Source organism: Mobilicoccus sp. (assembly GCF_032060985.1).
Taxonomy (GTDB): domain Bacteria; phylum Actinomycetota; class Actinomycetes; order Actinomycetales; family Dermatophilaceae; genus Mobilicoccus.
This window is the reverse complement of record NZ_DAMBGD010000022.1, coordinates 1-57,671: the sequence shown is the minus strand read 5'-3', so window position 1 is coordinate 57,671 and position 57,671 is coordinate 1. Positions and strand designations below refer to the sequence as shown.

49 protein-coding genes and 1 pseudogene (1 of these 50 running past the window's edge) are annotated in these 57,671 nt (G+C 72.1%); 19 read left to right on the top strand and 31 right to left on the bottom strand.

What is annotated here, in order from left to right; all coding sequences use genetic code 11:
- From RT054_RS15200 to RT054_RS15165, 7 genes and pseudogenes are all read left to right on the top strand, one after another.
- On the top strand, positions 1–166 hold the 3' end of the coding sequence (locus RT054_RS15200) for a MarR family winged helix-turn-helix transcriptional regulator (RefSeq protein WP_313025245.1). It extends 371 nt beyond the left edge of the window; only the last 166 of its 537 coding nucleotides appear in the window; its start codon lies beyond the left edge, outside the window; it ends in the stop codon at positions 164–166.
- Positions 159–1,028 (top strand): pirin family protein, encoded by an 870-nt coding sequence (locus RT054_RS15195; protein ID WP_313025242.1) that lies wholly within the window; start codon positions 159–161, stop codon positions 1,026–1,028. Before RT054_RS15200 ends, RT054_RS15195 begins: the two co-directional genes overlap by 8 nt.
- Positions 1,025–1,603 (top strand): annotated as a pseudogene (locus RT054_RS16560) (NADPH-dependent FMN reductase). Before RT054_RS15195 ends, RT054_RS16560 begins: the two are co-directional and overlap by 4 nt.
- Positions 1,604–1,688: 85 nt before the next feature.
- Positions 1,689–2,000 (top strand): GNAT family N-acetyltransferase, encoded by a 312-nt coding sequence (locus tag RT054_RS16555; RefSeq protein ID WP_396837321.1) that lies wholly within the window; start codon positions 1,689–1,691, stop codon positions 1,998–2,000.
- Positions 2,001–2,002: 2 nt separating this feature from the next.
- A complete protein-coding gene (locus RT054_RS15175; RefSeq protein WP_313025236.1) occupies positions 2,003–2,281 on the top strand; it encodes a (4Fe-4S)-binding protein in 279 nt (92 codons plus the stop codon).
- Positions 2,257–3,524 (top strand): IS3 family transposase gene (locus tag RT054_RS15170; RefSeq protein ID WP_313025233.1). Its coding sequence is split into 2 segments (ribosomal slippage): positions 2,257–2,608 and positions 2,608–3,524, totalling 1,269 coding nucleotides; the frame shifts between segments, so codons are not numbered across the junction. Before RT054_RS15175 ends, RT054_RS15170 begins: the two co-directional genes overlap by 25 nt.
- A gap of 335 nt (positions 3,525–3,859) precedes the next feature.
- Complete coding sequence (locus tag RT054_RS15165; RefSeq protein WP_312722673.1) at positions 3,860–4,630, top strand: hypothetical protein; 771 nt, start codon at positions 3,860–3,862, stop codon at positions 4,628–4,630.
- A 28-nt stretch (positions 4,631–4,658) separates the two neighbouring features.
- Here the strand turns inward: RT054_RS15165 and RT054_RS15160 are convergent, their stop codons facing one another.
- Together RT054_RS15160 and RT054_RS15155 are read right to left on the bottom strand one after the other, a co-directional pair.
- Positions 4,659–5,504 (bottom strand): aldo/keto reductase, encoded by an 846-nt coding sequence (locus RT054_RS15160; RefSeq protein ID WP_312722672.1) that lies wholly within the window; start codon positions 5,502–5,504, stop codon positions 4,659–4,661.
- A gap of 87 nt (positions 5,505–5,591) precedes the next feature.
- The gene (locus RT054_RS15155; RefSeq protein ID WP_313025226.1) at positions 5,592–6,314 is read right to left on the bottom strand and encodes a VIT family protein; all 723 of its coding nucleotides are present in this window, start codon (positions 6,312–6,314) and stop codon (positions 5,592–5,594) included.
- Between the two features lie 203 nt (positions 6,315–6,517).
- Between RT054_RS15155 and RT054_RS15150 the strand changes: the two genes are divergently transcribed.
- On the top strand, positions 6,518–7,393 hold the full coding sequence (locus tag RT054_RS15150; RefSeq protein ID WP_313025223.1) for an aldo/keto reductase: 876 nt from the start codon (positions 6,518–6,520) through the stop codon (positions 7,391–7,393).
- Positions 7,394–7,897: 504 nt separating this feature from the next.
- On the top strand, positions 7,898–9,868 hold the full coding sequence (locus RT054_RS15145) for a M4 family metallopeptidase (protein ID WP_313025219.1): 1,971 nt from the start codon (positions 7,898–7,900) through the stop codon (positions 9,866–9,868).
- 111 nt (positions 9,869–9,979) lie between these two features.
- On the opposite strand, the gene RT054_RS15140 is transcribed toward RT054_RS15145, so the two are convergent.
- From RT054_RS15140 to RT054_RS15125, 4 genes are all read right to left on the bottom strand, one after another.
- Positions 9,980–11,542, bottom strand: a complete 1,563-nt coding sequence (locus RT054_RS15140) for a M1 family metallopeptidase (protein WP_313025216.1) — start codon at positions 11,540–11,542, stop codon at positions 9,980–9,982.
- A 216-nt stretch (positions 11,543–11,758) separates the two neighbouring features.
- Positions 11,759–12,733 (bottom strand): magnesium/cobalt transporter CorA, encoded by a 975-nt coding sequence (gene corA, locus RT054_RS15135; RefSeq protein ID WP_312721330.1) that lies wholly within the window; start codon positions 12,731–12,733, stop codon positions 11,759–11,761.
- 64 nt (positions 12,734–12,797) lie between these two features.
- Positions 12,798–13,589 (bottom strand): class II glutamine amidotransferase, encoded by a 792-nt coding sequence (locus tag RT054_RS15130; RefSeq protein ID WP_313025211.1) that lies wholly within the window; start codon positions 13,587–13,589, stop codon positions 12,798–12,800.
- A 64-nt stretch (positions 13,590–13,653) separates the two neighbouring features.
- Positions 13,654–14,913 carry an LCP family protein gene (locus RT054_RS15125; RefSeq protein WP_312721334.1) on the bottom strand — a complete coding sequence of 420 codons (1,260 nt, stop codon included), beginning with the start codon at positions 14,911–14,913 and terminating at the stop codon, positions 13,654–13,656.
- Positions 14,914–15,118: 205 nt separating this feature from the next.
- Here RT054_RS15125 and RT054_RS15120 point away from each other — a divergent pair, with 205 nt between their 5' ends.
- Positions 15,119–16,000, top strand: a complete 882-nt coding sequence (locus RT054_RS15120; RefSeq protein WP_312721336.1) for an NAD-dependent epimerase/dehydratase family protein — start codon at positions 15,119–15,121, stop codon at positions 15,998–16,000.
- A 299-nt stretch (positions 16,001–16,299) separates the two neighbouring features.
- On the opposite strand, the gene RT054_RS15115 is transcribed toward RT054_RS15120, so the two are convergent.
- The 5 genes from RT054_RS15115 to RT054_RS15095 form a co-directional block, all read right to left on the bottom strand.
- The gene (locus RT054_RS15115; protein ID WP_313025205.1) at positions 16,300–17,151 is read right to left on the bottom strand and encodes an alpha/beta hydrolase; all 852 of its coding nucleotides are present in this window, start codon (positions 17,149–17,151) and stop codon (positions 16,300–16,302) included.
- 166 nt (positions 17,152–17,317) lie between these two features.
- On the bottom strand, positions 17,318–17,761 hold the full coding sequence (locus RT054_RS15110; RefSeq protein ID WP_313025202.1) for a VOC family protein: 444 nt from the start codon (positions 17,759–17,761) through the stop codon (positions 17,318–17,320).
- A gap of 138 nt (positions 17,762–17,899) precedes the next feature.
- The gene (locus RT054_RS15105; RefSeq protein WP_313025200.1) at positions 17,900–19,243 is read right to left on the bottom strand and encodes a TrpB-like pyridoxal phosphate-dependent enzyme; all 1,344 of its coding nucleotides are present in this window, start codon (positions 19,241–19,243) and stop codon (positions 17,900–17,902) included.
- A 4-nt stretch (positions 19,244–19,247) separates the two neighbouring features.
- Positions 19,248–19,739, bottom strand: coding sequence for a hypothetical protein (locus RT054_RS15100; protein WP_313025197.1), 492 nt, complete (start codon positions 19,737–19,739; stop codon positions 19,248–19,250).
- Positions 19,740–19,782: 43 nt separating this feature from the next.
- Entirely contained in the window at positions 19,783–20,829 is a 1,047-nt protein-coding gene (locus RT054_RS15095) for a DMT family transporter (RefSeq protein WP_313025194.1), read from the bottom strand.
- A 71-nt stretch (positions 20,830–20,900) separates the two neighbouring features.
- Here RT054_RS15095 and RT054_RS15090 point away from each other — a divergent pair, with 71 nt between their 5' ends.
- Both RT054_RS15090 and RT054_RS15085 read left to right on the top strand, forming a co-directional pair.
- Complete coding sequence (locus RT054_RS15090; RefSeq protein ID WP_313025191.1) at positions 20,901–21,803, top strand: ArgP/LysG family DNA-binding transcriptional regulator; 903 nt, start codon at positions 20,901–20,903, stop codon at positions 21,801–21,803.
- 64 nt (positions 21,804–21,867) lie between these two features.
- Positions 21,868–22,641, top strand: a complete 774-nt coding sequence (locus tag RT054_RS15085) for a hypothetical protein (RefSeq protein ID WP_312721351.1) — start codon at positions 21,868–21,870, stop codon at positions 22,639–22,641.
- Between the two features lie 37 nt (positions 22,642–22,678).
- Here the strand turns inward: RT054_RS15085 and RT054_RS15080 are convergent, their stop codons facing one another.
- From RT054_RS15080 to RT054_RS15050, 7 genes are all read right to left on the bottom strand, one after another.
- A complete protein-coding gene (locus RT054_RS15080; RefSeq protein WP_312721353.1) occupies positions 22,679–23,812 on the bottom strand; it encodes a TIGR02679 domain-containing protein in 1,134 nt (377 codons plus the stop codon).
- Positions 23,809–28,107 (bottom strand): SbcC/MukB-like Walker B domain-containing protein, encoded by a 4,299-nt coding sequence (locus tag RT054_RS15075; protein ID WP_313025186.1) that lies wholly within the window; start codon positions 28,105–28,107, stop codon positions 23,809–23,811. Before RT054_RS15075 ends, RT054_RS15080 begins: the two co-directional genes overlap by 4 nt.
- The gene (locus RT054_RS15070; protein WP_313025183.1) at positions 28,104–29,432 is read right to left on the bottom strand and encodes a DUF2398 family protein; all 1,329 of its coding nucleotides are present in this window, start codon (positions 29,430–29,432) and stop codon (positions 28,104–28,106) included. Before RT054_RS15070 ends, RT054_RS15075 begins: the two co-directional genes overlap by 4 nt.
- A gap of 13 nt (positions 29,433–29,445) precedes the next feature.
- Complete coding sequence (locus RT054_RS15065) at positions 29,446–31,026, bottom strand: DUF2397 domain-containing protein (RefSeq protein WP_313025180.1); 1,581 nt, start codon at positions 31,024–31,026, stop codon at positions 29,446–29,448.
- Between the two features lie 97 nt (positions 31,027–31,123).
- Positions 31,124–31,789, bottom strand: a complete 666-nt coding sequence (locus RT054_RS15060; protein ID WP_313025177.1) for a response regulator transcription factor — start codon at positions 31,787–31,789, stop codon at positions 31,124–31,126.
- Positions 31,786–33,354, bottom strand: coding sequence for a HAMP domain-containing sensor histidine kinase (locus tag RT054_RS15055; protein WP_313025175.1), 1,569 nt, complete (start codon positions 33,352–33,354; stop codon positions 31,786–31,788). The genes RT054_RS15060 and RT054_RS15055 overlap by 4 nt, the downstream gene beginning before the upstream one ends.
- Positions 33,355–33,359: 5 nt before the next feature.
- The gene (locus tag RT054_RS15050) at positions 33,360–33,812 is read right to left on the bottom strand and encodes a hypothetical protein (protein WP_312721017.1); all 453 of its coding nucleotides are present in this window, start codon (positions 33,810–33,812) and stop codon (positions 33,360–33,362) included.
- Between the two features lie 170 nt (positions 33,813–33,982).
- Between RT054_RS15050 and RT054_RS15045 the strand changes: the two genes are divergently transcribed.
- Positions 33,983–34,606: a DUF4956 domain-containing protein gene (locus tag RT054_RS15045; protein WP_312721018.1), complete on the top strand. Its 624-nt coding sequence runs from the start codon at positions 33,983–33,985 to the stop codon at positions 34,604–34,606.
- Entirely contained in the window at positions 34,603–35,442 is an 840-nt protein-coding gene (locus tag RT054_RS15040; protein WP_313025171.1) for a polyphosphate polymerase domain-containing protein, read from the top strand. Before RT054_RS15045 ends, RT054_RS15040 begins: the two co-directional genes overlap by 4 nt.
- 66 nt (positions 35,443–35,508) lie before the next feature.
- On the opposite strand, the gene RT054_RS15035 is transcribed toward RT054_RS15040, so the two are convergent.
- From RT054_RS15035 to RT054_RS15015, 5 genes are all read right to left on the bottom strand, one after another.
- Entirely contained in the window at positions 35,509–35,847 is a 339-nt protein-coding gene (locus RT054_RS15035; protein ID WP_312721022.1) for a hypothetical protein, read from the bottom strand.
- 125 nt (positions 35,848–35,972) lie between these two features.
- Positions 35,973–36,710 (bottom strand): DUF6803 family protein, encoded by a 738-nt coding sequence (locus RT054_RS15030; RefSeq protein WP_312721023.1) that lies wholly within the window; start codon positions 36,708–36,710, stop codon positions 35,973–35,975.
- A 124-nt stretch (positions 36,711–36,834) separates the two neighbouring features.
- Positions 36,835–37,998, bottom strand: a complete 1,164-nt coding sequence (locus tag RT054_RS15025) for a HAMP domain-containing sensor histidine kinase (RefSeq protein ID WP_313025164.1) — start codon at positions 37,996–37,998, stop codon at positions 36,835–36,837.
- Positions 37,995–38,699: a response regulator transcription factor gene (locus tag RT054_RS15020; RefSeq protein WP_312721027.1), complete on the bottom strand. Its 705-nt coding sequence runs from the start codon at positions 38,697–38,699 to the stop codon at positions 37,995–37,997. The genes RT054_RS15025 and RT054_RS15020 overlap by 4 nt, the downstream gene beginning before the upstream one ends.
- Before the next feature lie 95 nt (positions 38,700–38,794).
- A complete protein-coding gene (locus RT054_RS15015; protein ID WP_313025157.1) occupies positions 38,795–40,315 on the bottom strand; it encodes a hypothetical protein in 1,521 nt (506 codons plus the stop codon).
- A gap of 810 nt (positions 40,316–41,125) precedes the next feature.
- Here RT054_RS15015 and RT054_RS15010 point away from each other — a divergent pair.
- Positions 41,126–43,234 (top strand): alkaline phosphatase family protein, encoded by a 2,109-nt coding sequence (locus tag RT054_RS15010; RefSeq protein WP_313025152.1) that lies wholly within the window; start codon positions 41,126–41,128, stop codon positions 43,232–43,234.
- Between the two features lie 60 nt (positions 43,235–43,294).
- On the opposite strand, the gene RT054_RS15005 is transcribed toward RT054_RS15010, so the two are convergent.
- The 6 genes from RT054_RS15005 to RT054_RS14980 form a co-directional block, all read right to left on the bottom strand.
- Positions 43,295–44,110 (bottom strand): hypothetical protein, encoded by an 816-nt coding sequence (locus RT054_RS15005; protein ID WP_313025148.1) that lies wholly within the window; start codon positions 44,108–44,110, stop codon positions 43,295–43,297.
- A gap of 330 nt (positions 44,111–44,440) precedes the next feature.
- Complete coding sequence (gene wecB / locus RT054_RS15000; RefSeq protein WP_313025145.1) at positions 44,441–45,694, bottom strand: non-hydrolyzing UDP-N-acetylglucosamine 2-epimerase; 1,254 nt, start codon at positions 45,692–45,694, stop codon at positions 44,441–44,443.
- Between the two features lie 114 nt (positions 45,695–45,808).
- Complete coding sequence (locus RT054_RS14995; protein WP_313025141.1) at positions 45,809–46,333, bottom strand: hypothetical protein; 525 nt, start codon at positions 46,331–46,333, stop codon at positions 45,809–45,811.
- A complete protein-coding gene (locus RT054_RS14990) occupies positions 46,330–47,823 on the bottom strand; it encodes a glycosyltransferase family 2 protein (RefSeq protein ID WP_313025138.1) in 1,494 nt (497 codons plus the stop codon). The genes RT054_RS14995 and RT054_RS14990 overlap by 4 nt, the downstream gene beginning before the upstream one ends.
- A 108-nt stretch (positions 47,824–47,931) precedes the next feature.
- Positions 47,932–48,123 (bottom strand): hypothetical protein, encoded by a 192-nt coding sequence (locus RT054_RS14985; RefSeq protein ID WP_312721040.1) that lies wholly within the window; start codon positions 48,121–48,123, stop codon positions 47,932–47,934.
- Between the two features lie 10 nt (positions 48,124–48,133).
- Entirely contained in the window at positions 48,134–48,916 is a 783-nt protein-coding gene (locus tag RT054_RS14980) for a hypothetical protein (protein WP_312721042.1), read from the bottom strand.
- 342 nt (positions 48,917–49,258) lie between these two features.
- Here RT054_RS14980 and RT054_RS14975 point away from each other — a divergent pair, with 342 nt between their 5' ends.
- Positions 49,259–50,065 (top strand): hypothetical protein, encoded by an 807-nt coding sequence (locus RT054_RS14975; RefSeq protein WP_312721043.1) that lies wholly within the window; start codon positions 49,259–49,261, stop codon positions 50,063–50,065.
- Between the two features lie 20 nt (positions 50,066–50,085).
- Positions 50,086–51,678, top strand: coding sequence for an ATP-dependent DNA ligase (locus tag RT054_RS14970; RefSeq protein WP_313025128.1), 1,593 nt, complete (start codon positions 50,086–50,088; stop codon positions 51,676–51,678).
- 49 nt (positions 51,679–51,727) lie between these two features.
- Here the strand turns inward: RT054_RS14970 and RT054_RS14965 are convergent, their stop codons facing one another.
- Complete coding sequence (locus RT054_RS14965; protein ID WP_313025125.1) at positions 51,728–53,806, bottom strand: KUP/HAK/KT family potassium transporter; 2,079 nt, start codon at positions 53,804–53,806, stop codon at positions 51,728–51,730.
- Positions 53,807–53,992: 186 nt separating this feature from the next.
- Here RT054_RS14965 and RT054_RS14960 point away from each other — a divergent pair, with 186 nt between their 5' ends.
- Positions 53,993–55,480, top strand: a complete 1,488-nt coding sequence (locus tag RT054_RS14960; protein ID WP_313025121.1) for a protein adenylyltransferase SelO family protein — start codon at positions 53,993–53,995, stop codon at positions 55,478–55,480.
- A gap of 53 nt (positions 55,481–55,533) precedes the next feature.
- Here RT054_RS14960 and RT054_RS14955 read toward each other — a convergent pair whose 3' ends face one another.
- A complete protein-coding gene (locus RT054_RS14955; protein ID WP_313025118.1) occupies positions 55,534–56,016 on the bottom strand; it encodes an Lrp/AsnC family transcriptional regulator in 483 nt (160 codons plus the stop codon).
- A gap of 212 nt (positions 56,017–56,228) precedes the next feature.
- On the opposite strand from RT054_RS14955, the gene RT054_RS14950 reads away from it, so the two are divergent.
- Positions 56,229–57,407, top strand: coding sequence for a PLP-dependent aspartate aminotransferase family protein (locus RT054_RS14950; protein ID WP_313025115.1), 1,179 nt, complete (start codon positions 56,229–56,231; stop codon positions 57,405–57,407).
- Positions 57,408–57,671 lie beyond the last annotated feature (264 nt).

Below are 57,671 nucleotides of genomic sequence, written 5' to 3'. Positions count from 1 at the left end.
CGAGGGCCGGCGCGTGCGGGCCGCCAGCGGGCGCACCAACCGCGACATCGTCCGGCGCACGTTCGCGGTGCTGGACCCCGGCCAGACGGCCATCCTCAACGACCTCGTCACGTGCCTGCGCGACGAGTCCAGCCACCCCAGCGACGAAGGGACACCCCATGACTGAGCGCAAGCTGGCGAATGTCTACGCCGGCGACGGATTCCACTGGGTCGGTGACGGCTTCTACGTCACCCAGGTACTGCCCGGCACCCCGGAGTTGCAGAAGGCCGCCGACCCGTTCCTGCTGCTGGACTACAACCCGGTCCGCGAGTACCCGCCGAGCACGCGGCTGCGCGGCGTCGGCCCGCACCCCCACCGTGGGTTCGAGACGGTGACCCTCGCCTTCGAAGGGGCCGTCCAGCACCACGACTCCACCGGTGGTGGCGGCACGATCTACCCGGGTGACGCGCAGTGGATGACCGCCGCCCGCGGGATCCTGCACAAGGAGTACCACGCGGAGGAGTTCGCCAAGACCGGCGGCCGCTTCCACATGATGCAGCTCTGGGTGAACCTGCCGGCCAAGGACAAGATGAGCGAGCCCGGCTACCAGGCCCTCACCGCCGAGTCCATGGGCAAGGTCAAGCTGGCCGGCGGCGGCACGGTCACCCTCTACGCCGGCGAGCTCGACGGGGAACGTGGACCGGCCCGCACCCACACCCCCATGGAGTTGTGGGACGTGCGCCTCAGCGCGAACGAGACCGCAGAGCTGGCCGTGCCCGACGGGCACACCCTCATGATCTTCGTCCTCGACGGCGACGTGACCACCGAGGGGGGGATGATCGGCTTCGAGAAGCTCGGTCTGTTCGAGCGCACAGGCGACACCGTGACCGTCACCGCCCCCGAGACCGGGGCCCGCTTCATCCTCCTCGGTGGTGAACCGATCGGCGAGCCCGTCATCTTCTACGGACCGTTCGCGATGAACACGCAGGCCGAGATCGTGCAGGCCGTCAACGACTTCAACGCGGGCACCTTCGGGACGCTGGTATGAGCGCCGGCGAGAACGGGCGCGTCCCCGTCATCGGCGTCCTCGTCGGCAGCACCCGACCGGTGCGGGCCGGGGGCCAGCTGGCCGACCAGATCGCCGAGCTGGCCCGGCTGCGCTCCGAGGCCGACATCACCATGATCGACCTCGCCGAGGTCGATCTCCCCCTCCTGGACGAGCCGGCGATGCCCGCCAAGGGCAACTACCAGCACGAACACACCCGCGCATAAAAGCGCACCATCGACGGTCTGGACGCGGTGATCGTCGTGTCCCCGCAGTACAACGGTGGCTACCCGGCGCCGTTGAAGAATGCCATCGACAGCCTCTACGCGGAGTGGCGGGACAAGCCGGTCCTGCTGGTGACCTACGGCTACCACGGTGGGCACAGCGCGGCCGAACAGCTGACCGTCGTCTTCGGCGTCGTCCGCGCCAACCTGCTGGACCCGCACGTGGAGATCACCGTGGTGGACAGTGACCGTGACGCCGCCGGCCACCTGTCGAACCCGTGCGACCTCGTCGAACGGCATCGTGCCGACCTGGAGGTCGGATTCGCCGCCATCCACGCGGCACTGGGGTGCTGACCCCGGACGCGTCACCCCCGTTCCCGACCGACCTCCCCACCGGTCTCTCCACCCGTTCTCCCGCCCGCCACAGAAGGGCCACACCATGTCCGATGTCCAGGTGAGCAACAACGAGGAGGCGCACCGCTATGAGGCCCACCTCGACGGTCGACTGGCCGGTTTCGCCGAGTACCAGCTCACGTCGGAGCTGATCGTCTTCACCCACACCGAGGTCGATCCCGCCTTCGAGGGGAAGGGGGTCGGTTCGGCGATCGCGCGCTTCGCGCTCGACGACGTGCGCGAGCGGGGCACCCACAAGGTGCTGCCGATCTGCCCCTTCATCAAGGGCTGGATCGGCAAGCACCGCGAGTACGTGGACCTGCTCTACGGCGCCCGCCCCTCGACCGCGAAGGACTGACGATGACCCGCAAGACGTTCACCGGGCCGATCGTCGACGTCTCCTTCGACGGCGAGCTGTGTCGTCACGCCGCCGAATGCGTCAACGGCATGCCCGAGGTCGTCGACGTCAGCCGACGGCCCTGGATCGATCCCGGTCAGGCCGCCGACCCCGACCGCGCCGCGCACCTGCGTGAGGTCGTCGGCCGGGGCCTGACCCCTCGTAGTGGACACGCTGAATCCCGCATCGCGGGTGAGAGCGAGAGGATCTGTCCATCATGGCCAGGAGGACTTACTCCGTAGAGTTCCGCCGTCAGGCGGTCGAGTTGTACGAGACGACCCCGGGGGCCACGGTCCGCGGGATCGCAGAGGATCTGGGGATCGTTCGGGGCACGTTGACGCAGTGGCTGCGCGAGCACGGCACGGGCAGGAAGGTCGCTGCCGACGGCACCCGGGTCGACAGTCCCGTCCACGCTGCCGGCGCGCGGAGCGCGTCGGCGCCCCCGCCAACCGGTGAGACCCCGGAGCAGGAGCTGGCTCGGCTACGGGCCAGGGTGCGGGAGTTGGAGGTCAACGAGGCGAAACTGACCACCGAGCGGGACATCCTGCAGAAGGCGGCCAAGTATTTCGCCGGGGAGACGCGCTGGTGAGTCGCTTCCAGTTCGTCGCCGACCATGCCGCCACCTACGAGGTGAAGCGACTGTGCCAGCTGCTGGAGGTTCAGCGTTCGTCCTACTACGCCTGGCTGCAGGCTGCGCCGGCGCGGGCCGAACGCGCCGCGGCGGACGCCGCGTTGGCGAGGCGGATCCGGGTTCTGCATCAGGGGGACAACACCCTGGGTGCCCCACGGGTCACCGCCGAACTCAACGACGGCGTCGAGCCGCAGGACCGGGTGAATCACAAGCGGGTGGCCCGGGTGATGCGCCTGGAGCACATCGTCGGCTATGTCAAGAAGCGCAGGGTCATCACCACCCGCCCCGAACCATCCCGAGAGGACGTTCCTGACCTGCTGCAACGAGACTTCACCGCCCAAGCGCCGAACATGAAGTACGTCGGCGACATCACGTACTTGCCCCTGGCGGACGGGTCGAACTGGTACCTGGCCACGGTGATCGACTGCTACTCCCGCCGCCTGGTCGGGTGGGCCATCGCCGATCACATGCGCACCGAACTTGTCGAAGACGCGCTGAAGGCTGCTGCCGCGCAACGGGGTTCCCTGGCCGGAGCGATCTTCCACTCCGATCACGGGTCGGTCTACACCTCGAAGGACTACGCCAAGCTGTGCCGCCGATTGCAGGTGACCCCTTCGATGGGTGCGGTCGGGTCATCGGCCGACAACGCCCTGGCCGAGGCGTTCAACGCGACCTTCAAACGCGAGGTTCTGCAAGACCGCCGCTGCTGGCCGAACGCTGACGCCTGCCGCCGCGAGACCTTCAAGTGGTTGACCCGGTACAACACCCGCCGACGCCACTCCTGGTGCGACCACCTCAGCCCCAACACCTACGAAGCCACCACCACGACCGCTACGCTGGCGACCGCCGCGTAATCAACCCCCGTGTCCACCCGCAGGGGTCAAGGCCCGCCGGTGCCCCTCAGGTGCGCTGCACATCGAGGAGCATCAGGGTAGGTCCGTCCTCTCGGCCCGCAGCCCCGCCACCGCCTCCACGGCGACGGCCTGATCAACGACGATCGGGCCGTCGCCGTGGAGGCGTTCGCTGTGTTGAGTGCGTGATGTGGGAACGACACCGACGACCTCTCGAGGCCGCGACCAGCGGCGTCGGCGCGACCGGCGTCGGTCCGTGAACTCGGCGGGTGATCGTGGTGGATTTCCGGGGCGAACAGACGATGAGGGGAGGGCACACCACCCCACATGGAGCAGACATGACCGACGACATCGTCACCCTTGCGCGGCGACAGGCCGAAGAGAGCGTCGACGCGCGGGAACGCGCATGGATCATCGCCCTGGCGCACATGGCCGAGATGCCCCAGGAGCATGTCTTCACCGTCGAGGAGGCACGGGACGTCATCGACGTCTGCGACGCGACGGCGGTGTTCCCCAGCGGCCCGGTCGGGCTCACCGCGGGAGGGTTCGACATCGAGGAGAACCCCGACTTCCAGCTCATCAACCTCGCGGTCGCGTCGGCTCCGCATCTGAGGTATCAGATCGGCTTCGGGAACGCCGGTTTCGTGGCTCTCGGCCTCACCCGCAGCGGCGTGATCGACGAAGGGATCACGCGTGCGGGAGCGGTGCTGCTCAGCGACTACGAGTCGGTCCTCGGCGATGTGGTGACGGTGGGGATCGCCGCAGCACTGCAGTTGGGGTACACCGGCCGCATCGACTTCCACGTCTGGATCGCCTACGCCGCGCCGGGCGCGACGTGCACCTACTACGCACTCGACGCCGAGAACGCGCAGCTCTACGTCACCGGCGAGTCCTCGCCCGACGAGTCGCCGGCCGTTCACGGCGGCATGGTCCTGGAGGAGTCGACGACGCCACGTCAGATCCACACGGAGCTCTACGCCCTGGGATGCGGTCTGGCGGCCTCCTTCGGCGTTCCGGAACCGCAACTCATCCAGCCCCCCCTCGAGGGAGACCACGAGTACTACGGTCCGGAGGTGCTGCAGCCCAAACGGCAGACCACCGGCGCCTGAACTGCGCCTCTGCCGCCGCTGACGCGTCTCACGCGCCGAGGTTGAACTCCTCGGGGTCGGGGCCGGAACGCTTGTCCTCGTTCAGCGCGGCGATGCTGTCCATCTGCGCCTGGCTGAGCTCGAAGTCGAGGATGTCGAGGTTCGACTCGATGCGGGCGGCCTTGGTGGAACGGGGGATGACGACGGAGCCGATCTGCAGGTGCCACCGGAGGATGACCTGCGCTGGGGTCTTTCCCGTGGCCGAGGCGACGGACCCGATGACCGGGTCGTCGATGATGCCGAGGCGGGCGCCGAGGGGGCTCCAGTCCTCGGTGACGATGCCCTGCTCGTCGTCGAAGGCCCGCAGATCCGTCTGCTGCAGGTAGGGATGCACCTCGATCTGATTGATCGCGGGGAACTCACCGGTCTCGTCGGCGAGGCGGCGCAGGTGCTGCTCGTGGAAGTTGCAGACGCCGACGGCCTTGGCCAGGCCGTCCTCCCGCAACTGCAGCAACGCCTTCCACGTGTCGACGTAGGCGTCCTTGGCGGGGACAGGCCAGTGGATGAGGTACAGGTCGACGTACTCGGTGCCGAGCTTGCGCAGTGACTCCTCCATCGCCTCCCGCGTCGAGTCGAAACCCTGGCGGTCGTTCCACACCTTCGTGGTGAGGAAGATGTCCTCGCGGGGGATCTCCGTCTGACGGAGGGCTCGACCCACGCCCTCCTCGTTGCCGTAGATCGCGGCCGTGTCGATGCTGCGGTAGCCGGTCTTGAGCGCGTGGAGCACGGCCTCGGTGACGGCCTCGTCGGGCACCTCCCAGGTGCCGAAGCCGATCTGCGGGATCTGGATCGTGCCGGAGCCGGCGCGCAGGGCGAGGGTGGGAACAGTGGTCATGCCCTCCGTTTCCCTCCGAGGCGGTCTCCGAAACCCCTGGACACCACAGGGGGACGGTCCGGCACGGCCATCCGTGCGCCGCGCCGGTCAGCCGATGCGCGTGCCGACGAGGGTGCCGATGCCGTAGGTGATCGCCATGGCGGTGAGACCTCCGAGGACGTTGCGGACCAGGGCCGGTCGCACCCGCGCACCGCCGAGACGGGCACTGACGGTGCCGGTGATGGCGAGCGCCGTCGCGGCCGCGACGACGGTGACGATGATCCGGGTGTCCGCGGGCAGGAACAGCACCGTGATGAGCGGCAAGAACGCGCCGAGGACGAAGGAGGCGATCGACGCCCAGGCCGCGTGCCAGGGGTTGGTGAAGTCCTCCTCCCCGAAGCCGAGTTCGACCTCGGCGTGCGCGGCGAACGCGTCACGCTCGGTGAGCTGCACCGCGACCTGCCGAGCGAGGTCCGGCGACAGGCCCCGGGCCTCGTACAGCGAGGTCAGTTCGTCGAGCTCCTCGTTCGGGAAGTGCTCGAGTTCGTACTTCTCCTTCTGTACCAGGGCCCTCTCGGTGTCGCGCTGTGTCGACACCGAGACGTACTCACCGACCCCCATGGACAGGGCGCCGGCGGTGAGTCCGGCGAGGCCGGCGGTGAGCAGGGCATCGTTCCCGACACCGGACGCCGCGACACCGATGACGAGGCTGGACGTCGACACGATCCCGTCGTTCGCGCCCAGCACACCGGCCCGCAGCCAGTTGAGCCGCGCGCCCGTCCCTCCCACGTGCGCCTCTCCGGAGTGCGACCCCGCATCCCGACCGTTCATGGGTCCTCCTCGTTCGATCGTCCCGGCGCCCCGGCAGGTGACGGCCTCGTACCCATCCTGCCCAGACCGGAGCGCGGAGGACGACTCGCCGACCCCTCGAGGGAGATTCCTCTCAGCGCGCGCTCAGCAGGCTGGGGAGTCCGGTGCTCGACGCGACCTCGGATCGCCCGGCGCGGGCGGGCGCCGCCCTCTATCGTTCGGCCATGCGACCTCGACATCTCGGCCCCTTCACCGTCTCGGCGATCGGTCTCGGCGCCATGCCGCTGTCGATGGGGGCGAACGCGCGCCCGGATCGTGCGCAGGCGCTCGCCACGGTCCACGCGGCGCTCGATGCGGGGGTCACGTTCATCGACACGGCCGACATCTATGCGCCGACCTGGGACACGATGGGCCACAACGAGGAGATCGTCGCCGAGGCGCTCGCCTCCTACGGCGACGTGGGGGGCGTCGTCGTCGGGACCAAGGGCGGCATCACCCGCGGTGAGGGCGAGACCTGGGGTCGCGACGGCTCTCCCGAGTACCTGCGCGGCGCGGTCGAGGCGTCCCTGCGCGCCCTGCGGCGCGACGTCATCGACCTCTATCAGTGGCACCGGCCCGACCGGTGGCGCGTCTACGGCGAGTGCATCGCCACGCTCAAGGAACTGCAGGAGGAGGGCCAGATCCGCGCGATCGGCATCTCGAACGCCGACGTCGAGGAGATCGACGTCGCGCTCGAGGTCCTCGGCGAAGGTGGGCTCGCCTCGGTGCAGAACGAGTTCTCCCCGCGATTTCGCAGCAGCCGTGACGAACTCGAGCACTGTGCCGCGCACGGTGTCGCCTTCCTCCCGTGGAGCCCGCTCGGGGGTACCGGGACCGCGAGCAAGGAGGTGGGGGCGCTCTACCCCGTCTTCGACGAGATCGGCGAGGCTCGCGGGGTGAGTCCTCAACAGGTCGTGCTCGCGTGGGAGCTCTCGCTGGGCGACCACGTCGTCCCGATCCCGGGCGCGAGCCGCCCGGCGTCGATCGAGGACTCGGCGCGCGCCGCGGACCTCGATCTCACCGACGAGGAGATCACGCAGATCGAGTCACAGTTCCGCTGAGGCACCGCCCGCTGCGGCACACGAGCTGAGGCGCCACCCGCTGCGGCGCCACCGCCGTGAGGTCACCCCGACCGAGTGTGCTCACCGCCCCACCGCCCCACCGCCCCTGCGCGTCGCCGAGGCCGCATTGTCGACATGCCCGTACGTGTTTGCGAAACACGTTGTGTGACAACGGTATTCACGAACGAACGCCGGTGGAAAAGCGGGCGCACGGGTCGTCGAAGGGTCACACTTCTGCTCGCCCGGCCACTGTGGTCGGCATCAGGACGAAGGATGATCCATGTCTCGACGCGCTGTTCCCCTGACCGCTGTCATCGCAGCGGCATGCGCACTCGGCCTCGCCCCCGCCCCGGGCGTCGCCACCGCCGCCGGCCACGACGCCGGCGGCCCCGTCCTCGTGAGCCCGTCCGAGCGATCGGCTCTCGTCGCCGAGGCCCAGAAGGGTTCCCCCGACTCGTCAAGGCCATCGGCCTCACCCCCCATGACGGGCTGGTCGTCAAGGACGTGCTCAAGGACTCCGACGGCACCACCCACGTGCGTGCCGACCGCACCTTCCGCGGCCTGCCGGTCGTCGGTGGGGACGTCGTCATCGACCGTGCCCGCGACGGTCGCGTGACCGGCGTCCACGGCACGTTCGTCTCACCCTTGAACCTCGACATCACGCCCGACATCCCGACCGCCACCGCGCAGACCCGGGGTGTCGCGGCCGCCAGGTCGGCCCCCCACGCCGAGAAGCTCGCGACCGTGACCCCGGAGGGGGCGTCCCTCGTCGTCCTCGTCGGGGACGTCGCCTCACCCACCCTCGCGTACGAGGTGAGGACGACCGGTATGCGCAAGGACCAGACGCCGTCGCGCATCAAGGCCTACGTCGACGCCGACACCGGCGCACCCCTCGGCGCCGACGAGCAGATCAAGAACGGCACCGGACGCGGCATCTTCGTCGGCACCGTGCCGCTCACGACGGCCACCGGCACCTCCGGCTACGAGCTGCGCAATCCCTCGACGGGCAACTACACCACCGACCTGCAGCAGAACACGTTCAACCCCGACACGACCTCAGGGCCCGCGGGGACGCTCTTCACGGACGCCGACGACGTCTGGGGCACCGGCTCCCAGAGCGACCGCCAGAGCGCCGCGGTCGACGCCCAGTACGGCGCCGACGCGACGTTTGGGTTCTACAAGAACGTCATGGGTCGCAACGGCATCTGGAACAACGGCACCGGCGCCCGCTCCCGCGTCCATTACGGCAACAACTACAGCAACGCTAGGTGGGACGGACAGCAGATGACCTACGGCGACGGCGCGAACAACGCCAACCCGCTCGTCGAGCTCGACGTCGCCGCCCACGAGATGACCCACGGCGTCACCGAGAACACCGCCGCCCTCATCTACAGCGGGGACGCCGGCGGCCTCAACGAGGCCACCTCCGACATCCTCGGCACGGCCGTCGAGTGGTACGCGAACCTGTCGAGCGACGTGCCGGACTACCTCATGGGCGAACTCATCGACATCAACGGCAACGGCACGCCGCTGCGGTACATGGACAAGCCGAGCAAGGACGGGTTCAGCCCCGACTGCTGGAGCAGCACCGTCGGCAGCAAGGACCCGCACGCCTCCTCCGGCCCGCTCAACCACTGGTACTACCTCGCCTCCGAGGGGTCGGGCACGAAGTCGATCAACGGCACGACCTACTCGAGCCCCACGTGCAACGGCTCCAGCGTCAACGGCGCCGGGCGCGGCAACGTCGAGAAGGTCTGGTATCGCACCCTGTCGACCAAGCTCACGTCGCGGTCCACGTACAAGAACGCGCGGGAGGGGGCGATCACCTCGGCCATCGAGCTCTACGGTGCCGACAGCCAGACCTGCCGCAGCGTCGAGGCCGCCTTCTCGGCCATCAACGTGCCCGCCGGCACCGCGAAGTGCAGCACGGCCACGCCGACGCCGACGCCGACGCCCACGCCGACGCCGACCCCCACCCCGACGCCGACCCCCACCCCGACGCCCACCCCCACGCCGACGCCGGGCACGAACGTCGTCGTCAACGGTGGCTTCGAGAGCGGCCAGACCGGATGGACGGGCTCCAACGGACCCATCACGAACAACTCCGGCCGCCCGGCCCGCACGGGGACGTGGAAGATGTGGCTGCTCGGCAACGGCACCAGCACGACCGAACGTGAGGACCAGCAGGTCACCGTCCCTGCGAACGGCAAGCTCACGTTCTTCCTCGCCGTCGACACGGCGGAGAGCACGACGAGCCGGGCCTACGACACGATGCGCGTGCAGGTCGTCGACCCCTCGACCGGCGCCGCGACCACGCTCAAGACGTACTCCAACCTGGACCGGTCCTCCGGTTACGTCCAGCGCACGTTCGACCTGTCCTCCTACGCGGGCCGCACCGTGACGCTGCGGTTCACCGGCACCGAGGACTCCTCGAGGCAGACGAGCTTCGTCGTCGACGACGTCGCCCTCTCCTGAGCGGGGACTCACGCCGTCCCACTGTGCGAGGGGACACGAGTGAGGCCGCACCCACGATCCTCGTGGGTGCGGCCTCGCCGCGTTCTCGGAGTGTCTGCACCGGCCGCCCGGTCAGCTGCGTGTGGGGAATCCGTTCGCGACGGTCGGTTCGGGGCGGGACGCCGTGCGCAGCCACACCCGGAAGAACGGGCTGAGCTCCTGGCCGGAGATCTTCTCGGCCATGGCCTCGAACTCCTCGACGGTGGCGTTGCCGTGACGGTGCTTGGCCGTCCACGTGCGGACGAGATGGAAGAACGCCGCATCCCCGATGCGGTTGCGGAGGGCGTGCACGGCCATCGCACCCCGGTCGTACACCGCGCCGTCGAACTGGTTGTCCGGTCCCGGGTCCGCGACGACGACCCGCCAGAACGCCGCGTCGGCGGGCTGCTTGGCGTACTCCGCCTCGAACGTCTTCTGAGCGGAGTCGCCGCCGTGCTGCTCGTCCCAGAGCCATTCCGCGTAGCTGGCGAAACCCTCGTTGAGCCAGATGTCCTTCCAGTGATGGACGCTCACGGAGTTCCCGAACCACTGGTGGGCGTTCTCGTGGACGACCACGCCCATGTTCTGCCCCTTGGCCCAGAACTTGGGCGAGTACACGGGGCGGGTCTGGTTCTCGAGCGCGAACCCGAACTTGCCGACCGGTGCGACACCGCCGACGGCCTCGAAGGGGTAGGGGCCGAAGACGCGCGAGAGCCAGTCGACGACCTCGGGCGTGCGACCGATGTCCCGACGGGCGCGCTGGCCCGCCTCGCCCCCGCCGACGGCGTAGGCGTTGAGGGAGGGAAGGCCGCTCTTCGTCTCACCCTTGACGACGTCGAACTGGCCGATCGCCGCGAACGCGAGGTAGCTCGCCATGGGCGTGCGGACGCGCCAGTTCCACGTGTCGGTGGTCCTGCCGAACCGCTGCGACCGCAGGACGCCGTTGCTGATGGCCTCGACGCCCTTGGGAACGGTGAGGGAGATGTCGTACCTGGCCTTGTCGAGCGGGTGGTCGTTGCTCGGGAACCACCAGGCGGCGATCTCCGGCTCGCCGATGGCGACGGCGCCGTCGGCGTTCTTGACCCACGGGGTCCACTCGAACGGCTGGGTCGCGGACGGGACACCGGCGTAGGTGACCGTGACGACCATGTCCCGCCCGGCCCGCACGGGACGGGCGGGGGTGACGACGAGTTCCTGCCCCTTGACCTGCCGGAACCGCGCCGGTTTGCCGTCGACGGTGACCTTCGTCGCCCGGAGGACGAGGTCGAGGTCGAACCGGGAGAGGTTCTTGGTCGCCTTCGCGGTGATCGTCGTCGTGCCGGTGAGGAGATCGGTGGCCGGGTCGTAGGCGACCTTGATGCCGTAGTGCCGCACGTCGTAACCGCCGTTGCCGTACAGCGGGTAGTAGGAGTCACCGATCCCCGGGGCGCCGGGTGTCGGGGGGAGGTGGCCCCGGGTCGTGTGGCGCGCGGCGACCGGAGCCGGGACGGATGCGGAGGTGGGGGTGGACTCGGCGACGGACGGTGCCGCGGCGGCCGGGGTGCCGGCGGCGGCAGGGGCCGCACCCGTCGCGACGCCGGTGATCGTCGCGAGACCGAAGGCCGTCGCCACGGCGATCGCGGCTCTCCCGCGATGGACGACAGAAGTGGGGCGCATATCCGAACTCCTTGACGGACAGATGGATTCGTGGAATCTCGTCCTATCGCGCCAGGCCCCCGCCACCCACCCCCTGAGCAGGCTGTTCACGTCCCCGTGACCTTTTCGTGACCTGAGCGCGTCACGATCACGAGCCGTGGCAGGGGCAGGCCGATGCCGCGGAGCCACCGCGGGGTCGCCGGGGTATGCCGAGGGGTGCCTCGGGCCAGGGGCGCCTCAGAGCCAGTCGGAACGGCGGAACAGGGCGTAGAGCCCGACGCAGGCGCCGACGATGACGCCCATGACGACGAAGTAGCCGTATCGGGTGTGTAGTTCGGGCATGTAATCGAAGTTCATGCCGTAGATGCCGGCGATCATCGTCGGCAGTGCGGCGATCGCGACCCACGCCGAGATCTTGCGCATGTCTTCGTTCTGCTGGACCGAGACCTGGGAGAGGTAGGCCGAGAGGGCGTCCGAGAGCAGGTGGTCATAGCCTTCGGCGTGCTCGACGACCTGCATGAGGTGGTCGAGGACGTCGGCGAAGAACGGTCGCAGCTTCTTGGGGATGAGCGACCGCGCGTCGCCGGTGACGAGTCGGCGCAATGGGATGACGAGCGGGACGGCGCCGCGCTTGAACTCGAGGACCTCGCGCTTGAGCTTGTAGATGTCGGTGCTCTGCACGTCGTGGTCGCCGGCGAAGATCGCCTCCTCGATGTCGGTGAGGTCCGAGCCGAGCTCACCGTCGATCTGCAGGTAGGTGTCGACGATGAGGTCGAGGATGGCGTGCATGACCGCGAGTGGGCCGAGCTTGAGCCGCTCGGGACGTCCTTCGAGGTGGGCCCGGAGGCCGGCGAGCGGGTTGGCCTCGCCGTTGCGGATCGTGAGGACGAACCGGTCGCCGACGAACATCATGAGTTCGCCGGTCTCCACGTCGCTGGTCGCCTCGATGTACCGCATCGTCTTGAGCGAGACGAAGACGTTCTCCTCGTAGAAGTCGATCTTGGGACGCTGGTTGCCGGTGAGGGCGTCCTCCACGGCGAGGGGGTGCAGGTGCAACTCGTCGTTGACCGCGGCGAACTCCTCGTGCGTGGGGTCCTTGACCCCGATCCACAGGAACCCGTGGCCCTGTTCGCGGAGGCGTTCCAACTCGGTGCTGAGGTCGCCGCACGGGCGGCGCATGCCCTCGATGTACACGGCCATGTCGACGATCACCCGACCATTGTCGGGCCCTCACGGGGTCGCCGCGACCACCGCCGATCTCGCGACCGGACGAACGTCACGATCCCCCGGGCAGGAGGGCGGTGCGCTCGAGGCGCAGGTCGGTGCCGACGGCGAGGAGATCTCCCGGCTCGAGCGGCTGCCACGGCCCGTCGTCGAGGCGTTCGCTCGCGACGACGACCGACGGGGTGTCGGCGAGGTGGTCGCTCGTCACCCGGGTGCCGAGGGAGCTGCGGTGATCCAGGCGGGCGCCGTCCGCCGCGCGGTCGAGGACCCACAGCTCATGGGCCGCGGGGTGGCGCCACGCCCACAGGCGTCCCGGCTCGGCGAGGACGGCGTTGGCCGACACGACCGGGAGTTCGGCGGCGATCCAGGCGAGGGCGGCGCGGATCCCGGCCCCGACGTCTCCCTCCGCCCGGCGGATCTCGCGGGTGACGAGCGCGAAGAGGCGCTCGGAGTCGGTGTCGCCGCGCACGAGGGACATGTCGTGGCCGAGGTGTCGTTCGAGGCGCGGAAGGTCGCCGATGACGCCGTTGTGGGCGAAGATCCGCCCGTCGAGCGTGAACGGGTGCGTGTTGCGCGGCGCGATCGGCGTCCCGGTCGCCTTGCGCACGTGGGCGACGAACGTCGCGCTGTGTCGTGCGTGCGCCTCGGTGGCGAACGCGGGGTCGTGGTCGGCGGCGAGCGGCTGCTTCTCCACGTGCGGTCGGCCCTGCTCGTCGAACCAGCCGAGGCCCGTGCCGTCGGGATTCTCACGCGACTGCCGCACGAGGGAGTCCGGGGCGTCGAGCAGCCAGAACGCGGCGAGCACCCGCGCGTGTCCCGCCGTCAGACCGAAGAGACGACACATGCGCCTCACCTCCTCGTGGCGACGCCCGTCGCCGGGCCGGCCGGGCCGACGACCGGGTGGGCGATCAGGGCGCGGAGTCGGGTATGCCCTTGGCGGTGCCGACCTCGTACGCCCGCGTCGGGGTCATCGGCACGCCGTCGATCTTGACCGTCTTGTAGGGGCTGACGTGGGCGCATCCGGACTGCTTGGCGCTGCGGGTGGCCCGGGAGCTCGGTGAGCCGCCCCCCGCGGGCGTCGACGGTGCGGCGGACGGCCGGGAGGTCGACGACGAGGGGGACGTGGCCGCCGAGCTCGGGGCCGTGGGGGCCGAGAGCGATTCGTCGGCGATCATCTTGGCGAAGAGGTCCTTGGCCCGCGGCGCCGGCACGAGTCGGTTGGAGTTCTGCGGGTCGACCACCGTCGGCATGGTCGTGAACGTGATGGCCTCGGTGGGCACCCGCCCCGCGTCGGCGGCGAGCGCGACGAGATCGTCGACGCCGCCGAGGTTCTCGTCGACGGTGACGGCCTTGGTCGCGGCGTCGGCGAGGCGGTAGAGCGCCACCGGGTCCGAGAGGGTGCCGGCGCCCTTGAGCTCCCGCACCATCGAGGAGAGGAACAGGTGCTGCGCCTGGGTGCGGCCGATGTCGCTGCCGTCGCCGAAGCCGTGCCGCGAGCGGACGAACTGCAGCGCACTCTCCCCGACGAGTGTGTGCTCGCCCTTCTTGAGCTTGAGGTGGGAGTAGGTGTCGTAGACGTCGGCGTCGACGCAGACGGGCACGCCGCCGATCGCGTCGGACATCGTGACGACCCCGGCGAAGTCGACCATCGCGAAGTGGTCGATCGGGATGCCGGTGAGGTGGTGGACGGCCGAGACCTGACACCCCGGTCCGCCGGTGAGGGCGCTGTTGATCATCCCGCGGTGGGCGGGGATCGCCTTGCCCGTGCGCACGTCGGTGCACGCGGGGATCTGCGCCATCGTGTCGCGGGGGATGCTCATCACCGTGGCGTTGGAGCGGTCCGCGGCGAGGTGGACGAGCAGCATGACGTCGCCGTTGATCTCGTCGGAGTCGCAGGCACCGCCGAGCTTGCAGTCCGCCTCGTCGCGGCGCCCGTCGGAGCCGATGACGAGGACGTCGATGGGCGTGTGCCCACCCGGTCCGATCGTGCGGCGTCCCGCGTCGCCGACGGGGGCCGTGCGCAGGTTGTCAGAGAGATGCCGGAACCCCCACACGCCGACGCCGGCGAGGGCGAGGAGCAGGACGAGGACGATCGAGAGGACGATCCACAGCACCCGCCGCCTGGAACGGGGGGCGGGAGCGGCGTCCTGGGGCGGCGTGGAAGACATGAGACGACCACGGTAATGCCTCTCGACGACGAGGCGGGGGGTGTCCGGACGGCCCGGCGCGATCGAGGGTGTGCGACGCACCACCTCCCGCGCCGCCGAGGGCGGATCGGTGTCGGGACGCGGAAACTTGCCTCGGCGATCCGCCTGTCGAGGGCCCCTCGCTCGGCGCATGATGGAAGCTCACCCACGATCCCGAGGAGGCGTCATGCGCGTCTTCGTCACCGGCGGATCGGGGCTCATCGGCTCCGCTCTCGTCTCCGACCTCCGTCGCCACGGTCACACGGTTCTCGCCCTCGCCCGATCTCAACGGGCGTTGCACACGCTGCAGTCGGCGGGGGCCCAGGTGATCCAGGGGGACCTGAGGACGCTCGACGTGCTGCGCCAGGGCGCGACGGCGTGCGACGCGGTCGCCCACCTCGCGTTCTCCTCGGACTACGTGAGCACGATGTCGGTCGCCGCGAGCATGCGTGAGGAGTCGGGTGCCCTGCAGGCCCTCGGCGACGCGCTGGCGGGCGGCGACCGGCCAATCGTCGCCGTGTCCCTCACACCGATCGTGCCCGGCCGGGCCTCCGTGGAGACCGACCCGCTGCACACCGACGGTGTCGTCGGCGAGCGTGCCCGCGCCGTCGACGCCCTGCTCGCGCTCTCCGCGCAGGGGCTGCGCAGCAGCGCCGTGCGGATGCCGCGCACCGTTCACGTGGGCGGCGAGGGTGGCTTCGCCGGTGTCCTCGTCAAGGCGGCCCGTCAGACCGGTGTCGCCGGGTATCCCGGTGACGGGGACCAGCGGTGGCCTGCAGTGCACGCCGAGGACGCGGCGGCCCTGCTGCGACTCGCGCTCGAGCGGGCCGAGCCCGGGGCGGTGTGGCACGCCGTCGCCGACGAGGGCGTGCCCGTGCGGGAGATGGCCGAGGTGATCGGTCGCCGCCTGGGACTCCCGGTCCAGGCCACGCCCGCGTTCTCCTTCGGGGCGCTCGGCGAGATCGCCGCGCTCGACCAGCCTGCGAGCAGCGAGTACACGCGTCGGACCCTCGGCTGGGAACCCACGCACCCCGGCGTGCTCGCGGACCTCGAGAACGTGCACCCCTGAGGCTCCCGGTCGGCAGGCGGGCGACGCCGAGACGCGGGCGACGCCGCTCGCCCGGGGCTCACGGCGATCGGGGCCCCGACGGATCGGGGAGGGGCCGACCGGTCCCGGGCCGACCCGCCGGAGCGCTCTTCCCCGCACCCAGGCCGGCGTCGCGAAGAGCGTGGCTCACGGCCAATCAGATCACCAGATGGAGCCCGAACAGGATGATCAGCAACGGGATGAGGTAAGCCGCCCAGACGAGGGGGTCTGCGATGGTCATGGCAGAACGGTAGGGCGTTCATCCGGGGTGTGGGCCGCCATCAGGCCTCGAGGTGGCGGCCGAGGAAGTCGAGGGCCCGCTGCTGCAGGTCGGGGTGGGTGTAGAACACGGGGTCGGCGTGCCCGCCGTCGACGAGGACGACCTCGGTGGGGACCCCGGCCCGTTTCAGGGCGGCGGCGACACGGCGGGACTGGGCGTCGGGGACGAGGCAGTCCTGTTTCCCGTGAAACAACAGCGTCGGTGCGGCGGCGGGCGAGACGTGGGCGAGAGGACTCGCCGCGTCGGCCACCGCCGCCGAGGAGGGAAGGGCCGGGTCGACGCCGAGGAGTCGGCCCTCGGGTGATGCCTCTCCGGACTCTCCTTCACCGCATCCCGCGGCCACCCGATCGGCGACGAGACGTCGCAGGTCCGAGACCCCGTAGTAGCTGACGACCGCGACGATGCGGCAGCGACCCCCGGAATCGGCGACGCGGCCCGTCTCCCGCTCCTGGCGCGTCGTGCCGACGAGCTGTGCGAGGTGACCGCCCGCGGAGTCGCCGATGACGGCGACTCGCGTGGCGTCGAGGCCGTACCGGTCGGCGTGGGCGTGGACCCACCCCAGCGCAGCTTCCACGTCGTCGAGTTGCGCCGGTATCGGGGCGACGTCGGTGAGGCGGTAGTCGACGCTCACCGTGGCCCACCCTCGATCGAGGAGGACGGCACGAAGGGCGGCGAAGTCCTCGCCCTCGCTGCTCTCCCATACGCGGCGACTCCCCTCCCGCCACGCCCCGCCGTGGATGAACACGACGACGGGACGCGCGCCCGGATGACCGTCGGGGACGGTGAGGTCGAGGACCTGGGCCTCGTGTCCGTCGGCGACGTAGGGAAGACCGACGAGGTGATGGGCGGTCATGGGCGCGGCAGCCCGAGGTCCTGGTCGGGAGTCAGCGGCCCGACCGGGGCCCGGGCGAACGAGGCGGGTCGGGGAGCCGTCGTCATGGCGCCAGGCTCTCACGGGCGAAGGAGCCGCTCGGTACACGACCGCGGTGGGCCCGGAGGGCACGGCCGGGTCGCGGTGGTCAATCGAGGCAGAACTCGTTGCCCTCGGGGTCCTCCATCCAGATGAACCCAGCCTCGAGTCTGCCGTCGGGCTCGACGCGACGGATCTGTCGGGCGCCGAGGGCGACGAGGCGGTCACTCTCGGCCTGGAGTGCCGACATGCGGGCCTCGCCCTGCGCGCCCGGAGCGGCACGCACGTCGAGGTGCTGACGGTTCTTGGCGGTCTTGCCCTCGGGGACGCGTTGGAAGAACAGGCGGGGCCCCTGCTCGCCCTCGGGCGGGACCGCGGCGGAGCGGGTGTGACGGGCCGACTCGGGCACGCCCCAGGCGTCGAGAGCGGCCTCCCAGTCCGCGAACCCGGGCGGTGGCGGCTCGAGGCGGTACCCCAACACCTCGCACCAGAACGCGGCCTGGGCGTCGACATCGGCGCAGTCGAGGGTGATCTGGACGGTTCGGGATCGCATCGGTGTCTCCTCGATCAGGGGATTCCAGCACACCACATCCGGGGGCCGCCGGCCCCCGCCGCGTCGGCGCAGACGAGCCGCGTCCCGACGACCCGCATGTCCCGCCGTGCACGCCCGCCGCCCGGACGCGGCCCGTCCTCACGTGTCGAGCATGTCCCCCGAGAGGAACTCGGCGTAGGCGGGCAGGTCGAGCTGACCCGAGCCGGAGACGCCGATGAGGATGACCGGGCTGGTGCCGTCCTCGGCCGCCTGCCGGGCCTGGCGCAGGGCCCCGGCGATCGCGTGGGTCGACTCGCTCGCCGGCACGATGCCCTCGGCGCGGGCGAACAGCACTCCCGCCTCGAACGCCTCCCGCTGCTTGACGGCGACCGCCCGCAGGAGACCCTCGTCGTAGCAGTGGCTCACCAGCGGCGCCATGCCGTGGTACCGCAGCCCTCCGGCGTGGACGGGGTCGGGAACGAAGTCGTTGCCGAGCGTGTACATCTTGAGCAGCGGGGTCATGCCCGAGGCATCACCGAAGTCGTACCGGAACTCGCCCTGCGTGAGGCTCGGCGCGGCGGCCGGTTCGCACGCGACGACGTCGACGCTCGCGCGTCCCTCGAGGTTCTCCCGGAGGAACGGGAAGGCGATGCCGGCGAGGTTGGACCCGCCACCCGCGCAGGCGAAGAGGTGATCGGGCATCGACTCGCCGAAGCCCGCGAACTGGCGGATGGCCTCCTGACCGATGACGGTCTGATGGAGGGCGACGTGGTTGAGCACGGAGCCGAGCGCGTAGGAGGCCTCGGGGTCGGCGACGGCGAGTTCGACGGCCTCGGAGATCGCCATGCCGAGGCTGCCGGTCGTGCCGGGGAAGCGTTCGTTGAGCTGCCGTCCCACCTCGGTGTTCATCGAGGGCGAGGGCTGCACCTGCGCGCCGAACGTGCGCATGAGCAGGCTGCGGTAGGGCTTGTTCTCGTAGGTGTTGCGCACCTGGAAGATCTCGCAGGTGAGACCGAAGACCTGTGTCGCGAAGGCGAGCGCCGCGCCCCACTGGCCCGCGCCGGTCTCGGTGGTGAGCCGGGTCTTGCCGGCGAGCTTGTTGAAGTACGCCTGCGGCACCGCGGAGTTCGTCTTGTGCGAGCCGACCGGTGACTCGCCCTCGTACTTGTAGTAGATCCGCGCGGTCGTGCCGAGGGCCTGCTCGAGGCGCCGGGCCCGGTGCAGCAACGAGGGACGCCACAGCCGGTAGATCTCCTGCACCGCCTCGGGGATCTCGATCCACCGGTCCGTGCTCATCTCCTGCTCGATCAGCTGGAGGGGGAAGATCGCCGTCATGTCCTCGGCGCTCATCGGCTCCTTCGTGCCGGGGTGCAGATGCGGCGCGGGTGGCGTCGGCAGGTCGGCGACGATGTTGTACCAGTGCGTCGGGATGTCGGCCTCCTCGAGGAAGACCTTCGTCTTGGCGGAGTCGGGACGCGCGGCGGCGGGGTTGGTCTCGGTCACCCGGTCACTGTAGGTCGGGCGAAGTGGCCACGGGCCGCGCGGAGGCGGGCAGCAGCCTCGACAGCCTGGTCGACGTGCGCAACCACCTGCGTGCGCCGCCGTCCCGCCGTGCGCCGCCGTCCCGCCGTGCGCCGCCGTCCCGCCGTGGGTCGGGTGCCTCCCCGTGCCCGGGCCTCTGCCCGCGGTCGCGACCGAACTCGTGGCCGTGACGCCGGGCGGCGAGGTCGAGGCGTTGCCGCAGGGTGCGGGGCGGGTTGGCCGTGGCGTCGAGCACGACCTCACGGCGGGCGAGTTCGGCCTCCGCCTCGGCGTGACGCCGGTGGAGGCGTTCGCGGATCTCGTCCGGGGTGTAGGAGGCGCGGCGGCGCTCCTGGCGCACGGTGAGCGCACCGGTGGCGACGAGACCGGCGACGCCCGCGGCGCCGAGGAGCTTCCACCACGTCCCGGCCGAAGGCCTCAGGGAGGAGGTGCCGGAGGAGCGAGTGCGGCGCGACATGTCGAGAGTGTGTCAGCCCGCGGAGGTGAGGGCACCCGGCCCGTCAGCACGCCTGGAAGGCCGGGGCCTTCGCCGCCTCCGGTGCCGCGACCCCGGCGCCCACCGCCATCTCGATCTCGGCCCTCGGATCCATCCCCGGGGCCGGCTCGGCGGGTGTCCCGGGTTCCGACCGGGCCGCGCGGCTCCCGAGGACCTCGGCGACGAGCATCGCGAGGAGGATGAGACCGCCGCCGAGCAGCAGGGTGCGGGTGACGGACTCACCACCCCAGAGCACGGCGAACACCGACGCGAACACCGGCTCGAGGGTCATGACGATGGCCGCGCGCGTCGCGGGCATCCGGGACTGTGCCCAGGCCTGGGCCCACATGGCGAGCGCACCGGCGAACAAGGCCATCCACACGATCGCGGCCCACCCACCCGGCGTCGCGGGCAGGATGATCCCGCCGTCGGCGAGGCCACCGACACCGCAGGTGAGGGCGACGCCGAGCATCATGACGACCGCCATCCCGTCGGCCTTCTCGGGGGAGACGTAGCGACTGAGCGCGATCATCTGCAGGGCGTAGGCCCCGGCCGAGGCGAGCGTGAGCAGTTCACCCGTGCCGAGACCGGCGAAGCCCTCACCGCCGCCGAAGCAGAGCACCGCGAGCCCGGCCGCCGACAGCGCCACGGCAATCCAGGTCACCCGGGGCAGCTGCTCGCCGAAGAGGAGCAGCGCGAGGAGCGGGGTGAGCACGACGCACAGGCCGGTGAGGAATCCCGAGGTCGACGCGCTCGTGGACGCGAGGCCGTAGGTCTGCAGCAACTGCGCGAGGCCGTAGACGACGCCGATGAGCAGGGCCGTGACGACGTCCCGCCGCGTGAGCGCCACGAGTCGGCGGCCGAAGATCGCGAGCATCGCCACCGCGGCGATGACGAAGCGGATCGCCGAGAGGTCGTTCGGCGGCACGGTGTCGACGAGATCGCGGATGAGGAAGAACGAGGAGCCCCACACCGCCGTGACGAGGACGAGCGCGAGGGTGGCCAGAGACGCGTCTCGTCGCCGCGCCGCGTCGGGCGTCGCAGCGGTGAGGGTCGGCGTCGTCATGGTCATGAACTCGACGGTACGGACTCGGCGACCCATCAGTCTATCAACTGTTCCGAGGGGTTGATTAGGATTCCTACATGTTGAGCAGTCTTCACCTCGAGGCCCTCGCCACCGTCTGCGACGCCGGGACCTTCGAACAGGCCGCGGCCGAGCTGCAGGTGACTCCGTCGGCCCTCAGCCAGCGCATCAGCGGCCTCGAGCGGCGACTCGGCCGGGTGCTCGTGCGGCGCTCGCGTCCGGTCACGCCCACGGCGGACGGCGAGATCGTCCTGCGGCTCGCGCGGCAGACCGTGCTCCTGCAGGCGGAGTGTCTGGAGGCGTTCGCCGACGCCGAGGGGGCGGAGCAGGTGCGTGTGTCGGTGGCGCTCAACGCCGACACCCTCGGCACGTGGTTCCAGGAGGTGCTCGCCGATGTCGCCGCGGAGGGGCGGCTCGTGCTCGACCTCCGGATCGAGGACGAGTCGCGCACGGCCGACCTGCTGCGGGCCGGCGAGGTCATGGCGGCCGTGAGCATCGACCCCCAGCCCATCCAGGGGTGCACCGTCGAGCCGCTCGGGCTCATGTCCTACGTGCCGGCGGTGTCGCCCGACCTCGTCGATCGCCTCGGGTTGGGCCGGGCCCACATCGACGACCTCGGTCGGATGCCGATGCTGCGCTTCGGGCGGGACGACGACATCCAGCCCGCGTTCCTCATGCGCAGTGGTCACGCGGAGGCGCGTCCGCCCGTCCACCACGTGCCGTCCAACGCCGAGTTCATCGCGGCCACCCTCTGCGGTCTCGGGTGGGGCGCGATCCCCCTTCCGCAGGTGCGGGCCCCCATCGCCGACGGGTCCCTCATCCCCATCCAGGGCGCGGGCACGATCGAGGTGCCGCTCTACTGGCATCGGTGGCGCGTCGATTCGCCGACCCTCATCCACCTCACCGAGCTCGTCACCGGTGCCGCACGGGTGCACCTCCAACGCCCCACGAACGGCGGGTGACCCTCCCTCGGCGCCCCCCTTCGCGGGCACGTCGGATCGGGGTGGGCCGTGGTGCACTGGGTCCATGGCCACGACGCTCGCCGACGCCCTCGCCCACGCCCGGACCGGCGACGTCTGGCTGTTCCGGGGCACCTCGGGCGCCGACCGCGCGATCCGGATGCTCACGAACGCCCCCGTCAACCACGTGGGGATGGCCGTCGTGCTCGACGACCTGCCACCGATGATGTGGCACGCCGAGCTCGGCCGGTCCCTGCCCGACCTGTGGACCGGCACGCATCATCGCGGTGCGCAACTGCACGACCTCGAGGCCGCCGTCCGTCGCTGGGCGGAGGTGTACGGCCAGCAGGCGTGGCTGCGGCAGCTCGACCCGGTGCCGGCCCGCAACGCCGAGGACGCCCTCCTGCGGACGATCGCCGTGTGGGACGGCGCCTCCTTCCCCCGCACGTCGCAGCTCGCCTGGCGGTGGCTGCGGGGTCGGTCCTCCTCGATGGCCCTCGTCAGGCGGCTGCGGAGCGAGTTCCCGACCACCGCCCCGGATCAGGCGGGCACGGCCGCGGCGGCCTACTGTGCCGAGCTCGTCGCCGTCGCGTACGAGGCGATGGGCATCGTCGAACCGGGACGTCCGCCGAACTGGTATGACCCCGGCCGCTTCTGGAGCGGTGACGACCTGCCCCTGCGTGAGGGGTGGACCCTGTCCCCGGAGATCCCCGTCGAGGTCCACGGCGGCGGAGTCCGCACCACTGGCGAGGCCCCCGGCATGCTGGACCGGACACCCCGTCGGCGGGGGTGGCGTCGTCGGCGCCGTGCGCTCGAGGACCCGCCGACGTCATCCCGATGAGCGCGCACCTGTCGGTGGCCGCGTCAGGGCGTTCCCGTCAGCGCGTTCGCCGGAGGTCGTCGAGAAGGACGGGCAGATCCTCCTCCTCGTAGCGGGGATCCTCCATCCGCCACGGCGTGGCACCCGGCAGACGGGAGACGAGATCGTCGACGATGGCGCGCCCCGTCGGGTCACCGTCGGCCCGCACACGCAGGCGGACCCCTGAGTGCGCGAGGCCGGCGAGGAGCCGATGCGCGGCGAGCCCGGGGCGGCCATAGGTGCAGATGAGCGGTGCGGAGGCCGCCCCCAGCGTGCGAGCGGCCGACTCGATGACCGACGGGTTCTCGCAGACGAACACCTCGCGCACCTCGCCGAGGGGGGACACCTGCACCGGCAGGGACCGCAACGTGAGCCAGAGCGGCTCCTGCGGGGCGGCGCGCGAAAGTCGCGCAGCGGCCGAATCGCCGCGGAGGGGGAGTCCGAGCACGAGCACCGTCGACGACACCTCGTCGCAGAGCACGCCGACCCCGGCCCACGACCGACGCCAGGCGTCGGCCTCGACGGGCACGGTGGAAAGGGCCGAGGTCCCCTCCGTCGTTCCCGCGGCGAGACGGGCTGCGGCCCGCCCGAGCGGACGGTCACGGTCGAGGGCATGGGCATCCCCGAAGACCCTCGCCGCGAGCACGGCGAGGAGGACGGGCTCGTCCGAGGGACCGGGGAGAGCGGCCCAGAGAGCAGCGAGGTCATGGGCTCGCGCGAGCGGTCGGGCCGATGGCAGGCACCGTCTCTCCGCTTCGGCGACGAACTCCGCGCCGTGGCCACGCAGGGCGGCCGACAACACCTCGGTCGCCGCCGACCGTTCCGCCGCTCGCGCGTCGGCGGCGACCCGGCGCTCCTCGGCGCGGTCACGCAGCGGTCCGCCGACGGCGGTGAGGAGTTCCTCGAGGGTGACCCCATGTCGGGCGAGTGCGCTCGCGAGCAGCGCGAGGGGCAGTGGCCCACCACCACTCTCCCAGGTGGTGCCGAGGAGCCTCCCCACCTCGGCGCGTTGCGTTCGCGACAGCGTCGGCGCCACCTGGGCCCGTGCCCCGACACGGCCGGACTCCACCCGCTCCCTGACCATGCCGAGCACGAGGCTCGGCCCGTCGTGTCGTGCCCAGCGCAGGATCTCGGGTGGGATGCCGCCGCTCACGTGGTCACCGACGCGGAGAACAGATCGTCGCCGTCGCCGTCGCCGTCGTCGCCGTCGCCGTGCGAGGCGGACGCGGACCGACTGGTCGGCAGCGGCAGATCGATCGGGGTCAGCTCACGACCGGCCCACAACTCCAGGAGCAGATCGGCGCCCGGCTGGGGGTGAGGCGCCCGGACCACCTGGTAGATCGCGGCGGCCGGGACGACACGGGAGTTGACCAGCCGCCCCGGCCCCGCGATGAGGACGTCCAGATCGAACTGCCGCAGGAGGTCGAGCACGGTCGCGCGGTTGTCGGTGTCGAGGCCGTCGAACGCCTCGTCCAGCCACAACGGCCGTGGAGCGCCCGACAAGCCGGAGTAGAGAGCGGCGAGCGTCGCGATGAGCGGGGTCATGAGCATGACGACACGGGCGCCACCCGAGGCATCCGCGTAGGCCGACGGCGTGAGCGGTGCCCACGAACCGCCTGTCCCGGAACGCTTCTCGAGGCCGACGTCGAACCACAGCCGGTAGTCGAGGGCCACGGCGAGGTCGGTCGCCCAGTCCGTGTGACCTGCCGCGCTCGCGGCCTCCTTCGCGCCGTCGACCCTCGCCCTGAGGAAGGACCGCACCTGCGCCGCGACCGTGGGGTCGAGCAGCGCCGCACCGCCCACATCCTCGAGCGCGGCAAGGACCTCGCCGGTCACCCCCGCCAGCGGAGTGAGCTTGAGTCGCAGGGCCGTGCGCGTCGTACCGGTGGGATGGGCGGCGAGGACGTGGTTGATGTCGGCGACCAGCCGCCGCATCGAGGCGAGCCTGTCGCGAAGGTGGTTGATGAAGGTCGACCCGAGCAACTCGCTCAGCAGGGCCTGCATCCGCTCGTCGTAGGCCGCGGCCAGGGTCTCGTGGATCTCCCCGAGCCGGACGGCGGCGTGCCGCGGACTCCACGCGGCCCCGGTCGAGTCGACGACGACCGTGACGGTGGGGATGTCGCCCTCGTCGTCGAGTCGCACCGACCGTCCTCCGGCCTCCAACGACGACCGAAGTTCGGCGACCGCCGTCGTGAGGCGCTGGAACCGGCGGTCGACCTCACGCGCCTGCTCGTCCTGGCTGCTCGGCCAACCGCGGATCTCCACCGCCTCCCGGACGGCCGCCACCTGGGCACGTGTGGCCTCCACGCTCGTCGAATCCGCCTGTGGCAGGACGATCCCGGCCTCGTCGACCAGACCCCCGTCGACGAGGCCACGGAACCGGTCGTACACGGAGTCCCGGCGTGCGCGCGCCGCGTCCCGGTCCGCCTCGGCCCGGCCGAGTTCGCTGCGGAGAACTCCACTGCGGACCGCGAGCTCGGTGGCCTTCTTTGTGAGCCGCGTGAGTCGTCCCCGACCGGCACGGACGGACTCCTGCAAGCCCTCCACCCGCTCGAGGATCTCGCGGTCGTCGGCGCCGACGGCCGCCTCGACGACGGCCGCCTGGGCACGGGTGGCGTCGAGATCTCTCGCGACGGCGTCCTTCTCCTCGGCTCGCCGGCGCGAGAGGACCGCGGCCTCCTCGGCGCGCTTCGCGACACGGGCTTGCTCACCACGGCGGAGATCGAGGACCCGCTGCTCCGCGATCACCGCACCGAGCGCGCGTTCCGCCTCGTCGATGCGGGCGGCGAGCGCGTCGATCTCGGTGAGGACCGTGGGGAGTCGGCGGCTCGCGGCGTGTTCGTGCAGAGCGGCCCGGAGGACGTCGGCGGCGGCCCGGGCCTCCTGCGCCGCACGCTGGGCCCGCCGGCTGCGGGTCGCGGCCTCCTCGGCCGACTCGGCGCGCCGTTCGGCCTCGTCGATCTGACGGCGCAGCGGCTCGTCGTCGGGGCAGGCCGCGAGGCCGGCGTCGAGGTGTGCCCGCGCCTCCTCGAGGAGGGCGTGCCGCCGGCGGTGCGCCTCCGCGCCCTCCCGAACCTCGTCCCGTCGCCGTTCGAGTTCGGCGATTCGCCGCTGCCGACCGCGTTCTCGGGCGTCCTGCCCGATCCACTCCGCCTGCCCATGCACCGACACCGCGTGTCCGGAGAGCAGCGGCGTCCGCCACCGCCCGTCGAGTGTGACGACGTAGCCCGACCCACCGGCGCCGTCGTCGCCGCCGTGGCCGTCATCGTCGCCGTGGCCGTCATCGGTCGTCATCGCGACGGCCGCCAGCAGGCGGGCCACGACCCCGCCGAGGCCGTCGTCGCCGTCGGCCGCCTCGAGCACATCGGCGAGGCAGGGCCCGGCGATCGGCTCCGTCGGGACGCGGAGATCGACGATGGTGTCGGCCTCGTCACGGGCAGGCAGGTGCACCCCGTCGTGCGTCACCCACGCGTCGAGGATCCCGGCGGCAGCGAGTGCGGCTTCGAGATCGGCGAGGTCGTCGTCCTCGGTACGGGGGTTGACGAGCCGCCACAGCGGTGCGCCGTGTGGCCCCGGTGCCGGGCGCGCTCGACGTGCCCACCCCACCGGCTCCGGGAACGACGGGTCCACGGTGTCGTGCAGACCCGCGATCTCAGCGTCCAGGGCGGCGATCTCAGCTTCCCGACGACGGATCTCCTCTCGGGTCGAGGCGGCGTCCTCGAGGAGTCGGGCTGCCGGGGCCGCGTACCAGTCGCGACGGGCGGCGTCCTGGAGGCGTTCGCCCGGCTCGTCGCCAGGGAGACCGTCGACCCAGGCGTCGACGACCCCGGGGGGCGGGGTGGGCTCCAGCGTGGCCGCCCACCGGGAGACCGCAGCGGCGAGCACGTCACGGGCCGTCTCGGCGGCGGCGCGCGCCGACTGCGCGCTCTTCTCCGCGTCCGCATGGTCCGCCGCATATTGAGCGGCGATGTCCTCGTGGACCTGGGCGGTCGAGTGTGCCTTGTCGAAGCGTCCGTGCAGCTCTCGCGCGTGGCGGGCGTCCGCGGCTCGCTCGTGCAGCGCCTGCCGCAGCCGCGACAGATCCGCGCAGGTGGACTCGGGGAGTCCGGCCTCCGTGACGCGCGTCGCGAGGGTCGCGGCCTGGGCGCGGACCGCCTCCTCCGCGGCACCGGAGTCCTGCCGGGCGCGGGCGAGTTCCTCGCGTGTCTCGGCCGCCTGCCGATCGGCGCGTTCGCTCTCCTCGGTGGCCCGCCGGAGGTGGCCCTCGATGCGGGCGAGGTCTGCGTGCAGCTGGGCCAGTCGGTCGAGGCGCCCTTGAGCGTTGCGATATGCCGTCGACTCACGCAGTTCGGTGAGCGACCGCTCCTCGACCTCGACGCGGCCCTCCTCCGCCACACGCTCGGTCGTCACCGCCTCCGCCTCCGCGTCGACCTCGCGCAGCGTCGCCTGCGCCTCGCGCACCCGCCGCGTCACCGCGTCGAACTCGGTTCGCGCGGCGGCGCCGTCGTCGGCGACGATCCGGAGCCGCGCGGCGGCCCACGGCAACCAGGACCGGGTTCGGAACGTCCGGACCGACTGTGCGGCCTCCTTGGCCGACCGGGCGTCGGCCTGGACCTGGTCGAGTTCATCCCAGCCCGCGGTGAGCGCGTCGATCTCCTGCTGGGCCAACTCCGGCAGCGCCTCACGCAGCTTGCCGGTGACGAAACCGACGTTCAACCGTTCGCCGAGCTTGGGCGTGCGGGTCGTGCGCAGCAGTTTTCCGATGCCGTCGAGCTGGTCGCTCGTGCCGCCGAGCAGGCGGGCGGCGACCCGCTGGCGATAGGCCGTGGCCGTCGGATGCTGCTCCACGGCCTCCGCCGCCCGATCCGGTGGGACGACGGCACGGTCGAGGACGAGGTCGACGCCATCTCCCACGCGGGAGCCGTCGATCGTGCACCACCGCGGCGTGAACGACGTCGAGGCTCGCCTGACCCGCGCGAACATCGCCGTCGTGAAGAACTGGGCGCCGTCCTCGGTGAGACGGCCGTACTCCACCCACAGCCACCCCTCGCTGGTGGAGGCGTCGGCCGGTCGCCGATCGTCGTCGCGGCCCGTCGGCTCGACGTAGTACCGGAAGGTCTTGCCGTGTTCGCCGAGCGTGTCGATGTTGGCGCTCGCGACGCTCCCGAGCCAGGGGATGAGCGTCGTCATGGCCATGAGTGAGGACTTGCCCGTCTCGTTGCTGCCGGTGAGTTGAGCCCAACCGTCGGCGAACCAGTACTCCGCGACCTCGAACTCCCACAGGTTGACGACGCCCGCGCGTAGGGCCTGCCACCGGTCGTGCCGGTGGGGGAGGGGCAGCCCACCGGTGCGCGCGGCGTCTCGCCACGCCCGCAGGTGCGCATCGTCCGCGCGGGCCGGGTCCGCGACCGGCGTCGTCGGGCCGTCGCCGCGGTCGGTGGTCGTCATGAGGGGTCCTCCACATCGAAGAGCGCGGGGGTGGCGTCGGCGCCGTTCGGAGATGGTGGAGCGATCGGGCGGCGGTCGGTCGAGCCGGACGTGGCCCCCGTCTCCACCGTGCCCATCGTCTCCGCCGTGCCCATCGTCTCTGCCTTGAGCACGGTGTCCGCCGATGGCTCGTCGGGCTCGGGAGTGCTGCCCCCGGACAGCCGGGCCGCCCGGTACCGGCCTGCCGCCGGACGGAACACCCAGTCGCCGTCCGTGACGGTGAGGAGACCGGCCTCGGCGAGTTCCCGCTCGGCCTCGCTCCGGACCACGGCGTCGGAATCGAGGTGCGCGGTGAGTCGGGTGGACCTCCTGATATCGGCGACGTGCGCATCGACGGTCGCCCCTGGGCAGCGCCGAAACCCGGGCCGCCCCGTCACCGGGTGGGCGACGGCACTGCACGACTCGAGAAGTCGCAGCGCCACCCACGCGACGGTGGTCACGGCCGGGAAGGGGACGGTGGCGGCCTTGGCCCAGCGCTCCTCGGCCGGCAGGACGAGCACGAGGGCATCGCTGCGGACCTCGATGGTCCCGCCCGTCATCTCCACGGCGTCGGCGATCAGGCGTGATCGCTGAAGACGCAGGTAGTCCACCTCCTCGGGGGTGAGGTCGGCCAGCTCGAGGGACTGCGTCTCCACGAGGGTGCGAAGGAGCCGCGCGCGCCGGGAGTCGACGACGTCCTCGTCGGCGGGCGGAGGACCCTCGAGGGCCAACGTGAGGACGTGCGGGTCGACGATGAGCAGGAGGGCGTCCCGGTCGAGGACGAACCCCGCGCCGATGCCTCGCCCCTCACTTTCCCAGGAGTCGAGGGTCTCCTCGTCGTGGGTGCGCCGGTCGAGGACACCGAGGTCGGTGAGTCGGGTGAGGGCACGCACGAGGTCGAGGCGGTGGGATCGGCGGTCGGGATCGTAGGGGGTCGTGCCGGCGGTGAGCGAGGCGCGTCGCACGGCGTCGGAGAGGTCCTGGATCGTCACGGAGTCGCCGGTGGTGTCTTCCAGCGCTGCGGCAGCGAGGAGCAGGAGGACGAGTTCGCGTCGCCGCACGGGAGGGCCGGCCGGGATGGCGACGGCGCCGCGGAGCGGGGTGCGGACGAGGCGGTACTGCCCACCGACCGTGAGGATCCGGTACCCGAGACGTGCGCACCACCGTTCCAGGGTGGCGCGGTAGCGGGCGATGTCGCGATGGAGGTCCGGGGCCGACCGGGACCCCACGAGCGGTCTGCCGAGGAGCCCGACGAAGGCCTCCTGCTGCTCAGGCAGCGAGAACCGGGTGTGGGAGGCGAGGCTCATCGCCGTCCCCCTCTCATGCGTCGATCTCGACGAGGGCGTCGTCGAGGACGAGTCGCCCGGCGGGCAGGTGGAGGACCGCGGAGGCCGCAGGGGTCACGGGGGTGAGGCGGAGGGTGCGGCGGCCGTCCGAGGAGGTGCCGCGGTAGCACCCGCGGGAGTCCGGTGCCCCGGCGCGGGCGATCTGGATGAGGTCGAGGAGCAGCTCGGCCTCGACGGTCTCGATCTCACCCCAGGAGGAGAGGGTCGTGCCCGAGCGCGCGATGAGCCGGGACTCGGCCTCGGCGGTACGGGCTCTCGTGCGGGCGGCCTCCATGCGGGCGAGGGAGCGAGCGGCGGAGGTGTCCCGGATCCGGGGGGCGCGCCCGCTGAGCGCGCGGGGCCCTTGGAGGCGGAGGCGACGCTCGATCGGGACGGGTGGGGCGTCCCAGGTCGACGTCTCAGCGCGTGCGTCGACCGGCGGTGCGGTGAGCCCGAGGTGCCGAGCCCCGTAGAGCCCGGTGGCCGTGCACCACACCCGCCACGCCGCATCGTCGTCGGTCGCGGTCTCGAGGGCGGTGGCGAGGCGGAGGAGATCGGCGCTGCGGCTGATCGCCCCACCGACCGCGAGGAGAGTGCGGTGGCCCCGCAGCAGGGGCGCGACGGCGTCTCGCATCTGGAGGCGCAGGGCGCGCGCCTGCGGGCGGGGGCCGGTGAACCATCGCTGGACGGTGCCGAGGGTGCCGCGCAGTTCGGCGACGACCTCGGCGACCCGGTCATCGTCGGCCGCCGCACCGAGACGCGCGAAGGCAGGCCCGCGCCACGCCTCGTCGGGGAAGGCCTCGAGGGCGTCCGCAGCGTCGGCGATGCGGCCGGAGTACACGTCGACGCCGGCGCCCCACATGTCGACGTAGTCGACCACCGTCTGAAGGAGCCGGGCGACCTTGTCGGGGTCGGGCGCCCCGCTGAGACCCGCCGCGAGTCGGGCCTGCCACCGCCCCGCGGTGCGAGCCATGTCGACGATCGTGGTCTGAACCTGCGCGAGCGCAGTGCTCGCCACCTCGGGGTCGGGGACGAAGGCGGCCACCGCGGACTCCAGCTCGGCGGCGAGGATGGGCGGCGCAAGGACCGCGGAGCTCGTGCGGGTGTCGTGCCCGGCGTCGATCTCGCGGGCGAGGGCGTTGACGGCGGCGCCCTGTTCGGTGAGTTGGTAGCGGGCGCGGTTGCGCAGGAAATCCGCCTCGGTATGGGCCTGGTCCTGCCACGTGTCACAGGTGCGCCAGGCCACGAGTTGTTCCATGCGTCTGGCGAGGGCGTCGGGGTCGGCCAGGGCGTCGAGGACAGCGCTGGTGGACTCCGACCGGACGTGGTGCTGCACTCGGGCGGCCACGAGGTGGGGCAGTTCGTCATGGGGTACGCCGGTGAGTCGGCGTGCCTGCTCGTCGGCGAGGACGTCGACCAGGAGCCGGTACTGCGTCGCGTTCGGGCTCGTGAGGTAGGACGCGGCACCGATGGCGCCGGGGAGCCCGAGCAGGCGCAACGCCTCTTCCACCGCGTCGACACCCACTGACGGTTCGACCACGCGAGCGGTCGACGACGGTGCGTCGTCGCTGCTCATTCTCGACCTCCCCTCACCCGAGCACAGGACATCACACTCCACCGACACCACTTCGATGTGCCTGGTGTGTACCTGCGCGTGGACCCGGGGTGCCGGCTCAGCCGCGCAAGCGGTACCCCATCCCCCGCACGGTCTCGAGAATGTCGGGACCCACCTTGCGCCGCAGGTAGCGCACGTACACGTCGACGACGTTCGACCCCGGGTCGAAGTCGTACCCCCACACGTGGCTGAGCAGTTGTTCGCGGGACAGCACCTGCCCGGGGTGGCGCATGAACGTCTCCAACAGCGTGAACTCACGGGCCGACAGGTCCCGCACCCGCCCGTCGACCCGCACCTGCCGTGAGCGCACGTCGAGGCTGATCCGCCCGGTCTCCAACTCCATCGCCGCCGGGTCGGGTGAGGCGGGGGCGCGCAACCGCAACCGGATGCGGGCGAGCAGTTCGCCGAAGGAGAACGGTTTGCTCATGTAGTCGTCGGCGCCGCCCTCGAGCCCGGTGATGGTGTCGGCGGCGGAGTCGCGAGCGGTGAGGACGATGACCGGCAGCGAGGACCCCGCGCCGCGCAGCCGGCGCAGCACCTCGAAACCGTCCATGCCGGGCAGGCCGACGTCGAGGATCAGCAGGTCGTGCTCGCCGCCGACGGCGTGGGCGAGGGCCGACGGACCGTCCTGCACGATGGTCGTCGTGAAGCCGCCGGCGCCCAACCCCTTGGCGACGAAACTGGCGATGCGGGGTTCGTCTTCGGCGATGAGGATGCGGCTCATCGCCGGTCACCGCCGACGACGGGCAGACCCGGGGTCGGTTCGTCGGGGAGCCCGCCGAGGGAGTCCGAGTCGTCCACGTCGTCCGAGCCGTCCGCGGGGGCGTCGGCGAGGGCCTCGGCCGGGAGTTCGACGACGAACCGTGCCCCGCCGGCCGCGCTCGCCGCGGACACCCACGCCGTGCCGCCGTGAGCCTGCGCGATGGCCATGACGATCGCGAGTCCGAGCCCGCTGCCGCCCTCACGGCCGGTCGAGCCGGAGCGGTGCCGGTCGAAGATCCGGAACCGCTCGGTGGGTGGCACTCCCGGGCCGGTGTCGCGGACCCACAGTTGGACGCCGTGCGGCCCTCCGGCACAGCCGAATCCGATCTCGTCGCCGGGGCCGGTGGCCTCGACGGCGTTCGCGGCCAGCTGCAGCAGTGCCTGGGTGAGGCGGCGGGGGTCGCCGCTGATCCACACGTTGGAGAGCTGGTCGATGACCCAGCGGCGTTCGCCGAGGGTGCGGGCCTTGGCGAGGCAGTCCTCGACGAGCAACGCGGCCTCGCACTGCTCCAGGCGCACGAAGTCGGGGCGTCGGGCCTTGGCCAGCACGATGAGGTCCTCGACCAGCCCGCTCATCCGGTCCAGCTCGTCGACGGCGAGGGTGCGCACCCCCTCGACGTCCTCGGGGTCGTGGGCGTCCATGAGTTCGAGGTGGCCGCGCAGCACCGTGATCGGGGTGCGCAGTTCGTGGCCGGCGTCGTCGAGCATGCCGCGCTGTGCGCCGAGCGCCTCCTGGAGCCGGTCGAGCATGCCGTTGAACTGCCGCGAGAGGTCGGCGACCTCGTCGTCGCCGTGGACCTCCAGCCGCCGGGACAGGTCGGTCTCCGTGATCGACTCGGCGGTGTCTCGCAGCTCCTCCATGGGCCGCAGCAGGCGCCGGACCAGCAGCGACGCCGCCACCAGCAGGACGAGCCAGGCGATGACGGCGCCCGCCGCGTAGGAGCGGATCGTGGCCTGCATCTCCGCGAACTCGCGGTCGAGGTAGTACAGCGCGACGTAATGTCCGCGATCACCCCCCTGCACGACCGGCATGACGGCGTAGGAGATCCGCCCATGCCCCGCGGCGTCGTACTCCCCGAAGGCCGGCGAGTCATGCGCCGTCGCGAGCTCCCGGAAGTCCTCGTCGGTGTGCACCTCGCCGCCGCCGTCGGCCTGCACGATGGTCGAGCCGGTCAGGTAGCCGACGTGGATCTCGTTCTCGTCGGGCACGTTGCGCTGCATGGAGACGGTGAAGAGTCGCTCGGCGTCGCTGAAGGGTTGCCCCGTCTCGGGGTCGATGCCGGAGGAGGCCAGCTCGGTGAACTCGCGGATCTCCTGCGCCAACTGCCGTTCCACCCGCGACTCCACCCGCTGGCGTTCCAGGAGGAGGGCGGGCGCGCCGGCGCCGAGCAGTCCGACCGCCGACAGCAGCGCGATCGAGCCGAGGACGCGGCGGCGCAGTGAGGGCCGGCGCCACCCGAAGGTCGCTCCGGCCCCCTCGACCCCCTCGGCGGCCGACGCCGGCGGAGCGGCGCGCTCAGCGCGCATCGAGATCAGTCGTCATCGTCGTCGTCATCGTCGTCGTCATGGTCATCGTCGTCATCATCATCGTCATCGGTCACGGCCACACGCTGGGGCGGTTGGGGAACGGGTTTGACGACCTTCGTGGCGGAGGTGCGCGCGGGCGTGGGCGCCGGTGCACCGGCCGGGGCGGAGCGGCGAGGAGTGGGCGTGCCGGCCGACGTGGAGGGGGAGGCCGCGACAGCGGTCGTCGGCGTCGACGCCGGGGTCGGGCCGGTCGGCACGACCGTGCCGCTCGGGCCGGTTCCCGACACCCCGTCGGTCGGAGTCGCTCCGGCGGCCGAGGCGGTCGGGGTCCGGTCGAGGTCGACGACACGGCCCAGGTCGGGGCGCTCCTGTCCGAAACCGAAAGAGGCGCCGAGCGCGACGACTGCCACGGCGCACAGTGCGGCGACGGTGGCGAGGACGAGGCGGGCTGACGACATGACTCCATCGTGGCGGGCACCCGGAGGCGGAGTCAGGCCGCAGACGATGAGAGTCCTCTCATCGTCGTGTCATCGGCCTCTCACACCCGGCGTCGAGGGTTGAGCACGTTCCCGGCTCGCCGACGGCCTGCTGCGGACCGGCACCGATCGTCTCCGAGAGGACCCCTGACATGGACCTGACCACCTTGTTCACCGGCCTGGCGCTGAACCTCACCGTCATCGGCGTGCTGGTGTTCGGCTGCTACCGACGACGTCACAGCAAGGTCGATCTCATGCTCAGCTACATCGTGCTGAACATCGGGGTCTTCGGGGCCGTCGCCCTGCTCGCGGGCGCCGACGGGGGCGTCGCGCTCGGCATGGGCCTGTTCGGGATCCTCTCGATCATCCGCCTCCGCTCCAGCGCGATCTCGCAGACGGAGGTCGCCTACTACTTCGTCGCGTTGGTCCTCGGGCTGGTCAACAGCCTCGGCGCGCATGTGCTGCCGCTCGCGCTGACGATCAACGTGTTGCTCCTCGGGGCCCTGTGGGCACTGGATCGGGGGGAGCGGGCCGTGAAGCGCCGCCCCACCGAGACCCGGCGGATCACCTTGGACGTCGTCCACGACGACCCGGACGCTCTGCGTGCCGACCTCCTTGCCCGACTGCGCACGCCCGCCCTGTCGGTCGGCGTCGAGGAGATCGACTACGTCCGTGAGGTCATGGTGCTCAACGTCGAGGTCGACAGGCCGAGGTCCGGGGCCACGAAGGCGAACGCGACGACCGGTGATGCGCTCTACGCCGGAGGCACCCGGTGAGCGCCCTCTCCCCGGCGCGCGCCCTCTCCCCGGCGAGCGCGGCGATGGACGTCCTGGCGGAGACGACCGGCTCCGTCGACCTCGCGACCGTCCTGGACCGGGCGGCGCTGACGGAGCGCGTCGACACCAAGTACCTGATCTTCCCGGCGGTCCTGGGCCGTCTCATCGAGCATCTCCAGGCGGAGCCGGAGGGGGAGGTCGACGTCCTGGAGATCGACGGGCGCCGCCGGTTCGCCTACGAGTCGCGGTATCTGGACACGCCCGACCTGCGGATGTTCCGTGACCACCTCCAGGGGCGGCGCCGCCGGTTCAAGGTCCGCACCCGCAGCTACCTCGACACGGGTGGCAGCTTCCTCGAGCTGAAACTGGCGGGGGCCGTGGGCGGTACCGAGAAGGTGCGCTGGGCGTTGCCCGACCGTGCGGTCGAGGACGTCGCTGGTCGGGCACCGGGCGCGCTGGAGTCGCTGTACCGAGAACTGGCCCACCACGGCCATCGCCGCATCGACACCCTCGCGCCGTCGCTGACGACGACCTACTCGCGGACGACGTTCGTCGGCCGGAACCGTCCGTTCCGACTCACGGTCGACACCGATCTGGAGTGCAGGGAAGCCCTGCGCCCCGGTCGGGGGGGTCTTCAGGCGCTGCACGACCGGGTCCTCCTCGAGGTGAAGAGCCCGACCAGCCGAGACCGGGTCCACCGTCTCCTCCTGGACCTCGGTGCACGCCCGGTCGCCATGAGCAAGTACGGCGTCGGGCTCGGCCTCACGCGCGGCCTGTCGACCCGCCCGTGGGCGGACGCGGTCGGCCGTCACCTGGACGCCGACCTCGCGGCCTAGCCTCGTGGGGCCCGTGTCGTGAGGCGCGTGTCGTGGGGCCCGGACACGACGGTCGGGCAGGTGGGGTCAGGACTCCTCGTCGTCGCCGCCGAGCAAGGAGTTCAGCTCGTCGTCGAAGCTCTTCTCGGTCGCCATGAGCCCGTCGAGGTCGAGCATGACGAGGACGTCGCGCACGGGCACGCCGGTCTCGAGGCACAGGAGGATCGCCTGCCCCATCTGGACGGCGGCGAAGTTGCGCGCGAAGCCCTGACGCAGCGCCTCGGAGACCTCCGGGTGACTCAGCGGGTCGGCGTCCTCACCGAACCGGCGCTGGATGCCCCGCACGATGTCGTACGCGTTCTGGTTGGCCTCACCCACGATCCGCTGGATGCGGGAGGCGGCGGTGGGGTCGAACTCGAGATCCATGGCGCTGCTCCTCGTGCTGCACGGCGGTGGGCCGGTGTGTCCGGCCGCCCCAGTGTGGCGGGTCCGAGGCGACCGCGACGACGCCGCCCCGCCATCGGCCCTCCACGTCGTCCCGTCGTGGCTGCTCAGGGCGCCGACGGCGTCGGGGTCGCGCCCATGCCGTGGTGCATGTGCTCGCCGCCCATGTCTCCCATGTCGGGGGTGGTGGTGCTCTGGAGGACCGTGGGGTCGAGCATGCCGACGATCATCGCGATGTGGGCGACGACGAGGAACACCGCGACCATGGCGACGTGCAGCCGGAGCCAGCGGGAGGGGTCGTCGCGGACGAGGACGCCGGCCTCGAGGAGGCTGATGACGATCATCGGGACGCCGCCGAGGAGGTAGGCGCCGACGGCGATGACGTCCGCCGGGCCCGCCCACCCGCCGGTCCGGGTCAGGGGGAGCACCGCGTGCACGACCAGGTGAAGGGCGATGAAGACCCACACCGGGCCGACCAGCAGGCCGACGCCGTGGCTGAGCCGCCGCACCCACGCGGGGGTGGCTCTGCCGAGGAGCAGCACGAGTTCGGTGATGGCGAGGGTCTCGGCGAGGACGACGGGAAGAGCCATGAACAGCAAGAGATTCCACGGCTGACGGATCGAGAGGAGGCCCATGTAGTGCGTCATCGACATCCCCGCCATGCCGCCGGCACCGGGGTCGACGGTGCGGTCGCTCACGAGGAAGGCGGCCAGCACGGCGACGACGGTGGCGACGGCGAGGAAGACCCGGGCTGCGCGGGTCGAACGGGCCGGTGTCAGCTGCGTGGCCGCGGGGTGCGTCTCGTCCTGCGCGTCACGGGTGTGCGGGGTGGTCATGGCGTCCATGTCCCTACCGTGGCGCGACCGTGTGAGGCCGCGACGAAGCGTCGACGAAGATTCCGTCAAGAATCCCGGCGCCGGGGCTCGACCGGACGGGAGCCGCGGCGGAATCGACGGGAACGGCGGGTGCTCAAGGCCCGTCGGTGTCCGTGGACTCCGGGCCGACGTCCCCGGCCTGGCGGTGTTCTCCGCCGAGCGGCAGTGTGAGGATGAACGCCGCTCCGCGTCCGGGACCGTCGGAGACGGCGGTGAGGGTGCCGCCGTGCGCCACGGCGATGGCCCGGGAGATCGCCAGTCCGACGCCGGTGCCCGCAGACGTCTCTCGGTGACGTGGTGGGGCGCCGCGGTAGAACCGGTCGAAGACGTGGGGGAGGTCGACCGGGTCGATCCCCGCACCGGAGTCGCGCACCTCGATCCGGACGACACGGCCCTCGGCGCGCGCGGCGAGTTCGACGCGACCTCCCGGCGGGGTGTGGTGGATCGCGTTGCGCACGAGGTTGTCCAGGACCTGGCCGAGGCGGGCGGGGTCGACCTCGACGGTCCCCGGCACGGGGCCGGCGGGGACGGCGACGGTGAGACCGGCTCGTCGGGCGCTCGCCGTCGCGGCGTGGGCGGCCGCTGCGAGGAGGTCGTGGACGGGCGTCGGGCGTCGGTGGAGGTCGAGACGTGCCTCGTCGACGGCGGACAACTGCGTGAGATCCCCGGCCAGCCGGGTCAGCCTGCCCGTCTGCGTGCGCAGGGTGCCGACGGTGGTCGCGTCGAGCGGGACCACCCCGTCCTCGAGCGCCTCGACGGTGACGTCGAGAACGGCGAGGGGGGTGCGCAGCTCGTGGGCGAGGGCGGTGAGGAGCCGACGACGGGTCTCCTCGGTGTGATCGATGCGCGCCGACATGTCATTGAATGCGGTTGCGACAGAGATGAGTTCGGGCTCGGACCCGATCAGTTGGACGGGCTCGTCGTACCGCCCGGCGGCGATGCGGCCCGCGCCGGCGGCGAGGGCGTCGAGATCCCGGCCGAGTCGACGCATGAGCCAGGCGCTCGTCACGGCGGCGGAGACGAGCGCGATGACGGCACCGGCGAGGATCGCCGCGAGCCCCGCGGAGCGGAACGCCTCCTGGGCGTGCATGAGGACGCCCGGCTGCCCGGCGTGCCCGGCCTGCCGCATGTGGGAGTCGAAGACCGCGGGGGCGACGAGGGCCGCGACGAGGATCGTCGCGCCGAACGCGAGGGCGACGACGCCGGTCTGCACGAGCACGAGGTGCCGGGTCAGCGACCCGCGCGTGGCGCCTCTCATTCCCCCGCACCCATCCGGTAGCCCACCCCGCGGACCGTCGAGACGAACCGGGGCCGGGCGGGGTCGTCGCCGAGCTTCTTCCGGACGTGGGCGATGTGGACGTCGACGAGGTGTTCGTCGCCGACCCAGTCGGGTCCCCACACCTCGTCGATGAGGCGGCGTCGGCTGAACGCCATGCGCGGCTGGGCGGACAACACCTCGAGGAGGTCGAACTCGGTGCGGGTGAGGTCGACGGGCCTCCCGTCGAGGAGCACCTCGCGGGCCCCGGGGTCGACGCTCAAGGTCCCGACGATGCGCCGTGCGGGCGCCGCAGCGGCGGCGCCGTCGTTGCGGGGGCGCCGTTGCATCACCTGGATGCGTGCGACGAGTTCGCGGACCGAGAACGGTTTGGTGACGTAGTCGTCCGCGCCGACCGACAGCCCGACGAGCGTGTCGACCTCGTCGTCGCGGGCGGTGAGCATGACGACGTAGCAGTCCGAGAACGTCCGGACCCGACGACAGACCTCCACCCCGTCCAGGCCCGGCAGTCCCAGGTCGAGCACGATGACGTCCGGCGCCCACTCACGCGCCGCGGCGACGGCCTCGAGGCCGTCGGCGACCGTGCGCACGGTCATCCCGGCGCGTTCGACGTAGGCGGAGACCGTCCCGGCCAACACCGGCTCGTCCTCCACCACCAGCACCCGCGCGCCTGGGACCACCATGCCCTCAGTGTGCCGGGGGGACGTCCTGACCCCGCGTCCGGGAGCGGCCCGCGGCGGTGCGGTCGGTGCGATCGGTTCGCCCGGTCGGCCGTCGGTCAACCGGCGGGAACTGCATTCAGCAGGGCGGTCCCCGCCGTCCCGGCCTCGTCCATGAGCGCGCGAGGAACGGCGATCAGGTGCGTCTGCTCCTCGAACGCGTCGTGGTCGCCACGGGCCGTGACGCCGGCGCGGAAATCACGGGTGAGCGCCGCGATCGTCTCGGGTTCGTCCCGCAGCTGCAGGCCGACGAGGACGAGGTCGGACAGCGCCTGGTCGTAGTCCTCCAGGTGGGCGGCGACGTCGGGATCCCAGCGGTCGCTGTCGACGAGCAGGTCCGCGCGCGCGGCCGAGGCCTCACGCAGGGCACGGACGAGCGCCGAGTTCCGGCCCTTGGAGTCGGGCCCCGCAGCGGCGCGCGGCCCCGCCTCGGCGAGCGCCTCCCCCGTGGCGTGCCACGCGGCGTGGATGCGACGGTCCAGCGAGGGCAGACGCGGGCCGGGCACGACGACGAAGCCGAGGACGAGACTGACGAAGACCGCGGCGAGCATGAGGACCGTGTACTCGACCAGAGTGCCGACCGGGTCGAGGTGCCGCGTCGAGACGTTGAGCCCGACGGAGACCAGGACCATGCACCCGTTGCCGATCGCGGGCCGGTCCGTGATCACCCAGAGTCCGACGACGAGAGCCACGAGGCTCACCGGCAGGAGCGCAGCGGCGGGGGCGAAGAGGAACACCCCGAACGCGACGAGGGCGCCGACGACGACTCCGACCAGCCGCGGACGAGCGCGTGCGAGGGACTCCGACCAGCTGGCCTGGAGGATGGCGAAGGCCGCGAGCAGCACGGTCGCGACGAGCGGATCGCCCGGCCGCAGGGTGGCGGTGATGACGAGCATGATGAGCATGCCCAGGGCCGTGCGAACGGCGTGGCGGACGTACGTCGATCGGGCGCGCCATGTGGGTCGCCGGGCGGCCCGGTACAGCTCGCGCTCCTGAGCGTGGGGTGTCGCGGTGGAGTCGTCCCGGTGCGCCAGGGCCGCCGCCACCTGATCGAGACCGGCGCTCGCCGTCCCCGCCGCAGTGGAGACCGCGTTCTCCGACGGGTCGGGGGCCCCGGTCGCGGCGGTGGGGCGCGGCGCCGCCTCGTCGTCCGCGACACCGGCGGCATCAGCGGCATCTGCGGCATCCGAGACGTCCGCGGCATCCGAGACGTTCCCGCCGTCCGCGGAGAGGTCCGGGTCCTTCGCCCGCACCTGCTCGGCCAGCTGCGCCGCTCGCCTCCGCAGCGGTTCGACGCCCGCCGCGCTCGGGCGTTCCGCCGCCGGTTCTGCCGGGCGCTCGCTCCGGGTTCGCACTTCGCGCTCGGTCTCCTGCAGCCCGATGCGGTAGCGGACGGCGCCGTCCAGGACCTGTCCGAGCCATGTCGGTCGACCATCGCTCACCCAGGTCTCGAGGGCGCCGGAGACGTCCGGCCGGCGCGCGTCCAACACGCCGGCGATGCGGAGTCGGGTCTCCTCCCGCGGGTCCCCGGCCCCGAAGAGCACGCGGACGACGAGGGCGACGAGGACGCCGGCGAGCACGCGAGCACCAACTGGGTGGGCCGGAAGGGCCCCGTCACCGCCGAGCCGTAGGAGAACAGGCTCGCCATGCCGACCCCTTGGCCGACGCCCACGTACCGACTGCCCAGCACGGGCAGGAGCGCGGCGACGAAGAGAACGGCGACGACTGCCGCGATGGAGGCGACGCGGGAGACCTCGCTCACCAGTCGCGGCACGACGGAGGCGACGACGAGGCAGGGCAGGACGACGATCGCCATGCGCATGTCGGCCCGCAACCGTCCTCCCAGGAGAGCGATGAGGGCGAAGAGGGCGACCAGCGCGCCGATCATCGCCACGCTCCCCGCCCCCACCGCCGACCCCAGGAAGAACGCCGGAGCGACCGCGACGACGGCGAAGACGAGCATGATGGGACGGGCCTTGACGGGAGCGGACCCACCAGGGGCTGCGGTGCTCACCCGCAGCCCGTCGGTGCGGTCGGCGTCGCCCGCCGCGCGGGTGTCACAGCGATCATCCCGCCACCCTAACGAGCGGCGACGGGGTGGGGCCGTGGCCGATTCGACGAGGCGGTCCGGTCGCTCGCCCCGACCGCGGTCGGGGCGCCGTGTCCGTATGCTGCGAACGGTCGCCCCCTGAAGCGCGCATGAGGGGTGGTTCCGCGGCGGACGACGGCGATCCCGTCCGCCACCGCAGCGCCCTGGTCCGCGTGACCGCACGGCTGGAGTCGTGCGGCCCCGACTCCGATCCGAGGGATTCCCACCGATGTCCGACTCAGCGCCACGCTGGTCCGATCCGGGCGAGGCGAACCGGTCTCGCGTCCGGATCCTCGCCGACGTGGGCCGTGCTCTGGTGTCCCTGGTCATCGTCTCGATCGCGCTCTCGGTCGGAGTCGCGGTGGCGGGCCTCACGATCACGCAATGGTGGGTCCTCGTCTCCTCCGTGGCCGTCGCCGCCCTCGTGCTCGAGCTCGCGACGGGGTCGTTGCTCCGTGGTCTGGCCGCCCGGGGCAGCGTCGTCACCGCCCTCGTCCTGGGGACGACGGCACAGCTCGCCGTCCTCGGCACGGCGTTGGCGCTCAGCACGGACCTGGCCCGGTTGCCGTTCACGACGATCGTCCTCGTCCTCGTCGTCGCCGCGGCCGTGCTCAGCGCGGGCAGGTGGGTGGTCGGCGCCTCGGACAGCGCCTACATCGTGGCCGCGGCCGGCCGTCACGGCGCCCGTACCCGCGTCCCCGCCCGCGCCCGGAGCAGCTACGAGGGCGGGCCCGGCGGCGGGAGACGCCCCCGCGGCCTCCTCGTCGTCCAACTCGACGGAGTGAGCCTGCCGACGCTGCACCGCGCGATCGAGGGCGGGCAGGCACCGGCGATCGCGCGCTGGGTGGGGACGACGCACGTCCTCCGCGGGTGGTGGGCCACGGTGCCGTCGACCACCCCGGCGACGATGGCGGGGGTGCTGCACGGTGACGCCGACACGGTGCCGGCCTTCCGGTGGTGGGACCGGCGGGCCGGCCGGTTGCTCGCGGCCAGCAACCCGAGGGACGCCCTGCTCATCGAGAGTCGATTCGCCTCGGGCAGCGAACTGTTGTCGGGCGGGGGGACCGCGACCAGCACGACGTTCACCGGTGGTGCCACTCAGGCCTACCTCACGATCAGCAACGCCACCCGCCTTCGAGGCCTCGGGTCCGGGTCGGCCTTCCTCGGCTTCTTCTCCCGGCCGCTGCTCCTGCCCGGCGCCCTGGTCCTCACGGTGGGCGAGGTCGTCAAGGAGCTGTACCAGGCCCGTCGGCAGCGGGTGCGGGGAGTCCGGCCGCGCATCCCGCGGCGCGGGACCTACGTGGTTCTGCGCGGACTGACGAACGTGCTCGTGCGCAAGCTCAACCTCTCGCTCATCGCCGAGGCCATGGGGCTGGGGCGGCCCGTCATCTTCGTGGACTTCGTCGACTACGACGAGATCGCCCACCACGCCGGCCCCGAGCGGCCCGAGTCCCTGCGGGCCGTCGAAGGTCTGGACGCCGTGCTCGGGGCGCTGCAGGCGCTCGCGCGATCCTGTGCGACGGACTACGAACTCGTCGTGCTCTCGGACCACGGGCAGTCACTCGGGAGCACCTTCGCGCAACTCAACGGGCAGGGGTTCAGCGAGCGCGTCCATGAGCTCATGGGCCTGGCACCGGCGGACGAGGACGCCGGCGACATCGGCACGGGGGAGGACTGGGCGCCGATGAACGCCCTCCTCGCCTCGGTGCTCGAGCGCTGGACCACGGAGTCCCCGCCCGTCGTCCTCGGACCCGATCAGGGCCGCAACCCCGCCGATCGTCGGCCGCGAGGCCGGGGGCTCGAGCCGCACACGGACCGGCCCCCCGAGGACCTCGCCGATCTGCCGGAGGTCGTCGTGACCGGCGGTGGGAACCTCGGAATGGTGTGGTTTCCCCGTCGTGCCGACCGCCCCACCCTCGGCGAGATCGACCGGACGTGGCCCGACCTCGTCCCCGGCCTGCTGGCGACCCCGGGGGTCGGTCTCGTCCTCGCCGCGGACGAGGACGGGGTACCTCTCGTCATCGGCCCCACGGGGGCGCGCCGCCTCGACGGCTCGGCCACGGTCGTGTCGGGCAGCGACCCCGTGGCCGGTTTCCCGCAGCGGGCCGCCGCGGACCTCGCCCGCTTGTCCGCGGTCCGCGATGCCGGCGACCTCGTGGTCATCTCGACGGTGAACGGCCGGGGCCACGTCCACGCCTTCGAGGAGCAGGTCGGATCCCACGGCGGACTGGGCGGTCCGCAGAATCACGCGATCCTGCTCCATCCGCGGGACTGGGCACTCGATGCGTCCTCGACGAGCACGGTCCCGGAACTGGGCGAGTCGCCGGTGCTCGTCGGACCGGTCGCGCTGCACCACCAACTCCGCCGGTGGCGGGACGCGTGGGTGGGCGGCGAGGGCGTCGCGCCCTGAGCCTGTCCGTCGTCGCCGGCCGGTGTCACCTCTCGGATGGTCGACGACCCCTCGTGCAGGTCAGCCGCAGTCGCAGACGCCGCTCGCCGGCAGCTGGACGAAGCAGCGGGGGCAGATGGCGGGCATCGGCTCCGGGGCCGAGCGCTTCGTCGCCGGCCGGGTCGAGGACGCCGCGGGCTTCGCGCCGGCAGTGGCGCTCGACGACGGGCGTGTGGCGGCGCGGGGAGTGCGGGGACGGGTGAGCTTCTCCGGCGCCGGTCGTGGCGGCGGGGGTGGGGTCTCGGCGGGAAGGAGGTCGGCGACGCCGAGGGTCTCGGCGAGGGTCACCGCGGCCGGGATCGTCTGCCAGAGTGCCCCGTGACGCATGCGGAACCGCGTGCGTTCTCCGCTGCGCCAACTGCCGTAGATCGCGCTCGGTCCTCCGCGGGAACGGAAGTGCTCCCATGCTCCGGGCGAGCGCTTGACGACGAACAGGTCCTGGCCGTCACGCATGACGAGCGCCGAGGCCCCATCGCGCGTCTCGGCGAGGACGGCGACCGGGGCCGACGCCTCCGCGAGCAACGGCACGACACCCATGACGGCGTCGCCGACGGGGACACCGACCCGCAGCGCCACGCCGTTGAGGATCTCGTAGTCGAAGGACCGCTCCTCGATCTCGCCAATCAGCGCGGTGAGTGCGGAGGGATCGGACGACGGATCGTCGCTCGGCCGGTCGTCGTTCGGCCCGTCGGCCGTCCCCGGGACAGTGTCGGCGTCGCGCCCGGCCGCCGACGCGGCGTCGGTCACTCCGTCGGGGGACGCGGCCGTGGTCGGCAGGTCCGAGGTGTCGTCGGCGTGGTCGGCGTCGTCGGTTCCGGGGGTGTGGGTCGCGTCCACGTGCGCCTCCTGATCGTGCGGGTGACGTCCGGCGAGACGATCGGCCCCGCCGGACCGCCGGACAGCCTACTGACTCCACGGTGCGCCCTCGACGCCCGGGAGGAGAAGCGGCGACGAACACCACGTGGCCGACCTTCGCCGCCGACGACCCGGGTGGCGAGGGGAGGGGCTTCGGGCGCGCCCTCGGAGGACGGGCATGGGTGACCCCGGACTGCAGGCTTCCCCACCGCCGTCCGGGGTCAGGTCAATCCTGCCCGCGCGAGGACCGTTCACCGTGGCGACGCACCGCGACGGCGACGCGCGAATCGTCGGGTGCGCCCCGCGCCGGGCTCAGATCGTGAGGACGTGGCAGGGGGAGCCGACCCGGCGCGCCGGGTCGACCTGGGGCGCCGGGATCATCCGCGGCGCCGGGACGGGGACGAAGTCCGCCGCGCGGGTGCCGAGGCCGAGGAGCGCCTCCAGGGCGTCGGCGCAGCGGCTGCAGGCCCGGCCGTCGCCGTACGGGTTGACCGCGTTCGCCATCTCCGCATACGCCTTCGCGTCGTCGAAGAGACGGTCGAGGTGGCGCAGGACGTCCGCGCCGTCGGTGCCGACGAGGCGGGCGGTGCCGGCGTCGACGGCCTCCGGGCGTTCGGTCGTGTTCCGCGCGACGAGCACGGGCACGCCGAGGCCGGGAGCCTCCTCCTGCAGGCCGCCGGAGTCGGTGAGGACGACGGTGGCGCGACGCAGCTCGTCGACGAACGTCACGTAGTCGAGCGGGTCGCGCAGGTCGACGTTGGGCAGGTGCGCGAGGTGCGGAACGACGGCGGCGCGCACGTTCGGGTTGAGGTGCAGCGGCACGATGACGTCGACGTCGGGGTGGGTCAGCGCGAACTCCCCGATCGCCCGGGCGATGTCGGCCATGCGCTCGCCGAGGTTCTCGCGGCGGTGCAGGGTGACGAGCAGGCGACGGCGGACCTCGTCGACATCGGTCGGTGTGGGGAGGTCGGGCAGGCCGGCGACGACGTGGTGGAGCGCGTCGATGACGGTGTTGCCGGTGACGACGATGTCGTCCGGAGTGACGTTCTCGGCGAGCAGCGCGGCGCGGTTGCCCTCGGTGGGCGCGAGGTGCAGCGAGGCCAGGCGGCCGATGAGCTGCCGGTTCGCCTCCTCGGGGAACGGGCTGGTGAGGTCGTTCGTGCGCAGCCCGGCCTCGAGGTGCACGACGGGGATCTGCGCGTAGAACGCGGCCTGCGCCGCGGCGTTGGCCGTGCTCGTGTCGCCGTGGACGACGACGGCCGCCGGCCGCAGTTCGCGGAGGATCGGGGTGAGTCGCACGAGGGTCTTGGCGACGATGGCCTCGACGCCCTGGCCCGGCTCGAACAGCTCGAGATCGTGCTCGGGGGTGATGCCGAAGACGTCGTTGACCTGGGTGAGCATCTCGCGGTGCTGGCCGGTGACGACGACCTGGACGTCGAAGGCGTCGCGTTCGCGGCAGGCGAGGACGAGCGGTGCCGTCTTGATCGCCTCGGGCCGGGTGCCGTAGACGAACAGGACGAGCGGGCGCTGCGGTGTGTCGGTCGCCGACGTGGGGTCGGTGTTCATGGTGCTGTCGCTTTCTCGTGGCAGGTGTCGATGGAGCGAGGGGGCTGCGTGCCTGTCGGCGCGCTCATGTGGGTCCGGACGACCTCAGGGGTGTCGTGACGGAGGCGCAGACCGTCAACTCTGTGATCCGGTGGGGCCGGTGTGGGTGACACCGCTGGCAGCGATGCGAACGGTGAGGAACAGTGCGGCGGCGAACGCGACGAGCACGCCGAGGGCGCCGACCCAGTGGTGGCCGAGCAGGAATCCCGTCCTGCCGTAGGTGAGGCCGAGCCACCCGAGAAGGAGGTAGCGCGCCTGGTTGGCGACGACGACGAGGACGAGGCCCGCCGCGACGCCGAGGGCGATGCGGTGCACGTGTGCCCGGCGGAGGCCGAGCAGGAGCGCGGCGCCGACGAGGAGCACGGGCGCGGCGAGGATGACCGTCGAGCACAGCGGCGTGATCTGCATGCCGAGGACGTCGGGGGTGCCGACGCCGACGAACAGGCGCGGTCCGACGGCGATCGCCGCGCCGGGAAGGACCCCGGCGACGCGTGCGGCCGCTCCGGCCTCGGCGGCGAGGAACGGGGTCCGGTCGAGGAGGATGAGCGCGGCGATCGCGGCGAGGAGCAGAGCGCCGAGGGTGCGGACGTGCGTGGTCATCGGGTGCCTCCGGGTCGGTTCGAAGCGGTGCTCGTGCGGGTGTGGGTCGTGGTGTGGGCGCCGGTGCGGGGTCCGAAGGAGCCGCGGGCGGTGGGCGCGCGGTCCGGGTGCGGCAGGACGCTGCCGCCGGCGACGGCGCCGACGAGCACGGCGTCGCGGGCCTGGGTGTCGGCGATCTGGGTCGCGGAGACGTACCCGGACTCGCTGAGCCGCCGGGTCTTGACCCACCCGTTCTGCCCGGTGAGCAGGCGCCTGAAGGCGTTGAGCACGTAGATCTGGGTGAGGTAGCTGTAGACCCAGTAGGCGAGGCCGAAGCCGAGTGCCGTGGGCAGGTTCCAGCCGACCTCACGGCCGTAGAGCACACCCCACGTCGCGAACGGCGCGATGCCGGTGAGCAGCACCAGCGGCAACAGCCACCACGAGGCGACCATCCACGGCCACAGCCCGCCGAAGGTCATGGCGCCGTGGACGGCCATGCCGACGAGCACGATCGGCCAGACGACGATGCCGATGAGTGTCTGCACCGGGGTGGTGAGGAAGTAGGTCATCTCGACCGTGGCGGCGGGCGTGACGTGCGGGCTGTTCGCGACCTCGCGCAGGTAGCGCAGGCACTGGATGCCGCCCTGGCACCAGCGGGTCCGCTGTCTGACGAGGGCCGGAAGGGTGGCGACGCCCTCCTGCGCGACGACGGCGTCGTGCACGTAGCGGATCTCGTAGCCGGCGAGCATCATGTGGAGGCTGAGTTCGTAGTCCTCGAGCAGGGATCCGTGCCAGGGATCGCCGGCCTGGGCGCCGATGACCTCAAGGGCGGAGAGACGGCTGAACTGCCCGTTGCCGCCGAGCCCGACGGAGACGGTGTGGCGTCGCAACATCTGCATCGCCGCGATCGTCGTGCGGAACTCCGCGTCCTGGAGGTGACGCAGCAGGCGCACGAACCAGGAGGCACCCACGGGCGCGGCGAACATCTGCACCTGGCACTGCGCGGCTCCGACGACGGGATCTCCGAAGACGTTCTCGCTCGCGACGATCTGAAGGGCCTCGGCGGCGAGGTCGCCGTCGGCGTCGACGACGGTGACGATGACGGAGTCGTGGTCGGCGTCCGCCGGCAGCCAGGAGAGCAGCTGCCGGTAGGCGGCGTTGAGCGCGTCGCCCTTGCCCGTCTGTGCCTCGGGGAACGTGCGGGCCACGAGGTGCACGTGGTCGTCGAGCTCTGCGGCGGCGGTGATGATCGCGGCCGTGGCGTCGTCACTGGCGTCGTCGATGATCCACGCGTGCGCCTGCGGGAACCGTTGACGCAGGCGGCGGATCGAGTCGCCGATGACGGCCTCCTCGTTGCGGCACGGGACGAACACGTGCCAGGAGTAGGCGCCGGCGTTGCCGATCTCGTCGGGACGTCGGCGCAGGTAGGGCACGAGGATCGTCGCCACGTAGGCGAGGAAGACCGTCAGCAGGACGAAGGCGAGCGCCTGGAGCTGGACGTAGGCGGACATGGGGAGGTCTCCTCCGGGAGGACGGTGCGTCGGGGAGGGGACCCGATGAGCGGTGGGGTGGGGGCCGGCGAGGTGACCGGGGGCGGCGCTGGGCCGCCCCCGGTCTTCTCACCCGCGGGAGGTCGACGTCGTCGTCGAGGGGTGGCGGCGGGGGCCACGCATGAGCAGCCACGCACCGAGGACCACGGCGACCAGGGCCAGGCCCAGGACGATGAGGACGGTGGTGCCGCCGAGGGTGGCCGCGGCGGCGCCACCCGCCGCCGTGGACGACATGAGCTTCGTGTTCGTTCCCGCGTACATGGTGTGGACCTCAGGCGGTGCGACGACGGACGGCGTAGCCGCCGCCGATGAGGGCCGACAGGCCGAGGACGCCACCGGCGAGACCGGCGGGCGCGAGCGGCACCGGGGTCTCCTCGGCGTTGGTGACCTTGCCGCAGGTGACGATGCCGTAGCGAATGTCGCCGGTGACCGGTCCTGAGCCCGCCAGCCCACTGTCCTTGACGTCGAACTTCACGTGCATGCCGACGACCTGCAGCCGACCGTCGGGAAGCGTCTTCTGCTCGTTGTAGACGACGGTCATCGACGATTCGGGCTCGATGAGCTTGTTCTTGACGACGACCGTGTGGTTGACCGGCATCGTCGAGAACGAGCTGTGCGGCACGGTGGCGGTGGCCTTGACCGACGCGTCGGGGTTGCCCTCGGCGTCGACGGTGCACCGCACCTGGAGGCTCCCGGCGCTCGTGGTGAGCGTCGGGACGCCGGTGGTGCCGGCCACCGGCGCGTGGATGGACACCGACCCCTGTGCGGCGAAACCGTCCTGCTTCGTCACCTTCGGGTAGTAGAGCCCGGTCGAGCCGTTGACGCGGCCGAACATCGTCGTCCCCACGAGCGGGGATCCGCTCGCGGTGGTGCCGATGGACGAGAAGACCTTCGCCGCGTCGGTGTGGTTCCTGCCGTTCGCGGTGTAGTCGTACGACCAGCCCTGCACCTCGAGCGCGCCGGGCGCGTCCGCGGCGAAGGCGGGCATCCCCGCGAGGACGAGTGCCGCGGCAGCGGCGCTCACGGCCGTCACGCGGGCTTTGAGAATTCCCATGAGTCACTCCCCTGGACACGGCCCCCGACCTGCTCGAGGGCCTGCGATACGACGCCGGGTCCGGGCCCGTCGTGAGGTGAGCGTCCGGAGGGGAGGAACCGGTCGTCCGGTGATGGAACCGGGCGTCCGTTTTGAACGGTCGTTCACGTTGGCGTCGACTCAGTTGTACGACGGTCTCGGACGGGTGACCAGCAACGAGGGATGCAACGTCGCGGGTTGCATCCTTGGGCGGGTTTCGGCGGGCCGGTCAGGGGCGCAGCAGGGAGGATGGGCGGCGACATCCACCGGCGGCGATCCCCCCGCCCGGTCGAACCGGACCGCTCCCGACCCACGGAGGACCCCATGACGACGACCCTCTCCGACGACGATCGCCAGGTCGTCACGTTCCTCGCCTTCGCCTCGCGCGAGTTCGACCGCGCCCGTGATCTGCTCCTCGGTGACGACGAACCGGGTGAGCAGGAGGTCGCGGCCGCCGTCGAGGCCGACCCCGACGCCGACGAGGAGCACAAGAGCGCGGCCCGCAGACTGCTCTCGGCGGCCGGGACCGTCGTCGGCGTCGCCGGGCGGCTCGCGTTCGGCTCGGTGCATCCCCGCGCCGAGGGCTGGGACTCGGCGAGCCTGGACGACCGCACCTCGTGGTGGGTGTCCCGGTTCGGTACCGCCGCCGCGGCGCTCGCCGCCGTGCCGGGAATCGGCGGTCGCCTCGGCAAGATGGTCGGCATCGGCGATGTCGTCGGGGCCGCCGCGCAGATCCTCGTCGTCAACGCCGTGGCGCGGGAGATGGGCCGCGCCGACGTGGGCGAGCGGGTCGTCGCGGCCGCTCACATCGTCCTCGGCCACGACCTCGACCCGGCCGCCGTGCACTCCGTGCTCGACGCGCCCGAGGCGCAGGCCGACCCCGACCAGCCGGGGGACGCCGAGGAGGAGAAGCGCGGCCTCCTCGGCCGTGTCGGACGCACGGGGGCGCTCGTGTGGCGGGTCGCGAAGCGGATGAGGAGTCTTCGCGCCGACCTCGACGAGCGTCAGCAGGGCGGGTTCTTCTCCCGCGCCCTCAGCAATCTGCCCGGTGTCGGCGCCGTGGGCGCCTTCGTCTCCGAGCGATCCGGCATCTCCCAGGCCGCGAAGAAGACCCGCGCGACGTTCGCCTGAGTGAGCGAGGACGTCGGAGGATGAGCGCGAGCGGACACCGAGGGGCGGCGTTCGTCGACGTCGTCGACACCTCGGCGCAGGTGGGCGCGACCCGCTCGCGGACCGCGAAGACGACGCTCGTCGCCGAGGCGCTGCGGCGGGCCGGGCCGGACGATGCCCGGCTGGTCGCGTCCTACCTCGCGGGTGAGCTGCCGCAGCGGCGCACGGGGGTGGGGTGGCGGTCGCTCACCTCGCTGCCGGATCCCGCACCCGAGCCCTCGCTCAGCGTCGCCGAGGTCGACGCCGCGATCACCGACCTCGCCGCTCTCTCCGGCGCCGGGTCGGGGGCGCGGCGGTCGGCCGCCGTCGCCGCGTTGTTCGGCCGGCTCACGGCGGCGGAACAGACGTTCCTCCGCGGTCTGCTCACCGGCGAGGTACGACAGGGGGCGCTCGACGGGGTGCTCCAGGCCGCGGTGGCCCAGGCCGCCGACGTCCCCGTCGCCGCGGTCCGACGCGCGGTGATGCTCGCCGGGTCGAGCGCCACGGTCGCGACGGCGGCCCTCGCCGGTGGCCTCGACGCGCTGGCGGCGATCGGTCTGCGTCTCGGGCGGCCGTTGCGGCCCATGCTCGCCGGCTCCGCCCACGACGTGGCCGCCGGTCTCGCCCAGGCCGGTGGCGGTGCGCCCGTCGCCGTCGAACGCAAGCTCGACGGCATCCGCCTCCAGGCCCATGTCTTCGGTGGTGAGCTCACCGGCGAGCTCACCGACGTCGCCGAACGACAGGTGCGCCTGTACACCCGGTCGCTGGAGGACATCACCGACCGTCTCCCCGAGGTCGTCGGGCTCCTCGCCGCCCTGCCGGTGCGCAGCGCGGTCCTCGACGCCGAGGCCATCGCGCTGCAGGCCGACGGGAGGCCGCACCCGTTCCAGGTCACCGGCGCCCGCACGGCCGGTCGCACCGACCCGGCGACGCTCGCGAGGACGACTCCGGTGACGACCTTCGCCTTCGACCTCCTCCACCTCGACGGCGAGGACCTCCTCGACGCCGGTGCGGCGGAACGATTCGCGCGTCTGGCCGCGGTGGTCCCGGCGGAGGTCCTCGTGCCGCGGGTCGTCACGGCCGACGCGCAGGAGGCGGTGGAGTTCTTCGACGCGCAGGTGGCGGCGGGTCACGAGGGCGTCGTCGTCAAGAACCTCGACGCGCCGTACGCGGCGGGTCGGCGCGGCGCCGGTTGGGTGAAGGTCAAGCCGCGGCACACCCTCGACCTCGTCGTCCTCGCGGTGGAGTGGGGCAGCGGCCGCCGTTCGGGCACGTTGTCGAACATCCATCTCGGGGCGCGGGACCCGCAGACGCCGGGCGGGTTCGTCATGCTCGGCAAGACGTTCAAGGGCATGACCGACGAGATGCTCGCGTGGCAGACGCAGCGGTTCCTCGCGCTCGAGACCCACCGTGAGGGGTACGTCGTCCACGTGCGTCCGGAGCAGGTCGTCGAGATCGCGTTCGACGGGTTGCAGCGCTCCACCCGGTACCCCGGTGGCCTCGCGCTGCGCTTCGCGCGGGTCCTGCGCTACCGGGACGACAAGACCGCCACCGAGGCCGACACCATCGAGACCGTCCGCCGGCTCGCCCTCTGATGCGACGGCCCGCCGACACAACGACGTCTCGACCCGCCGACGCGTGTCCTCACATGGCGAGGCGACCGCCGAGGACGGCGGTGCGGTTCGGCGGGAGGTGGAAGGAGTCGACCCGGCTGCCGGCGTTGCGGCTCAGCAGGACGAAGAGGTTCTGACGCACCCGCTCGAGGCCCCGGACGTTGCCGGGCCGGATGTCGAGGACGGAGAGGAAGTAGCGCGCCTCGGCCGGGTCCCACACGAACTCGGGGTTCTTGTCGTTGCTCCACTTGAGGTTGTGGGGGACGTCCTGGGAGTCGTTGAACCCGAGGCGGATCGTCACGCCGACGATGCCGTCGGTGGGGTCGCCGAGGTCGCTGACCACCACGCGATCGACGTGCCGCACGTGCGGGATGTTCGCGACGGTGACCGTGATGATCGCGATGCGTTCGTGGAGAACGTGGTGGAACCGGAGGGTCTCCTTGAGTGCGAGCGGCACCGTCTCGAGGTTGGCGTGCAGGTAGATGGCCTGGCCGGGCACGCGAGGCACGTGGCGTTCGCGGACCTTGTCGAGCCAGGTGTCGAGGGGGCCCTCGATCTCGGTGCGCTTCTCCCGCACGATCTGGGCACCCCACAACCACGTCGTCATGATCGCGATGACGGCGAGGGCGATGAGGATCGGCAGCCAGCCGCCGTGGACGATCTTCGTGATGTTCGCCGCGAAGAACACCGCCTCGACGCCGCCGATGACCACCATGATGAGGACCACGATCCCCATCGGCCAGTGCCAGACCTTGTCGGCGAGGCCGAGGAACAACACGGTCGTGAGGATGAGCGTGCCGGTGACCGCGAGGCCGTAGGCGCTGGCGAGGGCCGTCGAGCTGCGGAACCCGAAGACGAGCACGAGTACGCCGGCGAACAGCACCCAGTTGATCACCGGCACGTAGATCTGGCCGCCGGAGTGCGTCGAGGTGTGCCGGATGGTGAGCCGCGGCAGGAGCCCGAGGTGGAGGGCCTGCTGGGAGACCGAGAACGCCCCCGAGATCACGGCCTGTGAGGCGATGACGGTCGCGAGCGTGGCGAGCACGACGACGGGCACGAGGAACGGACCGGGCACGAGATGGAAGAAGGGGTTGTCCATGGCGGCGGGGTTCTCGACGATGAGGGCCGCCTGCCCGAGATAGCAGAGCAGCAGGCACGGGAGCACGACCCCGAACCAGGCGAGGCGGATGGGCCGGGCGCCGAAGTGGCCCATGTCGGCGTAGAGGGCCTCGGCGCCGGTGATCGTGAGGACGACGGCGCCCATCGCGATGAACGCGATCATCGGCCGGTCGACGAGGAACGCGAACGCGTGGGTCGGCGACAACGCGGTGACGATCTCCGGGTGGTCGATGATGTGCGGCACGCCGAGGAGGCCGATCGTGACGAACCACAGGAGCATGACCGGCCCGAAGGCCCGTCCGACGACCGAGGTGCCGTACCGCTGGATGAGGAAGAGGACCGTGAGGATGACCGCGGCGATGGGGATGACGAGTTCACCCGCGTGGGGGTCGATGACCTCCAGCCCCTCGATCGCCGACATCACCGAGATCGCGGGGGTGATGAACGAGTCCCCGTAGAACAGTCCCGCCCCGACGATCCCGAGCAGGGTGACCGCGATCGTCGCGCGGGGTCCCTTCATCACCCGGCGCAGGAGGGCCGTGAGCGCGAGGATGCCGCCCTCGCCCTCGTTGTCGGCGCGCATGACCAACGCGACGTACTTGATCGACACGACGAGCGTGATCGCCCAGAACACCATCGAGATCACGCCGTAGACGTCGCCCCTCGTCGGTGCGACGGCGTTGTGGTCGATGCTGAACACCGTCTGCAGGGAGTACAGCGGGCTCGTGCCGATGTCGCCGAACACGACGCCGAGCGCCGCGAACGCGAGCGCCGCGCCCGCCGGGTGGGCGTGACCGGCGGACGTGCTGCCGGCGGTCGACGTGCCCGCGCTCGCGGCGCCGCCGGACGTGCCCGACGGTTCGGGTCGGCTGTCCTCGGAGGTGGACCCGGGATGGGGCACGGGCTCCGAACGGGGGGAGGTCTCGTCGGATGCGAGCGCCTCGTCCCCGGTGGGCCGGGGGGTGGGCTGGGGTTCGTCGGGCTTCGGCACGACGGCAATGGTGACACGCGTCGGCTGCTCCCGGCAGGGCCCGACGGGGGTGATCCTCCACCCGTCGTCCTCGCCCGTCGGCGCGTGCCTGCAGGCGGGTCCGGCAGCGCGTCGGGCACGACGCGACCGCGGTCCACGCGGACGCATCTGCTTGCCCTGTGCGCCGGGGTGACGTAAGCAGGGGGCATGGGTGCACCCGAGTTCGAGCAGACCTACGCCGCGGCCGTACCCGAGTTGTCGACGGCGTGGCGCGCGGCGGCGGTGAGCGAACCCCGGCTCCTCATCGTGGACGGGACTCTGATCGCCGACCTCGGCCTCGATGCCGAATGGTTCGCCGGCCCCGAAGGCCTGCGCCTCCTCGTCGGCGATGTGCCCGACTCACGGCCGACCTATGCGCAGGGGTACGCCGGTCACCAGTTCGGCTCGTATTCGCCGGTCCTCGGCGACGGCCGGGCTCTGCTGCTCGGGGAGTTCGTCGCGCGGGACGGGGTGCGCCGGGACCTGCACCTCAAGGGGTCGGGCCGCACCCCGTACGCCCGCGGTGGCGACGGGCTCGCCGTCGTCGGCCCGATGCTGCGGGAGTACCTCATGGGCGTGGCGATGCAGGCGCTCGGCATCCCGACGACCCGCGCGCTCGCCGTCGTCGCGACGGGTGACCTCGTGCGTCGGGAACGTCCCCTGCCGGGGGCGATCCTCGCTCGCGTCGCGCGGAGCCACCTGCGGGTGGGCACGGTCCAGTACGCGGCGGCCAGTGGGCGCCGCGACCTGCTGCGCGGGGTCGCCGACCACGCGATCGACCGCCACCACCCCGCGGCGCGTGAGTCCGACGACCCCTACCTCGCCCTGCTCGAGTCGGTCGCGCGGAGCCAGGCGTCCCTGGTCGCCCAGTGGATGAGCGTGGGGTTCGTGCACGGCGTGATGAACACCGACAACACGACCTTGTCGGGCGAGACGATCGACTACGGGCCGTGCGCGTTCATCGATGTCCACGACCCGCGCGCGGTCTTCAGCTCCATCGACCACCGCGGGCGGTACGCGTACGGCAACCAGCCCGTCATCATCCAGTGGAACCTCGCGCGGCTCGCGGAGGCGCTGCTGCCGCTCATCGGCCGTTCCCCGCACGAGCTCGACACGCTCGAGGGGACAACGCTGCCGGAACCCACCGAGGCCGCGGTCGAGGCGGCGACGGACGTCCTCGTCCGCGTCCCCGACCTCTACGACGAGACGTACCTGCCGCTCATGGCCCGCAAGCTCGGCATCGACGCCGTGGGTGCGGGCGAGGACCTGCGGGGACTCGTCACCGACGCCCTCGGACTGCTCAGCGCCCACCACATCGACCACACGCGGTTCTTCCGTGCCCTCGCGAACGGCGCGGCGCGGGAGTTGTTCACGGACCCGGCCCCGTTCGACGCGTGGTCCCAGCGCCGGGCCGCCGTGCTCCTCGGAGACGCGGAGGAGACCGCGGCCGCGATGCGGGCGGTGAACCCGCACATCGTCCCGCGCAACCACGTCGTCGAGGACGTCCTCACGGCGGCGACCGAGGGCGACCTCGGGCCGTTCGAGCGGGTCGTCGAGGCGCTGCGGCATCCGTTCGAGGACGAGACGAGCGTCCCCGAGCTCGCCGAGCCGGCTCCGTCGACCGCTGCCCCGTACGTCACGTACTGCGGCACCTGAACGTCGCCGTCCCTCTGCTCGCCGTCGTTCCCCCGCCGGTCGTTCCCCCGCTGTCACTCCCCGCTGAGGGGACGGCGGCCGCGCCGGGAGTCGAACACGAGTGAGGTCTCCGCGTGGGCGACGCCTCGGCGGGTCGTGAGGTGGTCGAGGACGAAGTCCCTCAGTTCGAGGGCGCTGGGTTGGGCCACGTGGACGTAGAAGTCGGTGCCGCCGGAGACGTGGAAGAGGCTCACGACGCCGGGGAGATCGGGGACGGCGTCGCTGAACTCCTCGATGTCGGTGCGCGCGTGACCGGCGAACCGGACGGCGACGATCGCCTCGACGCCGCGCCCCACCGTCGCGGGGTCGACGTCGGCGTGCACGCCGCGGATGACGCCGCGGTCCCGCAGCGACCGGACGCGGGCGAGGCACGTGGACTCCGCGATGCCGCTCTCGCGGGCGAGCTGGGCGTTGGACATGCGGCCGTCGGCCTCGAGGAGGGCGAGCAGGGTGTGGTCCACCTCGTCCAGAGGCCGGGGGTCGTCCTGACGGCTCATGGCACCCCTTCGGTGCGGTGGGAGGGCGCGGGCGTCGCGTGTGTTGTCAGGGTAGACGGTGGCTGCGAAAAGGATCCTGCGATCTGATTGACCGCATGCCGCAGGATCTTCACACTGTGAAGCGTGGGGATGCGCAGGAAGCGCGTCGGTGTGACCGGGGTGTGGTGCCTCCCCTCGTCCTAGGAACGCCGCCGACGAAGCCGGAGTCCGCCATGTCCGACACCCACCTCACCCGGTCCGGGTTCGACACCCTCGCCGTCCACGGTGCCCGCGACGATCTCGCGGCACTCGGGCTGCATGTGCCCTCGATCGACCTGTCCTCCACCTCCCCGATCCACGACGTCGAGTCCGGAGGCGACTCCTACGAGAACCTCGCGTCCGGCGGCAGGCTCGAGCCGGGCCACTCGGCGGTCTACCAACGACTGTGGAATCCGACGGTCGCCCGCTTCGAGGACGCCGTCGCGGGCCTCGAGGGTGCCGAGCAGGCCGTCGCCTATGCCTCGGGCATGGCGGCGCTGTCGGCCGTGCTGCTCGCGTGCGTCCAGGCCGGGACGCCGCACATCGTCGCGGTGCGCCCGTTGTACGGCGGCACCGACCACGTCCTGGCGACCGGTCTCCTCGGGACGCGGGTCTCGTGGGCGACCGTGGAGACGGTGGGCGCGTCGATCACCGAGGACACGGGGCTCGTCGTCCTCGAGACCCCCGGCAACCCGACCCTCGATCTCGTCGACATCGCCGCGGTCGTCGCGCAGGCCGGTGACGTGCCGGTGCTCGTCGACAACACGTTCGCGACACCGGTCCTCCAGCGACCGCTCGAGCACGGCGCGACCCTCGTCCTGCATTCGGTGACGAAGTTCCTCGGAGGCCATGGCGACGTCCTCGCCGGCATCGTCGCGACGAACGCCGAGTGGTCGGCGCGGCTGCGCAGCGTGCGCGCGCTGACCGGCGGCGTCATGCATCCGCTCTCGGCCTACCTCGGGCATCGCGGTCTGCAGACCCTTCCGGTGCGGGTGCGCGCACAACAGGCCGGCGCCCAGGCGGTGGCCGCCTGGCTCGCGCAGCAGCCGCAGGTGGAGCGCGTGCTGTATCCGGGTGCCGACGGCGGCGATCCCGCCGGACTCGTCGGGCGTCAGATGGCCGGCCCCGGCGCGGTGCTCGCGTTCGACCTGGGCAGCTACGACGCGGCGGCGACGGTCGCCGACCACGTGCGCGTCATCACCCACGCGGTCTCCCTCGGCGGGGTCGACTCCCTCATCCAACACCCGGCCTCGCTCACTCACCGACCCGTCGCTCTCGAGGCGCGGCCGACGCCGGGCGTCCTGCGGCTGTCCGTGGGACTCGAGGACCCCGCCGACCTCATCGCCGACCTCGCTCAGGCGATGAGCGCCTGACACCCGCCGCGCGTTCGCCTGCCGCATCCGCGAAGCGCGCGTGCGTGACCGGTCCCTCGAGGGGTTCCTCGCGCGGCGCCGACCCCACGTGGTGGCCGGGAGGCGGTGCTCGACGCCGACTTGGCGCACACCGGGCATACGCGGGGCGGCGCGGTCAGGCGGCGCGGCGGTGCGTGGGGTGTTCCTCGGGGTCGGGTGGTCGCCAGCGCACGGGGGTGCCGGGCCCCTCGGGTGGTCCGTCGAGGGTGCCGATGAGCCGGTCGC

Coding starts and splice junctions, on each gene's coding strand:
- RT054_RS15195 (WP_313025242.1), top strand. CDS start 159: ATGACTGAGCGCAAGCTGGCGAATGTCTACGCCGGCGACGGATTCCAC.
- RT054_RS16555 (WP_396837321.1), top strand. CDS start 1,689: ATGTCCGATGTCCAGGTGAGCAACAACGAGGAGGCGCACCGCTATGAG.
- RT054_RS15175 (WP_313025236.1), top strand. CDS start 2,003: ATGACCCGCAAGACGTTCACCGGGCCGATCGTCGACGTCTCCTTCGAC.
- RT054_RS15165 (WP_312722673.1), top strand. CDS start 3,860: ATGACCGACGACATCGTCACCCTTGCGCGGCGACAGGCCGAAGAGAGC.
- RT054_RS15160 (WP_312722672.1), bottom strand. CDS start 5,504: ATGACCACTGTTCCCACCCTCGCCCTGCGCGCCGGCTCCGGCACGATC.
- RT054_RS15155 (WP_313025226.1), bottom strand. CDS start 6,314: ATGAACGGTCGGGATGCGGGGTCGCACTCCGGAGAGGCGCACGTGGGA.
- RT054_RS15150 (WP_313025223.1), top strand. CDS start 6,518: ATGCGACCTCGACATCTCGGCCCCTTCACCGTCTCGGCGATCGGTCTC.
- RT054_RS15140 (WP_313025216.1), bottom strand. CDS start 11,542: ATGCGCCCCACTTCTGTCGTCCATCGCGGGAGAGCCGCGATCGCCGTG.
- RT054_RS15130 (WP_313025211.1), bottom strand. CDS start 13,589: ATGTGTCGTCTCTTCGGTCTGACGGCGGGACACGCGCGGGTGCTCGCC.
- RT054_RS15125 (WP_312721334.1), bottom strand. CDS start 14,913: ATGTCTTCCACGCCGCCCCAGGACGCCGCTCCCGCCCCCCGTTCCAGG.
- RT054_RS15120 (WP_312721336.1), top strand. CDS start 15,119: ATGCGCGTCTTCGTCACCGGCGGATCGGGGCTCATCGGCTCCGCTCTC.
- RT054_RS15115 (WP_313025205.1), bottom strand. CDS start 17,151: ATGACCGCCCATCACCTCGTCGGTCTTCCCTACGTCGCCGACGGACAC.
- RT054_RS15110 (WP_313025202.1), bottom strand. CDS start 17,761: ATGCGATCCCGAACCGTCCAGATCACCCTCGACTGCGCCGATGTCGAC.
- RT054_RS15100 (WP_313025197.1), bottom strand. CDS start 19,739: ATGTCGCGCCGCACTCGCTCCTCCGGCACCTCCTCCCTGAGGCCTTCG.
- RT054_RS15095 (WP_313025194.1), bottom strand. CDS start 20,829: ATGACCATGACGACGCCGACCCTCACCGCTGCGACGCCCGACGCGGCG.
- RT054_RS15090 (WP_313025191.1), top strand. CDS start 20,901: ATGTTGAGCAGTCTTCACCTCGAGGCCCTCGCCACCGTCTGCGACGCC.
- RT054_RS15085 (WP_312721351.1), top strand. CDS start 21,868: ATGGCCACGACGCTCGCCGACGCCCTCGCCCACGCCCGGACCGGCGAC.
- RT054_RS15075 (WP_313025186.1), bottom strand. CDS start 28,107: ATGACGACCACCGACCGCGGCGACGGCCCGACGACGCCGGTCGCGGAC.
- RT054_RS15070 (WP_313025183.1), bottom strand. CDS start 29,432: ATGAGCCTCGCCTCCCACACCCGGTTCTCGCTGCCTGAGCAGCAGGAG.
- RT054_RS15065 (WP_313025180.1), bottom strand. CDS start 31,026: ATGAGCAGCGACGACGCACCGTCGTCGACCGCTCGCGTGGTCGAACCG.
- RT054_RS15060 (WP_313025177.1), bottom strand. CDS start 31,789: ATGAGCCGCATCCTCATCGCCGAAGACGAACCCCGCATCGCCAGTTTC.
- RT054_RS15055 (WP_313025175.1), bottom strand. CDS start 33,354: ATGCGCGCTGAGCGCGCCGCTCCGCCGGCGTCGGCCGCCGAGGGGGTC.
- RT054_RS15050 (WP_312721017.1), bottom strand. CDS start 33,812: ATGTCGTCAGCCCGCCTCGTCCTCGCCACCGTCGCCGCACTGTGCGCC.
- RT054_RS15045 (WP_312721018.1), top strand. CDS start 33,983: ATGGACCTGACCACCTTGTTCACCGGCCTGGCGCTGAACCTCACCGTC.
- RT054_RS15035 (WP_312721022.1), bottom strand. CDS start 35,847: ATGGATCTCGAGTTCGACCCCACCGCCGCCTCCCGCATCCAGCGGATC.
- RT054_RS15030 (WP_312721023.1), bottom strand. CDS start 36,710: ATGGACGCCATGACCACCCCGCACACCCGTGACGCGCAGGACGAGACG.
- RT054_RS15025 (WP_313025164.1), bottom strand. CDS start 37,998: ATGAGAGGCGCCACGCGCGGGTCGCTGACCCGGCACCTCGTGCTCGTG.
- RT054_RS15020 (WP_312721027.1), bottom strand. CDS start 38,699: ATGGTGGTCCCAGGCGCGCGGGTGCTGGTGGTGGAGGACGAGCCGGTG.
- wecB (WP_313025145.1), bottom strand. CDS start 45,694: ATGAACACCGACCCCACGTCGGCGACCGACACACCGCAGCGCCCGCTC.
- RT054_RS14995 (WP_313025141.1), bottom strand. CDS start 46,333: ATGACCACGCACGTCCGCACCCTCGGCGCTCTGCTCCTCGCCGCGATC.
- RT054_RS14990 (WP_313025138.1), bottom strand. CDS start 47,823: ATGTCCGCCTACGTCCAGCTCCAGGCGCTCGCCTTCGTCCTGCTGACG.
- RT054_RS14985 (WP_312721040.1), bottom strand. CDS start 48,123: ATGTACGCGGGAACGAACACGAAGCTCATGTCGTCCACGGCGGCGGGT.
- RT054_RS14980 (WP_312721042.1), bottom strand. CDS start 48,916: ATGGGAATTCTCAAAGCCCGCGTGACGGCCGTGAGCGCCGCTGCCGCG.
- RT054_RS14975 (WP_312721043.1), top strand. CDS start 49,259: ATGACGACGACCCTCTCCGACGACGATCGCCAGGTCGTCACGTTCCTC.
- RT054_RS14970 (WP_313025128.1), top strand. CDS start 50,086: ATGAGCGCGAGCGGACACCGAGGGGCGGCGTTCGTCGACGTCGTCGAC.
- RT054_RS14960 (WP_313025121.1), top strand. CDS start 53,993: ATGGGTGCACCCGAGTTCGAGCAGACCTACGCCGCGGCCGTACCCGAG.
- RT054_RS14955 (WP_313025118.1), bottom strand. CDS start 56,016: ATGAGCCGTCAGGACGACCCCCGGCCTCTGGACGAGGTGGACCACACC.
- RT054_RS14950 (WP_313025115.1), top strand. CDS start 56,229: ATGTCCGACACCCACCTCACCCGGTCCGGGTTCGACACCCTCGCCGTC.